Origin of the sequence: Embleya sp. NPDC020630 (assembly GCF_044334985.1) — a bacterium.
Taxonomy (GTDB): domain Bacteria; phylum Actinomycetota; class Actinomycetes; order Streptomycetales; family Streptomycetaceae; genus Embleya.
Window position 1 is genome coordinate 57,672 of record NZ_JBIRUB010000011.1, and the last position, 57,228, is coordinate 114,899.

Annotated in this window: 51 protein-coding genes (2 of these 51 running past the window's edge); 21 read left to right on the forward strand and 30 right to left on the reverse strand. The window is 72.8% G+C overall.

From position 1 onward, the window contains the following. Positions 1-1,439, forward strand: partial view of an MMPL family transporter gene (locus ACH4XV_RS31400; RefSeq protein ID WP_395795722.1) — the 3' portion only. Its footprint begins 802 nt before the window's first position; the window shows 1,439 of its 2,241 coding nt (coding positions 803-2,241); the start codon falls outside the window, past its left edge; the stop codon is at positions 1,437-1,439. 347 nt (positions 1,440-1,786) lie between these two features. Here the strand turns inward: ACH4XV_RS31400 and ACH4XV_RS31405 are convergent, their stop codons facing one another. After that, on the reverse strand, positions 1,787-2,410 hold the full coding sequence (locus ACH4XV_RS31405; protein WP_395795724.1) for a hypothetical protein: 624 nt from the start codon (positions 2,408-2,410) through the stop codon (positions 1,787-1,789). A gap of 233 nt (positions 2,411-2,643) precedes the next feature. Continuing rightward, positions 2,644-3,390, reverse strand: a complete 747-nt coding sequence (locus ACH4XV_RS31410) for a bifunctional DNA primase/polymerase (protein ID WP_380003230.1) — start codon at positions 3,388-3,390, stop codon at positions 2,644-2,646. Between the two features lie 415 nt (positions 3,391-3,805). Between ACH4XV_RS31410 and ACH4XV_RS31415 the strand changes: the two genes are divergently transcribed. Both ACH4XV_RS31415 and ACH4XV_RS31420 read left to right on the forward strand, forming a co-directional pair. Beyond that, positions 3,806-4,567 carry a glycosyltransferase family 2 protein gene (locus ACH4XV_RS31415; RefSeq protein WP_395795725.1) on the forward strand — a complete coding sequence of 254 codons (762 nt, stop codon included), beginning with the start codon at positions 3,806-3,808 and terminating at the stop codon, positions 4,565-4,567. A 49-nt stretch (positions 4,568-4,616) separates the two neighbouring features. After that, a complete protein-coding gene (locus tag ACH4XV_RS31420; RefSeq protein ID WP_395795726.1) occupies positions 4,617-6,092 on the forward strand; it encodes a hypothetical protein in 1,476 nt (491 codons plus the stop codon). Here the strand turns inward: ACH4XV_RS31420 and ACH4XV_RS31425 are convergent. The 4 genes from ACH4XV_RS31425 to ACH4XV_RS31440 all read right to left on the reverse strand — a co-directional run bounded on the left by ACH4XV_RS31425 (position 6,025) and on the right by ACH4XV_RS31440 (position 10,885). Beyond that, positions 6,025-8,154, reverse strand: a complete 2,130-nt coding sequence (locus ACH4XV_RS31425) for a hypothetical protein (protein WP_395795727.1) — start codon at positions 8,152-8,154, stop codon at positions 6,025-6,027. The genes ACH4XV_RS31420 and ACH4XV_RS31425 overlap by 68 nt on opposite strands. A gap of 81 nt (positions 8,155-8,235) precedes the next feature. Beyond that, entirely contained in the window at positions 8,236-9,429 is a 1,194-nt protein-coding gene (gene larC, locus ACH4XV_RS31430) for a nickel pincer cofactor biosynthesis protein LarC (protein WP_395795728.1), read from the reverse strand. 165 nt (positions 9,430-9,594) lie between these two features. After that, on the reverse strand, positions 9,595-10,380 hold the full coding sequence (larB, locus tag ACH4XV_RS31435; protein WP_395795729.1) for a nickel pincer cofactor biosynthesis protein LarB: 786 nt from the start codon (positions 10,378-10,380) through the stop codon (positions 9,595-9,597). A gap of 70 nt (positions 10,381-10,450) precedes the next feature. After that, complete coding sequence (locus tag ACH4XV_RS31440) at positions 10,451-10,885, reverse strand: ATP-binding protein (RefSeq protein WP_395795730.1); 435 nt, start codon at positions 10,883-10,885, stop codon at positions 10,451-10,453. A 304-nt stretch (positions 10,886-11,189) separates the two neighbouring features. Here ACH4XV_RS31440 and ACH4XV_RS31445 point away from each other — a divergent pair, with 304 nt between their 5' ends. From ACH4XV_RS31445 to ACH4XV_RS31475, 7 genes are all read left to right on the forward strand, one after another. After that, entirely contained in the window at positions 11,190-11,915 is a 726-nt protein-coding gene (locus ACH4XV_RS31445; RefSeq protein WP_395795731.1) for a hypothetical protein, read from the forward strand. A 119-nt stretch (positions 11,916-12,034) separates the two neighbouring features. Next, entirely contained in the window at positions 12,035-12,781 is a 747-nt protein-coding gene (locus ACH4XV_RS31450; protein WP_395795732.1) for a YcnI family protein, read from the forward strand. Positions 12,782-12,952: 171 nt separating this feature from the next. After that, positions 12,953-13,672, forward strand: a complete 720-nt coding sequence (locus ACH4XV_RS31455) for an SCO family protein (protein ID WP_395795733.1) — start codon at positions 12,953-12,955, stop codon at positions 13,670-13,672. Next, the gene (locus tag ACH4XV_RS31460) at positions 13,669-14,310 is read left to right on the forward strand and encodes a copper chaperone PCu(A)C (protein WP_395795734.1); all 642 of its coding nucleotides are present in this window, start codon (positions 13,669-13,671) and stop codon (positions 14,308-14,310) included. Before ACH4XV_RS31455 ends, ACH4XV_RS31460 begins: the two co-directional genes overlap by 4 nt. Beyond that, positions 14,297-16,102 (forward strand): copper resistance protein CopC, encoded by a 1,806-nt coding sequence (locus tag ACH4XV_RS31465; protein WP_395795735.1) that lies wholly within the window; start codon positions 14,297-14,299, stop codon positions 16,100-16,102. Before ACH4XV_RS31460 ends, ACH4XV_RS31465 begins: the two co-directional genes overlap by 14 nt. Before the next feature lie 1,166 nt (positions 16,103-17,268). Then, positions 17,269-18,591 carry an iron uptake transporter deferrochelatase/peroxidase subunit gene (gene efeB, locus ACH4XV_RS31470; RefSeq protein ID WP_395795880.1) on the forward strand — a complete coding sequence of 441 codons (1,323 nt, stop codon included), beginning with the start codon at positions 17,269-17,271 and terminating at the stop codon, positions 18,589-18,591. Further along, complete coding sequence (locus tag ACH4XV_RS31475) at positions 18,591-19,043, forward strand: hypothetical protein (RefSeq protein WP_395795736.1); 453 nt, start codon at positions 18,591-18,593, stop codon at positions 19,041-19,043. The genes efeB and ACH4XV_RS31475 overlap by 1 nt, the downstream gene beginning before the upstream one ends. A 99-nt stretch (positions 19,044-19,142) precedes the next feature. On the opposite strand, the gene ACH4XV_RS31480 is transcribed toward ACH4XV_RS31475, so the two are convergent. After that, positions 19,143-20,105, reverse strand: a complete 963-nt coding sequence (locus ACH4XV_RS31480) for an NADP-dependent oxidoreductase (protein ID WP_395795737.1) — start codon at positions 20,103-20,105, stop codon at positions 19,143-19,145. 65 nt (positions 20,106-20,170) lie between these two features. On the opposite strand from ACH4XV_RS31480, the gene ACH4XV_RS31485 reads away from it, so the two are divergent. Then, on the forward strand, positions 20,171-20,578 hold the full coding sequence (locus ACH4XV_RS31485) for a winged helix-turn-helix transcriptional regulator (RefSeq protein ID WP_380003244.1): 408 nt from the start codon (positions 20,171-20,173) through the stop codon (positions 20,576-20,578). A gap of 70 nt (positions 20,579-20,648) precedes the next feature. Here ACH4XV_RS31485 and ACH4XV_RS31490 read toward each other — a convergent pair whose 3' ends face one another. The 3 genes from ACH4XV_RS31490 to ACH4XV_RS31500 all read right to left on the reverse strand — a co-directional run bounded on the left by ACH4XV_RS31490 (position 20,649) and on the right by ACH4XV_RS31500 (position 23,110). Then, entirely contained in the window at positions 20,649-21,137 is a 489-nt protein-coding gene (locus ACH4XV_RS31490; protein ID WP_395795738.1) for a MarR family winged helix-turn-helix transcriptional regulator, read from the reverse strand. Positions 21,138-21,203: 66 nt separating this feature from the next. After that, positions 21,204-22,028 (reverse strand): ABC transporter permease, encoded by an 825-nt coding sequence (locus tag ACH4XV_RS31495; RefSeq protein WP_395795739.1) that lies wholly within the window; start codon positions 22,026-22,028, stop codon positions 21,204-21,206. Next, complete coding sequence (locus ACH4XV_RS31500) at positions 22,025-23,110, reverse strand: ATP-binding cassette domain-containing protein (RefSeq protein WP_395795740.1); 1,086 nt, start codon at positions 23,108-23,110, stop codon at positions 22,025-22,027. The genes ACH4XV_RS31495 and ACH4XV_RS31500 overlap by 4 nt, the downstream gene beginning before the upstream one ends. Positions 23,111-23,241: 131 nt before the next feature. Between ACH4XV_RS31500 and ACH4XV_RS31505 the strand changes: the two genes are divergently transcribed. Together ACH4XV_RS31505 and ACH4XV_RS31510 are read left to right on the forward strand one after the other, a co-directional pair. Continuing rightward, complete coding sequence (locus ACH4XV_RS31505; RefSeq protein ID WP_395795741.1) at positions 23,242-23,994, forward strand: TetR/AcrR family transcriptional regulator; 753 nt, start codon at positions 23,242-23,244, stop codon at positions 23,992-23,994. Between the two features lie 95 nt (positions 23,995-24,089). Beyond that, positions 24,090-26,174, forward strand: a complete 2,085-nt coding sequence (locus ACH4XV_RS31510; protein WP_395795742.1) for an FGLLP motif-containing membrane protein — start codon at positions 24,090-24,092, stop codon at positions 26,172-26,174. Between the two features lie 4 nt (positions 26,175-26,178). Here the strand turns inward: ACH4XV_RS31510 and ACH4XV_RS31515 are convergent, their stop codons facing one another. Further along, positions 26,179-27,792, reverse strand: coding sequence for an alpha/beta hydrolase (locus ACH4XV_RS31515; RefSeq protein WP_395795743.1), 1,614 nt, complete (start codon positions 27,790-27,792; stop codon positions 26,179-26,181). After that, on the reverse strand, positions 27,786-27,950 hold the full coding sequence (locus tag ACH4XV_RS31520; RefSeq protein WP_395795744.1) for a hypothetical protein: 165 nt from the start codon (positions 27,948-27,950) through the stop codon (positions 27,786-27,788). Before ACH4XV_RS31520 ends, ACH4XV_RS31515 begins: the two co-directional genes overlap by 7 nt. A gap of 483 nt (positions 27,951-28,433) precedes the next feature. On the opposite strand from ACH4XV_RS31520, the gene ACH4XV_RS31525 reads away from it, so the two are divergent. Further along, the gene (locus ACH4XV_RS31525; RefSeq protein ID WP_395795745.1) at positions 28,434-29,255 is read left to right on the forward strand and encodes a Bro-N domain-containing protein; all 822 of its coding nucleotides are present in this window, start codon (positions 28,434-28,436) and stop codon (positions 29,253-29,255) included. Here ACH4XV_RS31525 and ACH4XV_RS31530 read toward each other — a convergent pair. Beyond that, on the reverse strand, positions 29,225-30,010 hold the full coding sequence (locus ACH4XV_RS31530; RefSeq protein ID WP_395795746.1) for an ABC transporter permease: 786 nt from the start codon (positions 30,008-30,010) through the stop codon (positions 29,225-29,227). The genes ACH4XV_RS31525 and ACH4XV_RS31530 overlap by 31 nt on opposite strands. 116 nt (positions 30,011-30,126) lie before the next feature. Between ACH4XV_RS31530 and pheA the strand changes: the two genes are divergently transcribed. Further along, positions 30,127-31,077: a prephenate dehydratase gene (gene pheA, locus ACH4XV_RS31535; protein WP_380003254.1), complete on the forward strand. Its 951-nt coding sequence runs from the start codon at positions 30,127-30,129 to the stop codon at positions 31,075-31,077. A gap of 23 nt (positions 31,078-31,100) precedes the next feature. On the opposite strand, the gene ACH4XV_RS31540 is transcribed toward pheA, so the two are convergent. Next, positions 31,101-32,762 (reverse strand): diacylglycerol kinase family protein, encoded by a 1,662-nt coding sequence (locus tag ACH4XV_RS31540; protein ID WP_395795747.1) that lies wholly within the window; start codon positions 32,760-32,762, stop codon positions 31,101-31,103. A 30-nt stretch (positions 32,763-32,792) separates the two neighbouring features. Then, positions 32,793-33,608 carry a phosphatase PAP2 family protein gene (locus ACH4XV_RS31545; protein WP_395795748.1) on the reverse strand — a complete coding sequence of 272 codons (816 nt, stop codon included), beginning with the start codon at positions 33,606-33,608 and terminating at the stop codon, positions 32,793-32,795. Positions 33,609-33,739: 131 nt separating this feature from the next. On the opposite strand from ACH4XV_RS31545, the gene serS reads away from it, so the two are divergent. Further along, positions 33,740-35,017 (forward strand): serine--tRNA ligase, encoded by a 1,278-nt coding sequence (serS, locus tag ACH4XV_RS31550; RefSeq protein ID WP_126640201.1) that lies wholly within the window; start codon positions 33,740-33,742, stop codon positions 35,015-35,017. Next, positions 35,014-35,811, forward strand: a complete 798-nt coding sequence (locus ACH4XV_RS31555; protein WP_395795749.1) for an HAD family hydrolase — start codon at positions 35,014-35,016, stop codon at positions 35,809-35,811. Before serS ends, ACH4XV_RS31555 begins: the two co-directional genes overlap by 4 nt. A 366-nt stretch (positions 35,812-36,177) precedes the next feature. Here the strand turns inward: ACH4XV_RS31555 and ACH4XV_RS31560 are convergent, their stop codons facing one another. The 3 genes from ACH4XV_RS31560 to ACH4XV_RS31570 all read right to left on the reverse strand — a co-directional run bounded on the left by ACH4XV_RS31560 (position 36,178) and on the right by ACH4XV_RS31570 (position 39,680). Beyond that, entirely contained in the window at positions 36,178-37,392 is a 1,215-nt protein-coding gene (locus ACH4XV_RS31560) for a CynX/NimT family MFS transporter (RefSeq protein WP_395795750.1), read from the reverse strand. Then, positions 37,389-38,177: a FadR/GntR family transcriptional regulator gene (locus ACH4XV_RS31565; protein ID WP_395795751.1), complete on the reverse strand. Its 789-nt coding sequence runs from the start codon at positions 38,175-38,177 to the stop codon at positions 37,389-37,391. The genes ACH4XV_RS31560 and ACH4XV_RS31565 overlap by 4 nt, the downstream gene beginning before the upstream one ends. 111 nt (positions 38,178-38,288) lie before the next feature. Continuing rightward, the gene (locus ACH4XV_RS31570; protein WP_395795881.1) at positions 38,289-39,680 is read right to left on the reverse strand and encodes an MFS transporter; all 1,392 of its coding nucleotides are present in this window, start codon (positions 39,678-39,680) and stop codon (positions 38,289-38,291) included. A gap of 196 nt (positions 39,681-39,876) precedes the next feature. Here ACH4XV_RS31570 and ACH4XV_RS31575 point away from each other — a divergent pair, with 196 nt between their 5' ends. The 4 genes from ACH4XV_RS31575 to ACH4XV_RS31590 all read left to right on the forward strand — a co-directional run bounded on the left by ACH4XV_RS31575 (position 39,877) and on the right by ACH4XV_RS31590 (position 43,493). Beyond that, positions 39,877-40,476: a TetR/AcrR family transcriptional regulator gene (locus ACH4XV_RS31575; RefSeq protein ID WP_395795752.1), complete on the forward strand. Its 600-nt coding sequence runs from the start codon at positions 39,877-39,879 to the stop codon at positions 40,474-40,476. 50 nt (positions 40,477-40,526) lie between these two features. Continuing rightward, entirely contained in the window at positions 40,527-41,414 is an 888-nt protein-coding gene (locus ACH4XV_RS31580) for an LLM class flavin-dependent oxidoreductase (protein ID WP_395795753.1), read from the forward strand. A 131-nt stretch (positions 41,415-41,545) separates the two neighbouring features. Beyond that, positions 41,546-42,349: an HAD family hydrolase gene (locus tag ACH4XV_RS31585; protein WP_395795754.1), complete on the forward strand. Its 804-nt coding sequence runs from the start codon at positions 41,546-41,548 to the stop codon at positions 42,347-42,349. Positions 42,350-42,518: 169 nt separating this feature from the next. After that, a complete protein-coding gene (locus ACH4XV_RS31590) occupies positions 42,519-43,493 on the forward strand; it encodes a phosphotransferase (protein WP_395795755.1) in 975 nt (324 codons plus the stop codon). Positions 43,494-43,577: 84 nt separating this feature from the next. Here ACH4XV_RS31590 and ACH4XV_RS31595 read toward each other — a convergent pair whose 3' ends face one another. The 12 genes from ACH4XV_RS31595 to ACH4XV_RS31650 all read right to left on the reverse strand — a co-directional run. Continuing rightward, entirely contained in the window at positions 43,578-45,152 is a 1,575-nt protein-coding gene (locus ACH4XV_RS31595; RefSeq protein WP_395795756.1) for a protein kinase, read from the reverse strand. Between the two features lie 411 nt (positions 45,153-45,563). Next, positions 45,564-46,709 carry a protein kinase gene (locus tag ACH4XV_RS31600; protein ID WP_395795757.1) on the reverse strand — a complete coding sequence of 382 codons (1,146 nt, stop codon included), beginning with the start codon at positions 46,707-46,709 and terminating at the stop codon, positions 45,564-45,566. Between the two features lie 217 nt (positions 46,710-46,926). After that, complete coding sequence (locus ACH4XV_RS31605; RefSeq protein ID WP_078976350.1) at positions 46,927-47,460, reverse strand: bacterial proteasome activator family protein; 534 nt, start codon at positions 47,458-47,460, stop codon at positions 46,927-46,929. Positions 47,461-47,487: 27 nt separating this feature from the next. Continuing rightward, complete coding sequence (locus ACH4XV_RS31610; protein WP_395795758.1) at positions 47,488-50,358, reverse strand: FtsX-like permease family protein; 2,871 nt, start codon at positions 50,356-50,358, stop codon at positions 47,488-47,490. Continuing rightward, positions 50,355-51,116, reverse strand: coding sequence for an ABC transporter ATP-binding protein (locus tag ACH4XV_RS31615; protein WP_395795759.1), 762 nt, complete (start codon positions 51,114-51,116; stop codon positions 50,355-50,357). The genes ACH4XV_RS31610 and ACH4XV_RS31615 overlap by 4 nt, the downstream gene beginning before the upstream one ends. Further along, positions 51,113-51,691, reverse strand: a complete 579-nt coding sequence (locus tag ACH4XV_RS31620) for a PadR family transcriptional regulator (RefSeq protein WP_395795760.1) — start codon at positions 51,689-51,691, stop codon at positions 51,113-51,115. Before ACH4XV_RS31620 ends, ACH4XV_RS31615 begins: the two co-directional genes overlap by 4 nt. A gap of 143 nt (positions 51,692-51,834) precedes the next feature. After that, positions 51,835-52,644 (reverse strand): hypothetical protein, encoded by an 810-nt coding sequence (locus ACH4XV_RS31625; RefSeq protein ID WP_395795761.1) that lies wholly within the window; start codon positions 52,642-52,644, stop codon positions 51,835-51,837. Between the two features lie 144 nt (positions 52,645-52,788). Then, positions 52,789-53,502 (reverse strand): hypothetical protein, encoded by a 714-nt coding sequence (locus ACH4XV_RS31630; RefSeq protein WP_395795762.1) that lies wholly within the window; start codon positions 53,500-53,502, stop codon positions 52,789-52,791. 117 nt (positions 53,503-53,619) lie between these two features. Further along, a complete protein-coding gene (locus ACH4XV_RS31635) occupies positions 53,620-54,600 on the reverse strand; it encodes an NAD(P)H-quinone oxidoreductase (protein ID WP_395795763.1) in 981 nt (326 codons plus the stop codon). 9 nt (positions 54,601-54,609) lie between these two features. Then, a complete protein-coding gene (locus tag ACH4XV_RS31640; RefSeq protein WP_395795764.1) occupies positions 54,610-55,758 on the reverse strand; it encodes a potassium channel family protein in 1,149 nt (382 codons plus the stop codon). Beyond that, entirely contained in the window at positions 55,755-56,951 is a 1,197-nt protein-coding gene (locus ACH4XV_RS31645; RefSeq protein WP_395795765.1) for a molybdopterin molybdotransferase MoeA, read from the reverse strand. Before ACH4XV_RS31645 ends, ACH4XV_RS31640 begins: the two co-directional genes overlap by 4 nt. A gap of 23 nt (positions 56,952-56,974) precedes the next feature. After that, on the reverse strand, positions 56,975-57,228 hold the 3' end of the coding sequence (locus ACH4XV_RS31650) for an NTP transferase domain-containing protein (RefSeq protein ID WP_395795766.1). Its footprint extends 613 nt past the window's final position; the window shows 254 of its 867 coding nt (coding positions 614-867); its start codon lies beyond the right edge, outside the window; the stop codon is at positions 56,975-56,977.

A 57,228-nucleotide genomic window follows, 5' to 3' on the forward strand; every position in this document is an offset into this window, starting at 1 on the left:
CGCTGGACACCTCCGGCCGGGCCGTGGTGTTCGCCGGCGGCACGGTGTGCGTCGCGCTGCTCGCGCTGTTCACCGTCGACATCACCCTGTTCGACGGCATCGCGATCAGCACCACGCTCGTCGTGGTGCTCACCGTGCTCGCCTCCTCCACCCTGCTGCCCGCGCTGCTCGGCCTGCTCGGCCCGCGTGTGCTCAGCCGCCGCGAACGCCGGCAATCGGCCGAGCGGTCCGCGGCCGGCACGGCCCTGCCGAGCGAGGAGGTCGGGCGCACCGCCGCGCGCTGGGCCCGCCTGGTGCAGCGTCGCCCCCGCACCCTGGGTCTGGTCGCGCTGGTGGTCATGGGGCTACTGGCGATCCCGGCCCTGTCGCTCCGGCTCGGCGCCAACGACCAGGGCAATCAGCCCACTTCCCAGACCGTGCGACAGGCCTACGACATGCTCGCCGAGGGCTTCGGTCCGGGCTTCAACGGCCCGCTGCTGATGGTCGCCGAGCTGCACGGTCCGCAGGACCGGCAGGCGCTGGACACGCTGATCGCCGACGTCCGCCGCACCCCCGGCGTGGTGCGTGTGGTCGAGGCGCCGGTGCCCGCCGACGCCGGCGGGCTCGCCGCCCAGACCCGGGCCATCCAGGTCGTGCCGTCGACCTCGCCGCAGGCCGAGGCCACCGACAAGCTGATCGACACCCTGCGCGAGCGCACCGTGCCCGCCGCCGCCGAGGGCAGCACACTGAAGGTGCACATCGGCGGCGAGACCGCGTTGCAGAAGGACTTCGCCGCCGTGGTCGGCGACCGTATGCCGGGGTTCATCGCCCTGATCGTGGGGCTGGGCGCGCTGCTGATGCTGATCGCCTTCCGCAGCGTGCTGGTACCGCTGACCGGCGCGCTGATGAACCTGATCGCCGCGTGCGCGTCGTTCGGGCTGCTGGTCGCGATCTTCCAGTGGGGCTGGGGGATGGACCTGCTCGGGCTGGGCAAGGAGGGGCCGATCATCTCCTTCCTGCCGGTCATCATGCTGCCGCTGCTGTTCGGGTTGTCGATGGACTACCAGGTCTTCCTGGTCAGCCGGATGCACGAGGAGTGGCTGCACACCGGCGACAACGCCCGGGCGGTACGCGTGGGTCAGGCCGGCACCGGGCGGGTGATCAACTCGGCCGCGCTCATCATGATCTTCGTGTTCTCCTCGTTCGTGCTCAGCGGCGACCGCGGCGCGATGATGGCCGGGCTCGGCCTGGCGGGCGCGGTCGCGCTGGACGCGTTCATCCTGCGCATGGTGCTCGTCCCCGCCCTGATGCACCTCCTCGGCCGGGCCAACTGGTGGTTGCCCGGATGGCTCGACCGGGTGTTGCCGCACGTGGCGGTGGACCCGCCCGAGCGGCCCGTCGGCGACTCGCCGGGCACCAAGGAGGACCCGCGCGAGGAGATGGTTCCGGCCGGTCGATAGCGGACCGGATCCGGCCGGCGCGCCCGCGTCGGCGCCGGTCCGAAAATCGCCCGCACGCCCGGCAATCGGGCGTGCGGGCTCGGTCACGACCGGCCGACGAGGGCCCCGGATTGGAGATCCGCCGGCTTGTTGTTACCTTTGAAGCAGCTCGGTCGCTGATGCATCCCCCGTCTTCAGCGGCCGGGCCCTTCGATTTTCCGGGCCTTTTCCGCTTTCGCGCCGCGCGTTTTCCGCATCGACCGACCGGAATTTTTTCACCGTTCGACGGTGAATTCTCCGCATTCGTCGGTCGCTGCCCCGGTCGTATTCGGCGTGCCGCCGGACCGGGGTGTCGCGGTACCGCGGGTTCAGCGCTGAGCGGTCGCCGACCCCGCACGGAGCAGCTTGTTCAGGCCGTCCTTGGAGGCCAACTCGGCCACCGCGGACCAGCCGTCGAGGCTCTTGGCGGTGCGCACGCGCGGGCTGTCGCAGCGGCCCTCGGTGTCCTTGGGCTCGACCGTGCAGGTCACCCGCAGCGTGGTGCCGCCGGGCTGGAGCACGCTCATCACCAGCAACAGCGGGTCGGGCGTGGGGTTTCGGTAGTAGACCCGACCCCAGGCCTCCGAGCCGTCGCGCTCGACACAGGTCTGCGCCCGGACACCCTTGGGACCGTCGATCGCCTTGCCGCACACGCTCTCCGTGCCGGCGGCCGGCGAAGTGGCCGCGGGAGTCCCGGACTTGGTGGCGGACTTGCCGCCGAGCAGCTCCAGCAGTCCGGCCGAGCCGGAACGGTCGCCCTCGGCGACACCGTTGCCGAAGTCGGCGGCCTTGTTCGCGCTCGGGCGGGTGCTCGGTCCCGAGTCGGCGGTGTGGCGGCCCTTGTCCGAGCCCACCGAGTCCGCGGAGGCGGCGGCGAGCGGGACGACGAGGCACAGGCCCACGACCGCGCCCAGGGCCACGGTGCGGACGTGACCGGTGCGTGGGCGCTGCATGGTGTCTCCTAGCGCGCGAAGCCCCCTTCCACATCCGGCCCGACGAGCGGGACTTCGGTGCGGAACGGGGCCGGAATGATCGGCGCGCCGAGCCTATCGCGCCGCCACGACGTGCAGCGATCACCACATGTTGCGGTTACGCCACAACGATCACTCCACCGCGTGACGGCGCGCCCTTTTCGCACCCGGGTTCGGGCTGCGCGGATCGGGCTGTACGGATCGGCCGGTACGGATCAGGCTCTGGGCTCGGCATGTTGGCAGGTGTCCACCAGCGTGCGGACCAGGTCCGCCACGGCGGGCAACCACGGCCCGCCCGCCGTCGGATCACCCGACGGCGCCGGTGGTCGGGCCCAGCGCAACTGGCCACCCTGCACCCGCGACGGCGGCAGCGCGAGATAGCCGCCGTCGCCGTGGAAGCGCAGGGTCGAGGGCACCATGCCGTACCGATCGAGCCCGTATCGGTCCAGCAGGTCGCCCAGTTCGCCCAACTCGTAGGGCTCGACCAGGAACGCGTAGCGGCCCGGCGCGGCGACGACCGGTCCGGTACGCACACCGAGCCGGGCGAGTTGGTCGAGCGAGCGGGCACCGGCTTCCGACGGCACGCTCAACGCCGCCACCCGCCCACCCGTCGCCAGGATCACCGACGCGTCCGGTGACTGCTGCCACCACCAACGCGCCATTCGTTCGTCACAGGTGGCCGCGAGCAGGGGAGGTTCACCCGGATGGGCGCCCGGCACGCGGCAATCGGTCGCACCACATCGACACACGCCCGACCAGCGGTCGTAACCGACGCCGGGAACCACGGGCCAGCGCCATCTCGCACACGTCAGCACGGCCGACATCAGTGCGGTGCGTTCCCTCCGTCGTCTTCCGAGGATCTCGCGCAGCATGCGCTCGTTCCTTTCCGTGAACGTGGAAGCACTATGCGTGATACTCAGGTACTCCGCAGCCGACCATGACGAGGCCGCTTGGCGGCACATGGCGCGAGGTGGCGCAGGGGTGGCGAATTACGGTGCCCGGTACGGGTGTTGCCCTCGCGAACCGGCCCCGAGGCGGGAGATGGGGGCTCCCGAGCGGACCGTTGTGCCATCCGTTGCTGCGGTTTGCGCTGCGGTTGGGTCGGTTGGTCTCTGCCTGCGCCGGCACCGCGTCCGAATCGACACCGCGCCTGTTCCAGCACTCCTCACCGAGGACGACGAACGGCCGGCCCTCGGAGGTTCCGCAGATGTCACGAGACCGCGATCACAGGATCTCCTGGAGCATACCCGCGATGTGGCTCCCTTCCGTTGTACCCCCATCCCCTCGGACCTTCACGCCGCCGCGCCGCGGCGTTGGGCAGTACGGGTGGAACCCGCGCCATCCGGATCAATGGCGAGCGACTCGTAGGATCACGCCATGGCGGAGCACACGACCGGCACACCGACCGGCGACACGGCCGTGGTGATCCCGGCATACGACGAGGCACGGCGGATCACGGCCACGGTCGAGGCGGCGCGCTCGATCACGGGCGCGGATCTCGTGGTGGTGGTGGACGACGGGTCCGCGGACGACACGGCCGGGCTCGCCCGGGCGGCCGGCGCGGTGATCGCCCGGCACGGCCGCAATCGCGGCAAGGCCGGGGCGATGGAGACCGGCGCCGCCGTGGTCGCCGCGATCGACCTGCGCGAGGGCCGGGAGCACCCGCGTCACCTGCTGTTCCTGGACGCGGACCTGGAGGGTACGGCCGCCGCCGCGGCGGCGCTGGTCGAGCCGGTGCGGGCCGGCAGGGCGGCGATGACCATCGCGGTGTTGCCGCCGCAGGCGCGGGCCGGCGGCGGGCACGGGTTCGTGGTGCGCGCCGCCCGGGACGGGATCGCCCGGGCCAGCGGGTTCGCCGCGACCCAGCCGCTGTCCGGGCAGCGCTGTCTGACCCGCGAGGCGTTCGAGGCGGCGCTGCCACTCGCGGACGGGTTCGGCGTGGAGACGGGGCTGACGATCGACCTGGTCCGCGGGGGGTTCGCGGTCGAGGAGGTCGAGGTGGAGTTGCACCACCGGGTCACCGGCACCGACTTCGCCGCGCAGCGCCATCGGGCCCGGCAGTACGCGCACGTGGCCCGCGCGTTGGCCGCGCGGGGCGCGGCCGGGGCGCTGCCCGGGGCGATCCGCGGGCGTGGCTGAACCGGTGACCGCACGGCGCACCCAGGCACGTCGGCCGTCGATGTTTCACGTGGAACACCCGTTTGGGTGTATCGCGCTCGGCCTGTGCGCGCTCGCGGTCGGCCTTCTCGTACTGACCGGGCTGCTCGGGCCCTCCGCCGCCCAGCCGCCGCTGCCGGGCGGCCCGTCGTGGTTGCCGCCGTATCGGTTCACCGCCCGTCCCGCCGCCGGTACGGTCACCGCGCTGCTGCTCGCGTCGGCCCTGCTCGGCGCGCTCGGCCTGGGTCTGGCGCTGCGCGAGCTCGGGCGCGGCTGGGCGCCGGATCCGGGTCGGCTCACCGTCGGCGGGGCGGTGGCCGCGCTCGCGGTGGTGTGCGTGCCGCCGATGGGGTCGGCCGACCACCTGGTCTACGCCGCGTACGGCCGACTCGCGGCCACGGGCGGCGACCCGTATCGGGACACCGCCGCGACGCTGGTGCGCGACGGGGATCCGGTCGGCCGCGCGGTCGAGGCGCCGTGGACGGACGTGCCGTCGGTGTACGGGCCGGTGGCCACGGCCGAGCAGTGGCTCGCCGCCCGGCTCGGCGGCTCCTCGGTGCACACGATCGTGCTGGTGCTGACCCTGCTCGGCGCGGCGGCGTTCGTACTGACCGGGCTGCTGCTCCAGCGGGCGGCCGGCCCCGATCGGGCGGCCCGGGCGCGGGTGGCGATCCTGTGGTCGGTCAATCCGCTGCTGTTGTTCGTCGCGGTGGGCGCCGGTCATCTGGACGCGTTCGCGCTGGTGTTCGCGGTGGGCGCGCTGCTCGCGGTGCGCCGCTCGCCCGTACTCGCGGGTGTCCTGGTCGGCCTGGCCTGCGCGGCGAAGGCGTCACTGGGGTTGTACGTCCTCGCCCTCGTGTGGGGCCTGCGCGGGCGTCCGCGCGCGCTCGCCGCGCTGCTGGGCTCGGCCCTCGCGGTGGGGGTGGCGAGCTATCTGCCGGTCGGGCTCGGCGCGTTCGACCAGCTGCGGGAGAACACGAAGCTGGTCTCGCTCGCGGTCCCGCTGCGGCTGGTGCTGAAGCCGATGGAGTCCGCCTTCGGACACGACCCGGCGCGCTCGCTGATCGGACTGCTCGGCTGGGTGCTGGGCGCGCTGGTGGTGTGGCTGCTGGCCCGCACCGCCGCCCGGGCCCGGCCCGCGGCGATGGACGACGTCCTGCGCGACAGCGCCGCCGCGGCCGCGTTGTTGTCCCTGGCCTGGCTGCTGACCACCCCGTACAGCCTGCCCTGGTACGACGTGGCCGCGTGGGCGCCGCTGGTGCTGCTGGCCCCGTCCGCGCTGGACTGGCTGCTCCTGGCCCGCACCACGCTCCTGGTGTGCGCCTACGTCCCGGGCCGGGTGGTCCCGCTGCCGAACGTGGTGGACACCCTCCAGCGCACCGTGCGCGGCACCGTCGGCCCCTGGGCGGGCGCGGCGATCCTGGTCGCGGTGGTGCTGGTCAGTCGACGCGCGGGCGGGCCTCCACTGCCGCGATCACCGCGATCGCCAGCGGTGCCGCGATCGTGAGCGCGACCGCCGGGATCTGGATGCCGGAGTCGTTCACCGCGTAGCCGACCACCGCGGTCACCCAGCACGCGATCAGCGTCGAGCGCAGCCACGGCACCGCCGCGAAGGCCCGGGCCAGGGCCGGCGCGCGCCATTTGAGCGGATCACGCACGGCGAGCACGAGCAGGACGAACACCACCGGGATCAGCAGGGTGAACGGCGTGGTGAACGAGTGCAGGTTGCCCATCACCTTGCGGTGGAGCGTGTCCCCGGCGGCGCCGTCGACGACCTCTTGGACGAAGCGGCCCAGGTGCGAGCGGCTCGCCGCCGGGCGCAGCCAGTCCAGCACCGCGATGACACCGATCACCACGACCGCGCCGAGCGCGACCAGGCCGACCCTGCCCCAGGAGATCCGGGTGCCGGTGAGCAGCAGGCCGAGCACCGCCAGGCCGGGGATCAGCGCGAGCACGCCGCCGAAGTCGCTGCCGAACGCGGGCCATCCGTCGGCCAGGACCGCCACCGCCCCGACCGCGGAGAGCACCACGACCGCCGCCCGCCGCCGGCCGGCCGCGAGCAGGTGTGCCGTGGGCCACGCGACGGCGAGCACGACGGCCATCGCGAAGATCGTCCAGGCGACGTTGCCGAAGCCGTAGAAGCGGCCCGCGACCAGCGGGGACAGCCCGAACAGGGTGTTCATCTGGAGCGGTGAGCCGAGCATCACGTCGGCCGCCAGGATCACCGCGGTGGCCGCGGCGACCGCGCCGGCCGGCCCGTACGGATGCCGGCGCCACGGCCCGAGCAGCGCGCCGGCGGTCAGCGCGGCGGCGAACGCCACGGTGAGCCCGAGCAGCGCCCACGCCGGGTCGCCGCTCTTCTCCCACGGCACCAGCCCGACCAGGAAGGACCCGCCGGGGATGGCGCCGAAGAACACCCCGATCCCGGTCGCGGCGCGTATCACCGCGGCGCGCGCCCGGGTGCGCCCCCGGCGGCCGAACCGCACGGCGAGCCACAGCGCCACGGCCGCGCAGACGAGCGGCAGCAGGGTGATCCAGGTGAAGAAGTACCAGACCTCGCGCACCGTGCGTGACGCCTGCGCGCCCACGTCGAACAGCCCCAGCTCGTCGATCGCGCTCTGCCCGGAGGGTCCGGGGACGCGCGTGTACACCGCGCCGACCAGCTCGCTCGGCGCGTCGAGGCCCAGCGGCGCGAGCAGGCTCGGGGCCAGGTCGGTGAGCTGGACCATGCCGTCGTCGCGGGTCGAGGTCGCGGTCAGGTAGCCGGAGTCGAAGGCATGACCCGCCGAGGTGCCGGGGCCCGACACGAGCAGCGCGCGCAGGTGCGGGGTGCCGGTGTCGTCGGCGAGGCCGGCCACCGCGAGCTGGGTGCGCGGCGGCAGCAGGGCGGCGATCCGGCCCACCTGCGCGTCCACCGCCCGCAGCCGGTCGGCGCGCGCGATCCCGGGGCCGGTCAGGCCGCCGAGGTCTACCAGGGTCAGCGCGGAGCGCTCGATCAGCGCGGTGTCCACCGCGGCCGGGGCGGGCCGGTAGTCGGCGCGCACCCGACCGGTCGAGTCCGCGCTCGCGTAGGCCGCGCCGGGGCCGACCGCGGTGACCGCCCCGCCGTGCTCGGCGACCGAGGCGGCGAGTTGCCCGAAGCGGGGGTTGTAGCCGAACGAGTCGTTGCGCTTGACGATCGCGCGCATGTTCGGCACGGTCGCCGACCCGTCCGGGGCGAGCGTCGGCGGCAGCGGCTCGGCACACGGCTCGGCGCTCTTCGCGCTGGTGCGGTTGTCCGTCGAGCGTGCCCCCGCGCCGGTGGTGAGCCACCCGTCGACGGGACACGCGCGCGGGTGCACGGTCCGTACCGACATCGCGGCCGAGGTCGAACGCCCGGCCAGCGCGGCCAGCGCCGGGGTGTCCCGGCCGTCGATGTCGGCCCAGCTCAGCCCCGGGATCCCGAGCAGCACGACATGGTCGGCGCCGGCCGCCCGGGTCGGCGCGGCACCGGCCTGCGCGGGCAGCGCCGCGAACGCGATCAGCGCCGTGAGCATGGCGACAAGCAACCGGAGGGGACGAGCGATCACGGGTGCCTGCTCCTCGACGTACGCGGCCTACACGGGGATGAATGGTCGCCCCAGGCTATGCGTCGCCGTCCGCCGCCACGCTCAGGGCAGCAGACCGGCCGCGTATGCCGCCGCGGTCGCCGCGCCCATCACCACCTTGACCGGGCGGCCGAGCGTGGCCGCCGCGGCGGCCACGTCCTCGTACTCCGGCTGGGCGTTGACCACCCGCCCCTCGAACATCGCGGTCTTGACCCGCACCGGCAATCCCTCCACCCGGACCGTGCCGAACTCGCGGTCCAGGGCCCGCTTCGCCACCGGCACGATCCGCGCGCCTATCGTCGAGGTCTCCACGAACACCGTGTGTAGCGCCGCGTCCACCCGATCCGCCGGGACCAGGACACACAGGGTGTGTGCGGGCCGGCCCTTCTTCATCAGGATCGGCACCAGCCACGCGTCGCCGGCGCCGATCGCGAGCAGTTTGCTCAGCACCGCCGGCCACAGGCGCGGGTCGAGGTCGTCCACGTTCGTCTCGATCAGCACGTCCTCGCCGGCCGGCCGCTCCCGCTGGACCGCGTAGCGCTCGCCGAGCACGACCCGCAGGATGTTCGGCACCTCCTCGACCCGCCGGCTGCCCGCGCCGGTCCCGTCGGCGGTGATCCGCAGCGCCGGCAGCGGCCCCCAGGACCGGCAGACCGAGGTGAGCAGGGCCGCCCCGGTGGGCGTGCACATCTCGAACGGCGCCGGGCCCGCGTACACCGGGGCCGCGGCCATCCGCATCAACTCCAGCACGGCCGGCACCGGGACCGGGAGCACCCCGTGCGCCGCCCGCACGCTGCCGCTGCCGAGCGCGACCGGCGAGCCGACCGCCTCCTCGATCCCGAGCGCGTGCAGCGCAGTGCACGTACCGACCACGTCGGCGATCGCGTCGAGCGCGCCGACCTCGTGGAAGTGCACCTCCTCCGGCAGGCACCGGTGCGCCCGGGCCTCGGCACGCGCGAGCCGGTCGAACACGTCGTGCGCGCGCTCGTGCACGGGCTCCGGCAGATCGGCACGATCGAGCAGCACCCGTACGTCGTTCCAGGTGCGGTGCACGTGGGTGTGCACGGCCTTGACCCGGGCGCGGGTGGCCGCGATCCCGTGTCGATCGGTGCGTTCGGCGGTGATCAGGATCGGTTCGACGCCCACCGCGTCGACGGCTTGCTGGACGGCCTCCAGCGGGGCGCCGGCGTCGATCAGGGCCCCGAGCAGCATGTCGCCGCTCGCACCGGCCTGGCACTGAAACCATGCGATGGCCAAGCGGATACCTCCCGTCGCGGCCACTTTCGCAGCCGTCGGGGGGTCCTGCCGGAAAAACGGTGAAGCGACCGAAAGCGACCGGTTTCTTGCCTTTGCCGGTGCATTTTGCCGCGCGGTTGGCGGCGCGCCCGAAATTCGTATTCCCGCCGAATATTGGGATACCGACTACGGCGTCGCGCCGCCTGGCTTCGGACCGGCGGCGCGCGCGACCCGGGCGGCGAACACGCCCGCGCCGAATCCGTTGTCGATATTGCACACCGCGACCCCGGGCGCGCACGAGTTGAGCATCGCGAGCAGCGCGGCCAGTCCGCCGAAGGAGGCGCCGTAGCCCACGCTGGTGGGCACCGCGAGCACCGGTACCGAGACCAGGCCCGCCACCACGCTCGGCAGCGCGCCCTCCATGCCCGCGACCACCACCAGGCAGTCCGCGGCGTCGAGTTCGGCGTGCACCGCGAGCAGTCGGTGGAGGCCGGCCACGCCCACGTCCTCGATCCGCTCCACCTCGGCGCCGAACAGCCGCGCGGTGAACGCCGCCTCGCCGGCGACGGCCACGTCGGAGGTGCCCGCCGAGACCACCCGGACCAGGCCGCGCGTGGCGGGCGGCTCGCCCACCGCGACACACGTGCCGCTGTCGTCGGTGTACGCCTCGCCGGGAAACGCCGCGTACACCGCGTCGACCACGGCGGCCGACGCGCGCGTCGCGAGCGCCGGACGCCGACTTGCCGCACGCAGCCGGTGGAACAGCGCGACGGTCTGCTCCGGGGTCTTCCCGGCCGCGAAGACCACTTCGGGGTCCCCGGTGCGCAGTTCCCGGTGGGTGTCCACCCGGGCGAAGCCGAGATCGGCGAAACCCGCCGTCGGCGCCCGTACGAGGTCGTCAAGCGCCTCGTCCACGCCCGCCTCCCCGGCGGCCACGCGGTCGAGCAGTTCCCTCACCTCGGCCCGGTTCACTGCCCCGATCGTAGCCTTGGCCCCGAACAGCCCTGCCACGCGCACCCGTTGCGGCCGCGCCGGCAGCCGGTCAGGAGACCGGGACCAGCGCGTCCTTGCGCCAACGCAGCGTCTTCTCGAAGCGCAACACCGCACCGCGCCGGGGATGGTTGCTCAGTTGCACGTGATCGGTCATCGCCCGGATCAGCATCAGGCCGCGACCGTTCTCCGCGCCCGGACCGGCCATCGCCGACAGGCCGCGCAGGCGCTCCACGGGGAACCCCGGGCCGCCGTCGATGATCTCGACCCGACAGCAGTCACCGGTGATACCGGCCCGAATCTGGTAATCCGCATACGGTCCGCCCCTGGCGTGCTCCACGACATTCGCGCATGCCTCGGACAGGGCGAGGCCGATCTCCATCGCGATCTCGCGATCCACCCCCGCCGTCTCCATCGCGCCGACAAGAAGTCTGCGCGCCATCGGCACGCTCGCCGTATCCCGTGGCAGGTGGACAGTCCACCTCATGTCCATGAGCGGCCTTTCGACATCTCCGGAACTGCGGCCGAATCCGGCCCATCGCATCGACGGGCAGGGCACACCTGTGTTTTATTGCCGCCGGTCGGTCCCGGTATGCGCAGCTCGCGCGATCGGTCGTCAATACGCTGTAAAGACGATTCGTTCGGCCGCATCGCGCGGACCTCGCGGGCGTCGGGTCCGGGCTCGGCCGCCCGTCGGGGCGCACGGGAAGTTTTCGGCCCCGGGGTCGAAGGCGCGTCGCGCGATGAGACGATGGGGCGTCATGCAGGCCGTGTCCGTACCTTTCCGCGCTGTGCGCGCCGCCGTGTTCTCGGCGGTCTGCGCCGCGCTCGCGGCATGCGGTCACGCGTGGATGTCGACCGAGCCGCTGCCGCTGTGGGCCCCGGTCGCCGGTTTCGGCGTGGTGTTCGTGTCGGCCTTCGCCGGCGCGGGCCGACAACGCTCGTTCGGCTCGATCACCGCGCTCCTCGCGGTCGGCCAACTCGCGCTGCACACCCTCTTCGCCTACGCCGCCGCCGCCCGGGCAGTCGGGACGGCCGGCGCCGACGGCTCGACGTCGAGCGGTCTGCTCGACCGGCTCCTGTGCGGGCCCCGGGACTCGGCCGGGCACGTCCTGCTGCCGACCGGCTGGACGCCCGAGGCGATCGTGCGCAGCAGCCGGGTGGATCCGACGCTGCTCACGAGCGAATCGGCCGGCGGTCACCACCACATGTCCGGCTCCGGGCCGATGTTGCTCGACGGCGGCACCGGCATGTTGTGCGCGCACCTGGTCGCGGCCCTGCTCACCGGCTGGTGGTTGCGGCGCGGCGAGGCCGCGCTGTTCGCCCTGATCACGCTGGCGTCGGCGCCGCTGCGGGTGGTACTCGCGGTGTTGTTCGGCCCGGTCGTCCCGGTTGCCGCGACCCCGGGCCGGGCCCGGCGCACCGGTGCGGCGGCGGACCCGGCCACGGATCAGATTCTGCTCCGGCACGCGGTGACCCGGCGCGGGCCGCCGGTGGAGTACGCGCTCGCCTGCTGATCCCGCCCCACCGGGTGCCGGATCGGCGGTGGCGCGCGTCCGCCTTCCCGTCGTCCCCACCCGTACCGCGGGGTGCCCTCGTGCGCCCGCGGCCGGATCATCCATGGAGCAGACATCCCATGACCATGTCCACCACGCGTCGCCGCCTGTCCGTGATCGCCGCCTCGGCCGGCGCCGGCGTACTGCTGTTCGCAGGCTCCGCCGCCGCGCACGTGAGCGTGCAGCCGGGCACCGCCGACCAGGGCTCGTACGCCAAGGTCGCCTTCCGGGTCCCCAACGAGCGCGACGACGCGGGGACCACCAAGCTCGAGGTCACCCTGCCCGCCGACAAGCCGCTCACCTCGGTGCAGACCCGGGCGATGCCGGGTTGGAAGGCCGAGGTCGAGAAGACCAAGCTGACCACCCCGATCGACAACCACGGCAAGCCGCTCACCGAGGTGGTCTCCAAGATCACCTGGACCGCGGACGCCGGCACCCGGGTCAACCCCGGCACGTTCGAGGACTTCGAGGTGTCCATGGGCAAGCTGCCCACCGACACCGACAAGCTGGTGTTCAAGGCGGTGCAGACGTACGACAGCGGCGAGGTGGTGCGCTGGATCGACCTGGCGGGCGCCGACGGCAAGGAGCCGCAGTACCCCGCGCCGGTGCTCAAGCTCGCCGCCAAGACCGGCGCCACGGCACCTGCCGCGGCCCCGGCGACCAAGCCCGCCGACGGCAAGGCGAGCGTCGCCGCGGTGGCCGAGGACAAGAGTGACGACTCCACCGCGCGCACCCTGGGCGTGGTCGGCATCGTGGTCGGCGCGCTCGGCCTGGGCGCCGGTGTGTTCGCCGTCCTGCGCGCATCGCGGCGCCCCGGCTCGGCCTGATCCTCGCGGTCCCGCCGCGGACCGCGGTCGCCACCGCGGTCCGCGGCGGAGATGTCCCGGCCCGGGTCGCCCCGCACGGATGTGCTCCGTGCCCGCGACCCGGGCCACCGGGCCCGCGCCGACGCCGGACGCGTCGGGCACGAGCCCCCGGCAGCAACGACCTGGAGAACGATGAGCAACGCAAGCAAGTCCCTCGGCCGGGGCCGCCGCACCGGTCTTCGCCTCGCCGCCCTGGCCGCGGCCGGGCTGCTGCTCGCCACGGGCTGCGGCGATTCCGGCAAGAGCGACAGCGGCGCCCCGGTGAAGGTGCGCGAGAGCAAGTCCAAGTACAAGGGCATCGCGGTCGACCCGCCGTGGACCAAGCCCGAACTCACGCTGACCGACACCTCCGGACAGCCGTACGACTTCCGGGCCAAGACGGCCGGGCGCACCACCCTGCTCTACTTCGGCTACACGCACTGCCCGGACGCGTGCCCCACCGTGATGGGCGACATCGTGCGCGCGCTCGGCAAGTTGCCCCCGCAGGACCGGGCCACGGTCGACGTGGTGTTCGTGACCACCGACCCGGAGCGGGACACCCAGGCGGCCCTGCGCGAATGGCTCGACTCGCTGGACAAGTCGTTCGTCGGACTGACCGGCCCGTTCGACAAGATCCAGGCCGCGGCCCGCCAGGTCGGCGTCTCCATCGAACCGGCGACCACCGGCCCCGACGGCAAGGTCGTCAGCACCCACGGCACCCAGGTGATCGCGTTCGGCCCGGACAACCAGGGCCCGGTCATGTACAGCGCGAGCAGCGGGCTGACCCCGGACGGCACGCCGAACGGCAACTCGTCCGACGACTTCGCGCACGACCTGCCCCTGCTGATCCACCCCGAGGACACCAAGAAGTGAAGCTCTTCCCCCTCCCCCGCAAGGCCGTCCCGCTCGCGGTCGGCGGTGTGCTGGCGCTCGGGATCGGCGGCGTGCTGGTGGCCTGCGCCGACTCCGGCTCCTCCTCGTCGACGAAGGCGGACGAACGCAAGACCGCCGCGGGCGCCGCCCGGGGCGCGCCCCGGCTGCGCATCGTCGACCCGTACATCCCGCAACCCTCCTCGGCGGACGTCGCGGCGGGCTACCTGACCGTGCAGAACGACGGCGACACGGCCGACCGGCTGCTCTCGGTGGCCAGCCCGCTCTCCGGCGAGGTGATGATGCACCAGACGAGCGGGAACTCGATGCAGCACGTGCCGGGCTTGGACGTGCCCGCCCACGGCAAGGGCGTCCTGGCTCGAGGCGGCAACCACATCATGTTCATGAATCCGAACAAGTCCGTGAAGAAGGGCGACACCGTGCCGCTCACGCTCACGTTCCAACACACCGGACCGGTCACCGTTCAGGTGCCGGTGCTCGGGGTGACCGAACGGCCCGGCGACGCGCCGGCCCCGGGTGCGTCCGCGCCGGGCGCATCGGAGGCCGGCACGCCCGCCGCGCCGCCCGCTCCGGCGACGGGCACGCCCGCGGAAGACCACACAGGTCATGCGGGCCACTGACCCGGCCGGGCGACCGGTCCCGGCGTCGCCCCCGCTCCCGGTGCGTGGCGGGGGCGGCCGGCGGGTGCTCGCGTGGGTGCTCGCGCTGCCCGTGCTGCTCGCCGCGCTCGTGCTCGGCGGCGCCGGGGCCGCGTCGGCGCACGCCGTCCTGGAGTCGTCCAACCCGGCGTCCGGGTCGACCCTGACCACCGCGCCGGCCTCGGTCACGCTGAGGTTCAGCGAGGGCGTGGAGATCGGGCTCGGCGGGGTCAAGGTGTTCGACCCGAGCGGCACCCGGGTGGACAACAACCAGACCAAGCACGGCCCCGACGGCGACACCACCGTGGTCGCCCCGCTCCGGGGCGGCCTGCCGACCGGCACCTTCACCGTCGCCTGGCGCGCGGTCTCGGCCGACTCGCACCCGATCTCCGGCGCGTTCACGTTCAATATCGGCCAGGCCTCGGGCGGGGTGAACGTCGGCGATCTGACCGACGACGGCTCCACCGCGACCGACGTGCTGGAGCGGGCCGCGACCGGGGTCGCGTACCTGTCCTTCGCGGTGCTCGGCGGCGCGGTGTTGTTCCTGCTGATCGCCCGGCCCGCCGCGATGGGTCGCTTCCGGGTCTGGCTGCTCGTGTCCGGCGCGTGGGGCGGGCTGCTGCTGTCCTCGCTCGCGGTGCTGATGCTGCACGGCCCGAACGCGTCCGGCCTCGGACTGTCGTCGGCGTTCGACGCGGACGTGTTGCGCGCCACCCTGGACACCAAGTTGGGCAAGGCGATCGCGGCGCGGGTGTTGCTCCTGGGCGCCGCCGGCGCGCTGCTCGGCTGGTTGATCGCCGCGCTCGCGGACGCCTCCGTGCGCACCCGGCGGATCGTCGTCGGCGGCTGGGCGCTGTTGTGCACCGCGATCGCGATCACCTGGCCGATCGCCGACCACGCGTCGGTGGGCCGTCAGGTGGAACTGGCCATGGCCGCGGCCGTCGTGCACCTGCTGGCGATGTCCACCTGGCTGGGCGGGTTGGCGATGGTGGTCACGCTGGTGGTGCGGCCGGGCGATCCTGCGCCGGGCACCGGGCTCGACGTGCCCTCGGTACGGGTCTTCTCCCGGACCGCGTTCGTGTCGGTGTGCGTGCTCGTGGCGACCGGGCTGTACGCCGCCTGGCGGCAGGTGGGCTCGTTCGCCGCGCTGTTCGACACCACGTTCGGTCTGCTGCTGGTGTTCAAGGTCGACCTGGTGCTGCTGATGCTGGCCGGTGCCTGGGTGTCCCGGCGCTGGCTGATGCGGCACATCGAGGCGACGGCCGGCCGGTCCCCGATCGGCAAGGGCGCGGCGGGCGGCCCGAAGTGGGCGGTGTTGCGCAAGGCGGTGGTGATCGAGGCCGCGCTGGCCATCGCGGTGCTCGGGGTCACCACGGTGCTCACCGACACCGAACCGGGCCGCACCGCACACGAGCGCAAGCAGGTGGAGGCGGCGGGACCGGTCAGCCGCAGCGTCCCGTTCGACGCCGGCGGCGCGGCGGGCAAGGGCAGGCTCGACATCACCGTCGACCCGGCCCGGGTCGGTCCCAACGAGTTGCACATCTACCTCGCCGACCCGATCGGACAGATCCGCGAGGTCGAGGAGTTGACCGTGTCGATGGCGCTGCCGGGCAAGGGCATCGACGGTGCCGACGTCCAGGTGCGCCGGGGCGGTCCCGGGCACTGGCTGGGCGATCTGTCCATGCCGATGGCGGGTCGCTGGGAGTTGTCGTTCGCGATCCGTACCTCCGATGTCGACCGGATCACCGTGACGGTGCCCGTGGAGGTCAGGTGAGGCACGTACGCCGGATCCTGCTGCTGTGTGTCGGGGTGTTGCTCTGCCTGGCGCCGGCCGGCAGCGCGGTGGCGCAGGAGTTGTCCGGCCAGGGGCCGAGCAACTTCCACACCGTGATGACCTCGCCGGGCGAGCTCGCGCCGGGCCTGACGGTGCGGGTGATCGAGAACGGGGCGCGCATGCAGGTGCGCAACACCGGTCCGCAGGACGTGATCGTGCTCGGCTACATGAGCGAGCCGTTCCTGCGGATCGGCCCCGACGGGGTGTTCGAGAACCGCCAGTCCCCGGCCGTGCCGCTCAGCAGCGAGCGGTGGGGCTCGGTCGACGAGAAGTCGAACCTGCAACCGACCGGCGCGCCGCAATGGCACCGGATCTCCGCCGAGCCGGTCGCGCGCTGGTACGACCAGCGGGTGCACTGGATCGTGCAACAGCGGTTGCCACCACGGGTGATGGCCGATCCGGACCGGGCGCAGAAGGTCCAGTCCTGGACCGTGCCGATGCGGATCGGCGACCGCGAGGTGGCCGCGACCGGCGAGTTGCGCTGGGTGCCGGGGCCGAGTCCGTGGCCGGGCATCGTCGGCTCGATCGGGCTCGCGGCGCTGGTGTTCGCGGCGGCGTGGCTGCCGCCGGTCCGGCGCCGGGCCCTGCTCGGCTACGGCCTGCTCGCGGGGGTGGTGGCGGCGGCGAGCGTGCTGCACCTGGCCCTGGTCGCGGGCGCTCGGGCGGGCGGGGCGGGGGCGTGGGCGACCGCCTTCCTCGACGGCAACCTGCTGCAACTGTTGTCGAGCGCGGTGGCGTTCGTGGGCGCGGTGCTGCTGGTGCGGCGCCGGATGGGCGGGGCGTGGTTGGCCGCGCCGGCGCTCGGCGTGCTGGCGTTGCGGGTGGCCGGGTACGACCTGCCGGTGTTGTGGCGCTCGTCGTCGCCGTTCGTGGGCGGCATCGGGCTCGATCGCACGCTGACCGTGCTGGTCCTGGGCGCCGGGCTCGGCACGGCGCTGGCCCTGGTCGTGGAGGTGCGGCGCGGATCGCACCGGGCGGCGCCGGCGGACGCGGGGGCGCCGATCGACTCCGCCGAACCGGCCGTGGCGACGACGAACGTGTCCGATGCGCCGGTCGGCGCGCGCGGCGCGGTGGAAGACGTGGTGGAACCTGTGAGGGACGACGTGATGAGCAGCCCCCGGAATCGAACGAGCGCCTCCTCCGATCGAGCGAGCGGATCGCCCGACGGGGCGGACCCGTCCGCTGGGCGAGCGAGTACCGGCGCGGACGTCTCGCGGCGTCGTTTCGTCGGTGTCGCAACCGCGGCCGGCGCGGGCGGCCTGGTGGTCGGCGCGACCGGCGGCGCGGTGGCGTTCGCGGGCGAGTCCGGCGGCGGCGACGGCCCGGCGATGACCCGGCTCGGTGCCACCGTGGTGCCGTTTCACGGGAAACATCAGGCCGGCATCACCACCCCGGCCCAGGCCAAGGCGGTCTTCTTGGCCTGGGACCTGGAGCCGGGCGCGGACCGGGCCGCGGTCGCCGCGCTGATGCGGCGCTGGTCGGACACCGCCGCGCGGCTCACCGCCGGGCAGTCGGTGCCCGGCGACGACCAGGTCGCGGCGGACGCCGGAGCCTGCTCGTTGACCGTCACCTTCGGGTTCGGCGCGGGCCTGTTCGACAAGCTGGGGCTCGCCGCTCGTCGACCCGCCGCGCTCAAGCCGCTGCCGCCGTTCCCCGACGACGCGCTGGACCCGGCCCGCAGCGACGGCGACCTGTTCGTCCAGGTGTGCGCCGACGACGCCCTGGTCGCCTTCGGCGCGGTCCGCGCGTTGCAGAAGTCGGCCAAGGGTGTGGCCCGGATCCGCTGGCAGATGAACGGCTTCGCCCGCTCGCCCGGCGCCACGGCCAAGCCGATGACGCACCGGAACCTGATGGGGCAGATCGACGGCAGCAACAACCCCAAGCAGTCCGACCCGAAGTTCGACGAGAAGGTCTTCGTGGGCGCCGCCGGGACAGAGCAGGGCTGGCTGGTCGACGGCTCCTACGTGGTCTTTCGCCGGATCCGGATGTTGCTGGACGCCTGGGACGGCATCGACAAGGCCCATCAGGAGCGGGTGATTGGCCGGAGCAAGGACACCGGCGCGCCGCTGACCGGCGGCGGCGAGCACAGCGCGGCGGACTTCGGCAAGCGTGGTCCCGACGGCGAGTTGGTGATCACCGCCAACGCCCACATGCGCGTGGCGGCGCCGGAGTTCAACCGGGGCGCGACGATGCTCCGCCGCGGCTACTCCTACCACGACGGCTTCGGCACCGACGGCGCGCCGGACGCGGGGCTGCTGTTCGTCGCGTGGCAGCACGACCCGGACGACGGCTTCGTACCGGTCCAGCGCAAACTGGCCCGGGGCGACGCGCTGTCCCCGTTCCTGCGGCACGAGGCGAGTGCGCTCTTCGTCGTCCCGCCGGGGTGCGCCCCGGGCGGATACGTCGGTCAATCCCTGTTGGAGGGCTGATGCCGAGGCGTGCGGAGCCGATGTCGAGGCGGCGTCGCCGGTGGGTCGGGGCGCTCGCCCTGCCGTTCCTGCTCACCGGCTGCGGGAGTTGGGGCGCGGAGGGCGGGCCGGGCTCCTACATGAGCGAGGCCGAGGCGACGGCCGCCGCGTCCGAGGGAGTCGCGGCGCTGGGCGCCGACGGTGTGCAGCGGATCGTCTTGCGGGTGGACGACAAGCTGCGCTTCTCGCCGTCGGTGATCCGGGCCCGGACCGGGCCGCTGGTGATCACCCTCGCGGACACCGGGATCACCCCGCATCAGATGATCCTGCCCGGCGGTGCGCCGGTCGCGCCGTCGGAGGGCGGCACGTCGCAGGACATCAAGCTGAGCTTCGGCAAGGCGGGTTCGTACACCTTCAACTGCATGTATCACGTGGGCAGCGGCATGGCGGGCACGATCGAGATCACCGAGTAGCCGCCGCGAGCCCGTTCGGTGCGCTTCGGTGCGCGGCGCCGCGGCCGGGTATTCCGACCGCGGCACCGCCGGGGTGCGCCGCGCGGGCGCGGGTCGACCTCAGGGGATCAGCACGATCTTGCCGGTGGTGCGGCCCGCCTCGGCCGTCTCGTGCGCCTTGACCACCTCGTCCAGCGGGAAGGTCTCGGCGACGATCGGGCGCAGCTCGCCCGCCTCCGCGAGCTCCGCCAGCAGGGCCAGCCGGGTGGGGTTCGGGTCCAGGTCGACCGTGATGCCCCGGACGCCCGCCGCCTCGGCCTTGGCCGCGGTGGCGTCGGCCGCGGGCGGGTTGGTGATGTTGAGCAGGATGCCGCCGGGCCGCAGCGTGGCCAGCGAGCGGTCCTCGTACTCGCCGCCGATCAGGTCCAGGACCACGTCGACGTCGCGTACGGCGGTGCCGAAGTCGACGGTGGTGTAGTCCACGACCTCGTCCGCGCCCAGCTCGCTCAGCAGGGCGTGCTTGGCCGCGCTCGCGGTGCCGATCACGTACGCGCCGCGCGACTTGGCGATCTGTACCGCCAGGTGCCCGACGCCGCCCGCCGCCGCGTGGATCAGCACTCGCTGACCGGGACCCACCTGCGCGACCTCGACCAGGGCCTGCCAGGCGATCGAGCCGGACAGCGGCAGAGCCGCGGCGTGCTCGTGGTCGAGGGTGCTCGGCTTCCGCGCGAACGAGCGCTCCGAGGCCGCCACGAACTCCGCGTAGCCGCCGGCGAGATGCGGGAAGTCGGGGATGCCGTACACCTCGTCGCCGACGGCCAGGCGCGAGACGCCCGCGCCGACCGCGGCGACCACGCCCGATACGTCCCAGCCGAGCGTGAACGGCGGCACCAGCCACATGCCGCCGGCCCGGATCTTGGTATCGATGGGGTTGACCCCCGCGGCGCGCACTTCGACCAGTACCTCGCCGGGTCCGGGCACGGGTATCCCGGTCTCGATCACGCGCAGGACCTCGGGTCCGCCGAGCGTGTCCTGGTGTGCCTTGCGCATCTTCGTCGTCGTGTCGATCGTGTTCGTCGTCATGCGGCAAGCATCGACGTGGCGGTCACCATTGTGAAGAAGGCACCTTCCTGGTACCTGGGTACCTCATGCATACCCCTCCCGACCTGCGCCCCTTCGGTGGCGCCGACGTCTACCTCAGCGACTGCGCCTCCCGCGCCGTACTCGACCTCATCGCGAACAAGTGGGTCGCGCTGGTGGTCGGGGCCCTCCACCCGCAGACCCTGCGCTACGCGGAACTGCGCCGGCGGCTCGGCGGGATCACCAAGAAGATGCTCACCCAGACCCTGCGGGACCTGGAACGGCACGGCCTGGTCCGCCGCACGGTCTATGCCACGGTGCCGCCGCAGGTCGAATACTCGCTCACCGAACTCGGGACCAGCGTGAGCGGCCTGATGGCGGAGATCCGCAACTGGTCCGAGAGCCACATCGACGAGATCGCGGCGGCGAAGCTGGCCTACGCGGAGGCGGAGGCGCACCGGGTCGAGGCGCTCTGAGTCGACATGCGCCGAGGATCCCCCCGCCGCGACCGACGGCGGGGGGATCCTCGGCGCGCGGCCGGTCGGGCTAGCGCTTGGGCGTCCGGGCCCGGCGTACGTTCACCTCGGACTCGACCGGCTTCGCCAGCACGCCGCCGACCAGGCGCGACAGCGCGGACAGGAACATCGCGCGTTCGTCCTCGGGCAGCGCGCCCAGCACCTCGTCGTGCACGCCGTCGACGATCCCGCGCCCTGCCCGGATCAGGTCGCGGCCGGCGTCGGTCACCACGATGATCCGCGCCCGGCGGTCGCTCGGCGCGGGCCGTCGCTCGGCCAGCCCGGCCCGCTCCAACTCGTCCATCGTGACCACCATCGTGGTCTTGTCCAGGTCGGACAGCTCGGCCACCTGGGCCTGGGTCAGGTCGCGGTCGACCGCGTGCACGAGCACGCAGTAGTTGCGCGGCGAGACGTCGATGGCCGCGAGGGCCGCCGCCAGCCGGGTGTTCAACACGTGCCCGGCGTGCACGACCATGCCGGTCACATCCAGGACGGTGGGGGCAAGGGGCTCGGTGGTCATGCGATCAGCGTAACAAGATAGGTAGGCCGACAGATTGTTTCGTAATAGATCTCTCGTCTCTGCGCCTCAGCGCCCGAGCGCCTGGAACCGCCGTACCGCGAGGGGGAGGAAGATCGCGGTGATCACCAGCGGCCAGACCATCGCCATCGGCAGCGCGTGCGTCTCGATCCAACCGCCGCCGTGCGGGGCCGGATCGCCGAACAGGTCCCGGATCGCGTTCGCCGTGGACGAGACCGGATTCCACATCGCCACCGTGCCCAGCCACTGCGGCATCATCGACGGCGGGGTGAAGACGCTGGAGACGATGCCGAACGGCAGGGCGATCGCGAACAGGTTGCCCGCCGCCTCAGCGTTCGGCACCAGCAGTCCCAGGTACACCCCGACCCAGGTCAGCGCGAAGCGCAGGAGCAGGAGCAGCGCGAACGCGGCCAGGATCTGCGGCACGCCGCCGTGCGGTCGCCACCCGACCACGAGCGCGATCGACGCCAGGACCGCGAGGTCGAGGCTCGCCCCGAGCACGTCGGCCACCCCGCGCCCGCTGACCACCGCCGAGGGGGCCATCGGCATGGAGCGATAGCGGTCCATCACCCCGAGTTGCCGGGTGAAGGCGACGATCGTCGCGGTGTTCATGAACCCCTGCGCCATGGTCATCGCGAACATCCCCGGCAGCGCGTAGTCCTTGTAGTCGACGTTCCCGCCCACGTTCATGGCGCTGCCGAAGACGTACACGAACAGCAGCACGGACACGATCGGAAAGCCCAGCTGCCAGGCGAGCATGCTCGGTTGGCGGGCGATGTGGACGAGTTCGTTGCGGACCACGGTCAGGCAGTCCGCGATCGCCCAGTAGAGCCGGCGCTCGGGGGCCTCGGCGGGTACGGTCGCGGCGCTCACCGGCGCGCCACCTCCTTCCCGGACGGCGCGGATGGATCGGATGGATCGCCCGGACCGCCCGGATCGTCCGAACCGCCGGGCCCCGAGGGATCGGACCGCGCGGGCGCGGTCGAATCCGGGTCGCCCTCGTCTGCCCGGTGCCCGGTCAGGCGCAGGAAGACCTCGTCCAGGGTCGGTCGGCGTACGCCGATGTCCTCGATCGTGATGCCCTCCTCCTGGCATGCCCGCGCGACGTGCGTCAGCGCCGCGACCCGGTCCCCCACCGGAGCGCTCACCCGCCGATCCTCGGCGTCGACCAGCGGCTCGCCGCCGGCCTCGGTGACCAGGGCCAGCACCCGCAGCGCGGGTTGCAGGTGTGCGGCCTCGCGGACCACGATCTCGATCCGGTCGCCACCCAGTTCGCGCTTGAGCCGCTCCGGGGTGTCGTCGGCGATCTTGCGTCCCCGGTCCAAGACCGCGATGCGGTCCGCGAGTTTGTCCGCCTCGTCCAGGTACTGCGTGGTCAGCAGCACGGCGGTACCGCCCGCGAGCAGCGAACGCACCGCCTCCCAGACCTCGTTGCGGGCGCGCGGGTCAAGGCCGGTGGTCGGTTCGTCGAGGAAGAGCACGGTCGGCGCGAGGATCATGCTCGCGGCCAGGTCGAGCCGTCGGCGCATGCCGCCGCTGTACTGCTTGACGCCCCGATCGGCGGCCTCGACCAGGTCGAACCGTTCGAGCAGTTCGTCCGCGCGGCGGGCGGCGCGGCGCTTGTCCAGGTGGAACAGGCGGCCGAACAGGATCAGGTTGCGCCGCCCGGTCACCGCCTCGTCCAACGCCGCGTTCTGGCCGACCAGGCCGATGTGCCGGCGCACCCGTCTGGGGTCCGCGGTCACGTCGTGCCCGGCGACCAGCGCGCGACCGCCGTCCGGGCGCAGCAGGGTGGACAGGATCCGGACCGCCGTGGTCTTGCCGGCGCCGTTGGGGCCGAGCAGCCCCTGGACGGTGCCCGGGGCCACGGTGAGATCGAAATCGTCGAGGGCGCGCTTGGCGCCGTATCGCTTCGTCAGGCCCTCGGCGAGGACCGCGTGACTCGTCGTTTCCATCAGCCTCCTTCAACCGAGTACACCGTACCCGACTCGCGTACGCAGTACCCAGTTTTAAATCGGCCGATGTCATGCGAGCCCGTACGCCGATCCGGGCCGGTGCGGGCGGGGCTCCTACGATGGGGGGCACCATGACGAGCACCGACCACGCCGGCAGCGGCGACCTGGCCCGCAGTCTCGAACTGATGTGGGGCCTGGACCGGAAGCCGACCCGAGGCCCCAAGCCGGCGCTGACCCTGGAGCGGATCGTCGCGGCGGGCATCGCCGTCGCCGACGCCGAAGGGCTGGACGCGCTGTCCATGCGGCGGGTCGCCGCCGAGGTCGGGGCGGGCACGATGTCGCTCTACCGCTATGTGCCCGGCAAGGCCGAACTGCTCAACCTGATGGTCGACAAGGTCAACAGCCCCGGTGAAGCCGAGTTCCCGCCCGGACTCGGCTGGCGCGGCGCGCTGGAGCAGGTCGCGCGCGGGATCTGGCAGATGTACAACCGGCATCCGTGGCTGCTCAACGTCGACCAGGCGCGGCCGGTGCTCGGCCCCAACTCGCTCCGGGCCCTGGAGCTCACCCTCGCCGCGATCGGCGACGCGGCGCTGAGCGACCGGGAGAAGATGACCGTCCTGAAGATCATCGACGGCGGCTTCGTCAGCGGCATGGCCCGCACCCACTTCAACGCCAAACACGCGGCGCAGCGCACCGGGGTGAGCGACGAACAGTTCTGGGCGGCCCAGGCCCCGATCCTGAACGCGGCCATGTCGAGCGGCGACTACCCGGAGTTGGCCGCGCTGTCCCAGGACAGCTTCGTCGCGGACGGCGAGGGGGAGTTCGAGTTCGGCCTGCGCCTGCTTCTGGACGGCCTGGAGGCGTTCGTCGAGCGCCGGACCTGACCCGGGAGGGTGGCCCCGGCCGGGAACGGTTGTGGCCCGGGCCCGCCGGCGTCATCATCGGTGCTCGGCCACGGGGGTCGGGGACGGCGGGGATCATGGACGAGAGACCGGCGCGGCGGCGAACCGCGCTCCGGGTGGCGGTCGGGTGCGGAATCGGGGCGATCGCGCTGACGCTCGCGCCGATCGGGGTGGGGGGATCGGCGGCGTCGGCGGCCGATGGGCCCTCGGTGAGCGGGCCGACCTGGGAGGTGCGGCCGGGGGACACGGTGACGATCCGGGGTTCGGGGCTGAGCGGCTGCCCCACGAACACCGTGGATGTGTACCTCGCGTCGGTGAACGGCGGCAGTTCCGGCGAGTACGACGACCTGCTCGCCGCGGGACTGCCGGTGGACGCGGCGCACGGGCACTCGATCGCCTTCCGGCACGCCGTACCCGCCCCGATCTACAGCTCGAACGGAGCGACGGGGCAAAACGTCCAGGCGGTGAACCGGATCGTGGTGCGCTGCCCGGGCCGGGAAGACAACCTCGCGCAGACGCCGATCGAGATCAACGCGTTCCGCAAGGATGAGACCGCGAGCCCGCCGGCCGATCTGCGCACCCGGCGCATCCTCGTGGAGCCCGCCACGGGGCTGCCGGGCACCGAGGTCACGCTGTGGACCAACCTGCGCTGTGGACAGGCGAACGCGGACGACGACGCCGAGGTGACGTGGGACGGGCACTTCCTCGCCAAGCTCAGCATCTTCGACCCGGCCGGCACCTCGTATCGCTTCATCGTGCCCGAGGGCCCGACTCGCGGACCGCGGCCGATCACGGTGAGCTGCTTCGCCCAGGGCGCCGGGATGCCGGACAACGGGGTCACGCTGCGGACCGAATTCCAGGTTCCCGAACCGAAGTTGACCGTGACGCCCACGCAAGCGACGGCGGGTCGGCCGCTGCGGGTCGAGGGCAGCGGGTTCGTCGGATGTGCCCGGCCGGTCGACGGCGGGGCCGGGGCGTTGACCGTGCGGCACGGCCCGAACGAGTTCGGGCGGGTGCCGGTGGCGGCCGACGGGCGGTTCGCGGGCGAGGTCACCGTGCCGAGCGGACTGGCGGACGGCGAGGGCGCGTTGACGGTCGCCTGTGTGGGTGGGGCCGGGTACGACGGCGACGTGTCGGTGCAACTCGCGGTGGTGGCCGCGACGAAGGACGCGGAGCCGGCGGGGGATCGTTCGGAGGCGGCGGTGAACCTGCCGAGCCCGGCCGATCTGTTCGACGAGCCCAGGCCGGTGCTCGTGGCGGGCGCGACCGCGCTGGCGGCGCTGCCGGTGCTGGGCTTCTCAGCGGAGTTGTTCAACCGCACGTGGGCGGAGAACCGGCTGCGGATCCGACGCCGACTGCGTCCGGGCGCGGCCCGACCACGATCGCAGCCCCGGGTGCCCGAGTTGCAGGTGCCGGCCTTCGTCGTGCTCTCGGCCGCCACGTGCGTGGCTGTGGAACCCGGCACGGGCTGGAACGCCGGGACCGGTGCGCTGGCCCTGGCGCTGGTGGCGGCGGTGCCGCTTGGGGTGCTGGTGTACGAGGGCCCGGCCGAGGCGTATCGGCGCCGGGTCTCGCGCATCCGGGCCCTGCCGCATCTGGTGCCGGGGGCGCTGGTCGTCGCCGTGCTCCTCGCGGCGGCGTCGCGACTGCTCGGCCTGGCCCCGGGCTATGTGTACGGCCTGTTCCTGGCCTTCACCTCGGCGGGACTGCGTCGACTGTCGCCGGCCGACGAGGGCCGCGCGATCGCCCTCGGCTCGTGGTCGCTGGCCGGGCTCGCGGTGGTCTCGTGGGTGTGGCGCATCCCGGTCACCCACGTCCTGAACGACTCCGACGGCGCGCCCTTCGGGTGGGTCGTCGCGGAGAACCTGCTCACCCAGTGCTTCGTGGCCTCGGTGGTCGGCCTGGTCTTCGGGCTGCTCCCGATGCGCTTCATGGACGGCCACGCGCTGTGGCGGTGGAACCGCTGGGCCTGGGCGGCGATCTACGTGGCCGCCCTGTTCCTGTTCACGCTGACCCTGCTCGACCCCACGGGCGTCGCCGGCGGCACCACCCGGACCATGTGGCTGCGCTCGATGTACCTCTTCGCCGGGGCGGCCGTACTGTCCGTGCTCTTCTGGGCGACCTTCCGCCTTCGGCCCGCCCGGCCGCCGGTGACACCCTGACCCGTCACGGACGCACTCCCCACAGCAGTCGGACGGCCGCGTAGTTCCCGACGACGATCGCGGCCTGGTTGTCCAGGGCGGTCGGCCGGCGCGTGGACCAGTAATCGCTGTGCCCCTCGGCGCCGTCGGTCGTGAAGCGGTTGGCGCCGAACCCCGCGTCGTCCGGGGTGATCCGCCGGGGTCTGCCGCCCCCGCCGGCCACGGCGGGGGCATGCGCTCCGGAGCCAAGGGCGACGACCATGTCGTCGTGTGCGGCCCCCACCCAGACGTGCCGCGGATCGAGGTCGAGATCCGCGGCACGGGTCACGTGCATCCCGGGACTGCCGACGACGATCACGTCCTTGGCGAACAGCCCTTCGCGCCGGGCGGCCTGCCCGAGCACGACCGAGCCGTAGCTGTGGCCGATCACCGTCAGATGCCGGTTCGTCTCGATCCCCTGGGCCACCCCGACGCCCCGCAGGAACCTCGCGAGCGCCGGCGCGGCGGTGTCCGCGTACGACGTGGTCGTCGCGTGGACCAGGGTGTCCGGCGCGTCGTAGCCGACCCACGTGATCGCCGAGACCTCGCCGGGGTCGGTCAGCCGACCGGCCGCCTGCCACAGGCTGCGCATCCGGGCGACGTCCGAGCCGATGTGCGCCAAGCGCGCGCCGGTGCCGGGGACGTACACGGCGGTGTGGGCGGCCCGGTCCGGGTTGCCGATGGCCACGATCGCCCGGCCGTCGTCCCGGGCGTCGAAGCCCATCAGGAACAGGTCGGCGGCGGAGCCGAGGATGGCCTCCAGGGACTCGATCGCGGCCAGGCGCCCCTTGAGCTCGGTGACCCGAAACCGCCGGCGGGCGTCGTCGACCCGGCCCGCCGCGTCCCGCTCGGCCCGGGCCGTCGCGAGTTCGGCGGCCACGGCGGCCTTCGCCTCGGCCAGCGCGACCCGGTTGGCCCGATCCCGCACCTCCGTCGGCAGGCCGTCCGTCGCGCCGAGCAGCGCCGGGTACGCCGCCTGGTACCGCGCCCGGTCCGTCGCGCTCAGCCCCGCCCACCAGCGGGCCGCCGCGGCCGGATCCCCCTTCGGGATCGCACCGGGACGCAACCCCGCCAACGCCGTCACGGCCACCCGGTCGGCGGCCGTGTCCGCCCAGTCGGCCGCCGGGGTCGGATACAACCGGGCCAGCGCCCGCGCGCAGCGGTCGTCGATCTCGGCCGCCCGCCGAACGTGCTCGGCCAGGCGCCGTTCGACCGTCGCCGCATCGGCCCCCCGGCCCGGGTCGGCTCGCAGGACCCGCCCGTCCTCGGACAGGGTGAACCCGGCGCTCGCGGCCTCCGCCAAGCCGACCCGCACCTCACGCTGGGCGGCCCGCAGCTGCTCGGCGGCCGTGTCCAGGACGGTCAGCACACACCGGGCCTCCTGCGCCGCCACCGCGACCTGCTCGCCCCGCACGGCCGCCGCCCGCGCCGCCGCGTCGGCATCCGCGCCCGTCCAGTGCGAGGCACGCAACGGTCCACCCACACCGGTCGTCGCCCGTCCGGCCAACGCGTCCAACGCGGCGGCCAGTTCGGCCCACTCGGCCACCACACGATCCAGCCCGCCCAGGGCCGCGTCCCGCAGGCCGGACACCGTCACCACCGGCGCCCACCCTCGGCGAACACCCCGGCCGCCGCCCGATCGACCCGATCATGCGCGTCGGCGTTGGCCACGAGAAGGTCGCCCATCCCGGCATACCCGTCGGCCAGCGCCCGCACATGCGCCACCCACGCGGCCGTCACCGCCTCAACCGCCGCCACGATCGCCAACCCCGGACACCCGGCGACCACCCCATCAGGCCCACCGGCCGCCCTCCGCAACCCGTCCGCAACATCCCGAGCCACCCCGGCCCCCTGCCGCAACGCCCCGGCCTCCACCCGGATCCGCCCCGAAGCACCCCCGCCACCAGCCAAGACCCCTCCCCGTGGTCGCCTGGTCACACAACGGGATCAACGATAACCATCGTCGGCCACCCAACCTCGTGAATCCCCGGAGAGCGAACAAACCCGCCAACCAACGCGTAACCGGGTCGTCGCCCGCTCGTTCATACGTATGGGCGAACGCAATGAGCCGTTCGAGGGACACGGGTGGATCGACGGACGAGGACGACGCCGGCCGTTGCGAGCACATCGCGGCGGACACGTAAAAACCGCCGAAACCGCAGGTCAGACGAATACCGTGTCAAATCCGTACGGAATTAATCTGGACAAAATGCACGGCGGAACTCGTGCAGAGGAGCTGACATGAGCCACGGCAACACCATCGAGATCTTCACATTTGACGGGAGGGACCAAGTGCGCGTCACGATGATCGACGGCGATCCCTGGTTCTGCGCGGCCGACGTCTGCACGGTGCTGGCATTCCGGTCCAACTCTCGCCGAGCGGTCGGCGCACTCGACCCGGACGAGAAGACCACGGTAACCGTCAGCAAAACCGCAGGTCAGGGGAATAGCGTAAGAAATCCTTACGGAATTAATCGGGGCAATCCGAACATGACCTTCGTCAGCGAGTCCGGTCTCTACACACTGATCCTGCGCAGCAACAAGCCCGAGGCCAAGCCCTTCCGCCGCTGGGTCACCCACGACGTCCTCCCCACCATCCGCCGCACCGGCCGCTACACGCCCGCCACCAGCGAAAACATGGATGCCCTCCTCTCCCGCGCCATCGGCTCGATCGCCGATCTCGCCGAGCGCACCGGAGACCTCACCAAGGCCGTCGAGATCAACACCATGGCCGTGGCCCGCCTCACCGCCGGCTTCGAGTCGTGCGCCCCGTTGTCCACAGACACTCGTGACACGACCCCTCCCACCTCGGAAACCCACAGCGATCCCCAGGTTCTCCACAGCGATATCCACAGGGTTATCCACAGGCCCGTGGATTTCCCCACACCCGGCGATCGACGTCGCCTCACCCCCGACGCCGTGGCCGCCTGCCGGCGTCGGGCCCGGGACGGGGTGTCGGTCTATCGGCTCGCCCGCGAGTACGGCGTGAGCGACTCGACCATGCGCTCGGCGGTGCGCGGGCAGACCTACCGCTACGTGCCCGAGCCGCCTCTGTCCCTCTGACCCGAGGCCGCCCGCACCAGCCGCCCCCGCGCCGCCAACTCGATCGTCAAGGCCACCGCGACCGCCTGGACCTGAAGCAGCGCGATCAACACGAACAGCTGCACCGCCCCCGCCTGCAACGGCGTCGCACCCCCGAGCAGCATCCCCACGAAGGCCCCCGGCAGGGTCACCAACCCCACCGTCCTGGTCTGGTCCAGGGCCGGGATCAGCGCCCCCGAAGCGGCCGGCCGACAGATCTCCATCGCCGCGTCCCGATCGGTGAAACCCAAGGTCAGAGCGGCTTCCACCTCGCCATGACGCTGTGTCAACTCCTCCAGCGCTCGGCGCCCCGCCAGCACCGTCGCGGTCATCGCGCCGCCGATCAGGATCCCCGCGATCGGGATCAGCACGATGCCCTTCGCCGGCACCAGTCCGCTCGCCCACAGCAGCACCAGGGTCGGCCCCGTCGCCGCCACGATCGGCACCGCCGGCCAGAACAACCGGCGCGTCGCGGTCACCCGCCCGGCCGCGGTCAGCGCCGCGACGGTGTACATCATCACCACGAACAGCGCCGCGAACCCGAGCCGGTCCACCACGTGTGTGATGACGAACGACACCGCCAGCAACTGCGCCGTCGCGCGCACCCCGGACAGCACCACCGCCCGCCCGTGGCCGAGCCGCGCCAGTGCGGCCACCGCCGTCGCGGCGGTCAGGAGCACCACGGCGACGACCCCCAGGGCCGGTGTCACCGGCAACAACGTCGAGGCGTTTTCCACAGGCCCAGCCTCACCCTCTCGGCGGTACCGCGCAGTGCGAGCGACCCCGTCGCGTCCCCGCGTCCACACCACGGAACGCCCGACGAGCACACCGGCCGGCTCAGTACAGTGACGACATGTCCGACGCCCCCACCCCCGCAGCCGCGCCCCGCTGGACCTACCTCGGCCCCTCGGGCACCTTTACCGAGGCCGCCCTGCGCATGCTGCCCGGTGCGGAGCACGCCGAGGCCACGCCGATGGAGTCGGTGCCGGTCGCCTTGGACGCGGTCCGCAGGGGCGACGCCGACGGCGCCGTGGTCGCGCTGGAGAACTCGGTCGAGGGCGCGGTGTCCATCACGCTGGACGAGTTGGCCACCGGCGCGCCGCTGGTGATCACCGCCGAGATCCTGCTGCCGATCGCCTTCGCGCTGCTGGTCCGTCCCGGCACGGCCCTGGACGACATCAAGACCATCTCCAGCCACTCGCACGCCCAGCCACAGGTGCGCAACTGGCTCGCGGCCAACCTGCCCGACGCGCACTGGTTCTCGTCCGCATCCAACGCCGACGCCGCGCGCCTGGTCCAGGACGGCCGCTACGACGCGGCCCTGGCCGGCGAGTTCGCGGCCGGCCCGTACGGTCTGGTGCCGCTGGTCACCGACATCCACGACGTCGAGGGCGCGGTCACCCGGTTCGTCCTGGTCGAGCGCCCGGACCGGCCCACCGTACCGACCGGCGCGGACCGCACCACGGTGGTCGCGTACATCGTCGACGACCACCCCGGCGCGCTCCTGGAGATCCTCCAGGAGTTCGCGGTCCGCGGCGTCAACCTGACCCGGATCGAGTCGCGCCCCACCGGGGACGGCCTCGGCCACTACTTCTTCTCGATGGACGCCGAGGGGCACGTCGCCGACGCCCGGGTGGGCGAGGCCCTGATGGGGCTGCGCCGGGTGTGCGCGGCAGTGCGCTTCCTCGGCTCCTACCCGCGCGCCGACCGGGTCCGTCCGCAACTGCGCCGCGGCACCTCCGACGCCGAGTTCGCGAACGCCGCCGAATGGCTCGCGCGCGCTCGCGGCGGCGGCGAGATCTGACCCGACCGCCCGCCGGAGCCGGCTCAGGGGACGCGCACCGTCAGCGCCCCGGGCCGGACCCGGACCGCCAGTCGGGTGCCGGGCCCGATCGGGTCGCCGTCCACCTCGCGCGGCTCGGGGCGATCGGTCTCGATCAGCACCGTACGACCGGTGAAGTGCTCGATCGGGCGCAGCCGTTGCTGCTTGACCGGCACCACGGCCGGTTCCTGGTCGCGTCGCCGGCCTATCACCCGGACCGTGGCGTGCGCCCAGCCGGTCATCCCGTACGGCGCGAACACCACGACGTCGAGCAGCCCGTCGTCCGGCGCGGCCCCGGGCAGCAGTTGCATGCCGGCCTGGAGCGCGCCGACGTTGCCCACCAGCACCATCCGGGCCCGCCGGCGGATCGGCTCGCCGTCGTCCACGGTCAGCGTCACCCGCATCCGCCGGTCGCGCAGGTGCCGGGCGCCGGAGACCACGTAGGCGGGCCAGCCGACCTTCTTCTTGAGCGCGTCCGGCGCGTCCGCGACCATCGCCGCGTCCAGGCCGATGCCGGCCATCGCGGTGAAGCAGCGGGATTCGGCCTCGCCCGCCCCGGAGTCCCCGTCCGCGTCCGCGTTCGCCTCCACCATGCCCAGGTCGATCCGTCGATCGCGCCCGTGCATGGCCACGTGCAGCGCGTCGGCGATGTCGATCGGCAGGCCGAGGTTGCGGGCGAGCAGGTTCCCGGTGCCGGCCGGGATCACCGCGAGCGGGGTGTCGGTACCGGCCAGCGCGCCCGCGCACTCGCGGATGGTGCCGTCGCCGCCGGCCGCGATCACCAGATCCACGCCCTCGGCCAGCGCCTTCGCGGTCACCCCGGCCCCCGGATCGAGCACCGTGGTCTCCAGCCACAGCGGCTCGGCCCAGCCCGTGTCGTGCATGATCCGGTCGATCCGGGTGCGTGATTCGGCCACGTCCAGCTTGATCGGATTGACCACCACGGCCGCCCGCGGCCGCCCGCCGTCGGCCCCCGTCGGCGCCTCGCGCCGGGCGCGACGTCCCCGGTACCCCCAGATCGACTTCGGCGACAGCAGCGCGCGGTTCATCACGACCAGCACGACGCCCGCGTAGAGCAGCGAGGACAGCACGTCACTCGGGTGGTGCATGCCCCGGTACATCCGGCTCCCGGCCACCGCCAGCGGAATCGCGCCGAGCAGCACCCAGACCGACACCACCGCCGCGCGCGGGCGCAGCCGGCCCGCCAGCAGCACGGCCAGCCCGCCGTAGAGCGCGAACGCGGCGCCGGTGTGCCCGGACGGGAAGCTCGACGTCGCGGCGGCTTGCTCCAGGCGCGGAACGCCCGGGCGATCGCGCGAGACGAAGAGTTGTACGAGCCAGAACACCAGCGCCTGCCCGGCCACCGCCCCGGCCAGGAAGAGCGGGCCGCGCCAGGAGCGGCCGACGATCCGGATCAGCACCATCGCGACCAGCGTGGTGGCGATGATCACACCGGTGTCGGCCAGCGTGGAGAACGCGTGGGTGACGTCGTTCCAGGTCCCCGAGCGGTGCTCGGCGAGGGTGCGCTCCAGGTCGTCCTCGGCGGTGAACGGCCACACGCCGTCGAGCGTCCTGGTGACGAGCAGACCGAGACCCACCATGACGAACGTCAATATGGCGAGGGGCAGGACGATACGGCGCAGGAACCGTCCTGCTTCGGTCAGCATGACCGACATTCTTACCCGGCGATGGATCGTTCAGTTCCGCCCGTGCGGGGAGTCACGGTCGGTTCCGGGGCGAATGTGCGCAATCTCCGGATCCGGATCGTCGCCGTCGAGCTCCGGCTCCAGGCCCTCGTCGGTGGCGTCCACCGGGCGCAGCCCGGCGTCGCGGCGCCACCACTCGAACACCGCGGAGGTCACCGCGAGCACGATCAGGCCGAGCACCGCGCCGCCCACCACGTCCGTCACGTAGTGCACGCCGAGCGCGACCCGGGTGAACGCGACGCCCACCGCCGAGCCGATCGCGAGCACCCACGCGAACGGCCGGCACACCCGGGGGATCAGCGGCAGCAGTGCCAGGAGCAGCACGCCGGGGCCGACCACGCCGGTCAGCGCGTGTCCGGACGGGAAGGACCAGCCGGCGGAGTGGTGCACCGGATGCGGCAGGTCCGGCCGGGCCCGGGTGAAGACGAACTTGAGCAGCGCGCCGAGCAGCCCGGCGACGAGCATGCTCGTCGCGGCCCACACCACGAGCCGCCGCGCGCCGCGCCACCACAACCACCCGCACATGATCGCGACCAGCACCCGGTACACGTTGGGATCCCAGACCCAGTCGGTCAGGAACAGCAGCGTGTGCTGCCAGGCGGGGTGTGCGCGGACCCAGTCGTTGAGGTCGGTCGCGACGTCCCGGTCGAGGTCGAGCAGCGGCGACCACTTGGTCTCCACCAGGGCCGCGAGCACCCCGAACGGCAACGCGCCGACGAGCAGGGCGAGCGCGGCCAGGGTCATCCTGAGTCCGAATCGCCGGTCGGGGTCGAGGCGCCTGCCGACCCAGCCTGGGGAGGAGGTCATTGTTCATTCATAACCCGAATCCGGTCCCGCACGTTCACTTTCGCGGCCGAAGCCGCACACGGCACGCCCGGAATCGTCCGGGGACCCCGCGGTCGCGAAATCCGTTGGCAGGGCCCCGGTAGGCTTTGCCCGTGATCGACCTGCGACTGCTCCGTGAGGATCCCGACCGTGTCCGCGCTTCGCAGCGTGCCCGCGGCGAGGACGAGACCATCGTCGACGCGCTGCTCGCCGCGGACGAGCTCCGCCGCTCGTCCGGCTCCCGGTTCGACGCGCTGCGCAACGAGCAGAAGTCGATGGGCAAGCAGGTCTCCAAGGCCAAGGGCGACGAGCGGCAGGAGTTGCTGACCCGGGCCCAGACGCTGGCCGCGGAGGTCAAGGCGGCCGACGCCGAGCAGGCCGAGGCCAAGGCGGAGACCGACCGGCTGCTCAAGTCGCTGGCCAACCTCATCGACCCCGACGCACCGGTCGGCGGCGAGGAGGACTTCGTCACGATCGAGGAGATCGGCGCCCGGCGCGACTTCGCGGTCGAGGGCTTCGAGCCGCGCGACCACGTCGAACTCGGGCGCATGCTCAAGGCGATCGACGTCGAGCGGGCCGCGAAGGTGTCCGGCTCGCGCTTCTACTACCTCACCGGCGTCGGCGCGCTGCTCGAACTGGCGCTGGTCAACATGGCCGTCGCGCAGGCGACCGAGGCCGGTTTCACGCCGATGCTGACGCCCGCGCTGGTGCGTCCGGCGGCGATGGAGGGCACCGGGTTCCTCGGCCAGGCCGCGGAGAACGTGTTCCACCTGGAGGCCGACGACTACTACCTCGTGGGCACCGCCGAGGTACCGCTCGCGGCGTACCACATGGACGAGATCATCCCGGCCGCCGAACTGCCGCTGCGCTACGCCGGTTTCTCGCCGTGCTTCCGCCGCGAGGCCGGGACGTACGGCAAGGACACGCGCGGCATCATCCGCGTGCACCAGTTCGACAAGGTGGAGATGTTCTCCTTCGTCGCGCCGGAGGAGGCCGAGGCGGAGCACCGCCGCCTGCTCGCGTGGGAGAAGGAGTTCCTGAACCGGCTCGAACTCCCCTACCGGGTGATCGACGTCGCGTCGGGCGACCTCGGCGCCTCCGCCGCGCGCAAGTTCGACATCGAGGCGTGGATCCCGACCCAGGGCAAGTACCGCGAGGTCACGTCCACCTCGAACTGCACCGAGTTCCAGGCCCGCCGGCTCCAGGTGCGGATGCGCGACGAGCAGGGCACCCGCCCGCTCGCCACGCTCAACGGCACGCTGTGCGCGGTGCCCCGCACGATCGTGGCGATCCTGGAGAACCACCAGCGCGAGGACGGCTCGGTGGTCGTCCCCGAGGCGCTGCGGCCCTTCCTCGGCGGTCGTGAGGTCCTCGAACCGGTGCAGGCGTGACCTTCACCCTGATCGCGACCGACCTGGACGGCACGCTCCTGCGCGAGGACCACACGGTCTCCGCGCGCAATCGCGCGGCGCTCGTCCGGGTCGCCGAGGCCGGTGCGCGGCACGTGATAGTGACAGGCCGCGCGGTGGGGTGGACCCGTCCGGTGTTCGACGCGCTCGGCTACCGGGGGCTCGCCGTCTGCGGGCAGGGCGCGCAGGTCTACCACGCGGGCGAGGACCGGCTGTTGACCTCGGTCACCCTGGACCGGCAACTGGCCCGGCTGGCCGTGGAACGACTCACCGCCGAACTGGGCGGGGTACGGTTCGCGGTCAGCCGCGACGGTCTCGCCGGTCGGGTGGTGATCGAGGACGGCTACCGCTACGAATCCCTGCTGCCGGTGTACACCGTGGCGGACCGGGAGGAGTTGTGGTCCGAGCCGATCCTCAAGCTCTACCTGTACCACCCGGACTACGACGACGACCGGTTGACCGCGTGCGCCCGGAAGATCTGCGCCGGTCTGGTCGACGTCACGCACGCCGGCACCGGCATCGTCGAGGCGTTGCCGATGGGCCTGAGCAAGGCGGTCGGCCTGTCCCTGGCGGCACGCCGGCTGGGAGCCAAGGCCGCGGACACCATCGCCTTCGGCGACATGCCCAACGACGTCACCATGTTCCGCTGGGCAGCCCACGGGGTGGCCATGGCCAACGCCCACGCCGACCTACTGGCCGTCGCGGACGAGGTAACCCTGTCCAACATGGAAGACGGCGTAGCGGTAGTCCTGGAACGCCTGTTCCCCACCCCCTGACCCAAACCCCAAGCCCAACGCCACCGCCCGCAGCCGAGGCCGAGGCCTCAACTCAAGCCCGGAGCCAAGCCCAACACCCGAGCCCGAAGCCTGCACTCAAGCACAACACTCGGGCCCGAAGCCTGAGCCCAACGCCCGAGCCCGAAGCCTGCACTCGAGCCCGACACCTGGGCCCGAGCCGGAGCCCAATGCCCGAGCCCGGCCCCTGAGTGCGACAGCCCAAGCCCAACACCCGAGCCCGGAGCCCAGGCCGGAGGCCCCAGGCACCTCATCCGGCCGCGAGGCCCCTGTGGGCGCCCCCGATGCCCGAATCCCGCAGCCTTCCCGGCTTTCGCGACGGGCCGGGCGGGTGGGCACCAAAACCCCTCACCCCACCCGCACATGCCCGGGCCGCGAAGCCCCCACCCCACACCCCACCGCACAAGCGCACAGCACCAGCATCACCACGATCGGCACCGTCCACCCCCCGGTGACCTGCCGCAGCGCCCCGGCCGCCAACGGCCCGAACGCGGCCACCACGTAGCCGACCGCCTGCGCCATCCCGGACAGCTGCGCCGCCGTATGCGGATCGGGCGACCGCAACACGATCAGGGTCAGCGCCAGCGACACCGCACCCCCCTGACCCAGCCCCAGCAACACCGCCCAAAGCCACGCCCCGCCCGTAGGCGCGAGCATCAGCCCCACGTATCCGGCCGCGATCAGACCGACCGAGCCGACCACCAGCGCGCTCTGGTTGCGCATACGGCCGGCGATGATCGACCCCGCGAGCGAGGACGGGATCTGCACGAAGGTGTTGAACGCGAAGATCGCCGCCGCGGTGCCCTTGCTCATCCCGTGATCCGTGAGGATCGTCGGCATCCAGGCCAGCAGCACGTAGAACAGCAACGACTGCAGACCCATGAAGCCCGTCACCAGCCAGGCCAGCGGCGACTTCCACAATCCCGCCACACGCGGCATCGCGACCGCCGCGGCCCCGCGCTGGCGCCGCACGTGCGGCAGCCAGACCGCCACCGCCGCGACGGCGAGCAGCGCCCAGCAGCCCATGGCCGGTTGCCAGCCGTGTCCGATCGCGTTCTCCAGCGGCACCGTCGCCCCCGCCGAGACCGCCGCACCGAGCACCATGGCCGCGCTGTAGACCCCGATCATCACCGCCGCCCGGTCCGGGAACTCGCGCTTGACCACGCCCGGCATCAACACGTTCAGCACCGCGATCCCGCCGCCCACGAGCGCACCGCCCGCGAACAGCGCGCCCAACGCGGGCACCATCCGCAGCAGGATCCCGGCGCCCACCACGACGAGCGCGCCGAGCAGCACGAGTTCGGTGCCGAACCGCCGCGCCGCGACCGGCGCGAGCGGCGAGATCAGGCCCAGGAACAGCACAGGTATCGCGGTGATCAGGCTGCCCGTGGTCGCGGACAGGTGGAACACATCGCGCAGTTCGCCCACCAGCGGCGACACACTGGACAGACCGGCCCGCATGTTCAGCGCGATCAACACGATGCCCGCGAGCAACAGCGCGCCGCCACCGGCCTTCGCGGTGGTCTTGGCGTTCGGGGACATCCGCAGGTCGGTCGTGCTCATGCGTCGTGCTCCATCGGATGGTGCTCGGTCGGGTGGTCGTGCGGGGCACGGTCGTGCAGCAGGGTGTCCAGGGCCACGACGGCGGGCTCGAGGATGTCCCGTACGGCCCGCTCGGCCGCGTCCGGATCGCCCGCCTCGATCGCGTCGGCCAGGGCCACGTGCAGCGCGTGCGACGCGTCCGGCAGGGTGCCGTCGCCGACCACCGTGCGGATGGCGCGCCACAGCGAGTCGCTGAACCAGCGGTACGTGGCCACCATCGCCGAGTTGTGCGACGCGAGCGCGATCGCGGTGTGGAAGGCCACGTCCTGCTCGACCAGGTCGTCCAACTCGCCCTCGGCGACGTCGCCGCGGTCGAAGTCGTGCGGCTCCGGGGTGTCCGCGCTGCCGTCCGCCGCGCCGCGCCTGGCCAGGGCGCGGTGAATCCGGCCCAGGTCGGCGAGGTCGCGCCGCTGGGCGGCGAGCCGGGCGGCCTCCACGTCCAACGCCCGGCGCATCTCGAAGATGTCCCGCAGGTCCGCGTGCTCGATCCGGCGAACCAGGTCACCGGGGTCGGTGAGGGAGCGTACATAGGTCCCGTCGCCTTGGCGGGACTCCAGCATCCCCGCGTGCACCAGCACCCGGATCGCCTCGCGCACCGTGTTCCGGCCGACCCGGAGCCGCTCGGCGATCACGCTCTCGCTGGGGATGCGCGACCCGACCGGCCAGGTCCCGGCGGTGAGCTGGGCGCGGAGCTGGTCGATCGCGTCGTCGACGAGCGAACGTCTGCCGGCGGCCTGGAGCGACATGGACCCTCCTGGATTCGTGGGATTGCCCAGTCATCCTACAAGTAGCTGCACAGCACATGCGAAATCGAGGTGGGGGCCGGGATCGGCCCCCACCTCGGTCCGCCCCCACCCTCAGACCCGGTCGCGGTCCCGGCGCGGCGCCAGGAACACCGCCGCGAGCAGGGCACCGAGCAGGACCAGGGCCGAGTCGACCAGGATCGCGACAGCGACCCCGGACAACACCGCGTCGGGCCCGGTGTCGCCGAGCGAGCTCATCCGCGCGGTGGCGATCGCGCTCATGATCGGGATGCCCATCGTGATGCCGACCTGCTGGGTCATCGTGGCCAGGCCGGTGGCCAGGCCCTGTTCGGCGTCCGGCAGACCGGAAGTCGCGGTGATCATGAAGCCGACGATCATCAGCATGTTGCCCACTCCGCCGACGAAGGTGGCCGCGAGCAGCAGCCAGATCCAGCCGCCGGAACTGCCGAGCGCGACCAGCGACAGGGTGGCCAGGGCCTGGACCACGCCGCCCGCGACGATCGTGGTGCGCGTGCCGAAGCGGCCCACCACCCGGCCGCCGAGGGTGCCGCCGAGCACGGTGCCGATGCCCAGGACGCCGAAGGCGAGCCCGGTGGCCAGCGGCGAGTAGCCCAGGACCTCTTGCAGGTAGAGCGTGAGCAGGAAGACCAGCGAGGTCTCGGTGACGAAGGCGATCAGGCCGGTGATGTTCCCCCACAGCACGGTGCGCCGCTTCATGATGCCGACCGGGACCAGCGGCGAGGCGGAGCGCTGCTCGATGAACCAGAAGGCGACCAGGAGCACCGCGCCGGCGGCCAGCGCGCCGAGCGTGGTGGGCTCTCCCCAGCCCTCGGCGCCCGCCTGGGTGAGGCCGAACACCAGGGCCAGCAGACCGCCGGTGACCGCGATCGCGCCGGGCACGTCGAGCCGGGGCCGCCCGCTCGGCCGCGAGTCGGTGATCGCGGACGGCGCGAGGATCAGCACCAGCGCGGCGACGGGCACGTTGACGAAGAAGGCCCAGCGCCAGGACAGCAGATCGGTGAGCAGCCCGCCCAGCACCGCGCCGGCGGTGAAGCCGGCCGACATCAGCGCACCGTTGAGACCCAGCGCCCGATCCCGCTGGGGTCCCTCCTTGAACGCGGTGGTCAGCAGCGACAGACCGGCGGGGGTCACCGCCGCGGTGGCCAGCCCCTGGAGCACCCGGGCGATCAGCAACATCTCGGGGGACGTGGCGAAGCCACCCAGGGCGGAGGAGGCGCCGAGCAGGGCCATGCCGCCCAGGAACAGGCGCTTGCGGCCGAACAGGTCGGCCACCCGACCGAACAGCAGGGTGAAGCCGGCGGCGGTCAGCGCGAACGCGGTGGCCACCCACTGGAGGTTGTTCAGCGAGAAGCCCAGGCCCTGGCCGACCACCGGCAGCGCGACGTTCAGGATCGAGAAGTCCACCGCGATCATGAACTGGGCACCGAGCAGCAGGGTCAGCACCAGCTTCTGCTGCCCGGTCATCCGGGCAGCGGTCGAGCCGGCCGCGTCGGTCGGCTCGACCGGGGTGACGGGTGGGCCCTCGACGGGCCTGGTGCGGTGATCGAGCGTGGACATGTGCGCCTCCCGAGCAGTTCCAGGGTATTAACGGGTCTGCTTTCCCGTTAAGATGCCCAGAAGGTAGCACGATGGATCGACTTAATGGAACAGGAGTCCCGTTATGACATCGGAAGGCACCGTCCGCCCCGGTGGACGCACTGCCCGGGTACGCGAGGCGGTCCTGCGCGCGGCCGGGGACCTGCTCGCCGAGCGGGGCTTCGCCGGGCTGGACCTGGCCGAGGTGGCACAGCGCGCCGAGGTCGGCAAGACCACCGTGTACCGGCGCTGGGGCAGCGCCACCGGCCTGGTCGCGGACCTGCTGGTCGAGATGGCGGAGAGTTCGGTGTCGCGCACCGAGACCGGCTCACTGCTCGGCGACCTGCGGACCAACGCACACCTGGTGCGCCGCACGCTGGTGGACGAGCGCCAGGGCGCGCTGTTCAAGGCGGTGATCGCGGCGGCGACCTGCGACGCGCGGACCGCGACGGCGCTGCACGCCTTCTACGCCACGCGGGTGGACGAATGGGCGCCCTGCGTGACGGCCGCGATCGAGCGCGGCGAGGCGCCGGTGGGCACCGATCCGCACGAGGTGATCCGGGCGGTGTCGGCGCCGCTGTACTACCGACTCCTGGCCAGTGGCGACCCGCTCGACGAGGCGAGCGCGGACCGCGCGGCGGCGGCGGCCGAGGCGGCCACCCGGGCGGGGGAGTTCGTGCGGTAGCGGCGGGCCGGCCCGCGGGGTCGTGCCGACCGGGCACGTATGGTCGATGGATGCGTTTGAGCACTGTGATCCTCCCGATCCACCGTTGGACCGAAGGCCGGAAGATCTGGCGACAGGCCGAAGACCTGGGCTTCCACGCCGCGTACACCTACGACCACCTGTCGTGGCGCAGCTTCCGGGACCACACCTGGTTCGGCGCGCTCCCCACCCTCACCGCCGCCGCGGCGGTCACCGAGCGGCTGCGCCTGGGCACGATGGTCACCTCGCCCAACTTCCGCCACCCGGTGCCCCTCGCCAAGGACTTGGCGGCCATCGACGACATCTCCGGCGGCCGGTTGATCGCGGGAGTCGGCGCGGGCGGCAACGGCTTCGACGCCACCGCCCTGGGCGGGCAGCCGTGGACCCCGAAGGAGCGCGCGGATCGGCTCGCCGAGTTCGTCCCCCTGCTCGACCGGCTGCTGTCCGAGCCGGCCGTGACCTCCCGGGGCGCCTACTACACCGCCGAGGACGTGCGGATGATCCCCGGCGGCCGGCAGCGGCCCCGGGTGCCCATCTACCTTGCGGCCACCGGTCCGCGCGGGATGCGCCTGACCGCCCGGCACGGCCAGGGGTGGATCACCTACGGGGACACCCGCGACCCCAAGGGGGTGCCGGCCGAGGTCTGCCCGAAGGTGATCGCCGAGCAACTGGCCCGGCTGTCCGACATCTGCGCGAGCGAGGGCCGCAATCCCGAAGAGCTGGAGCGGGTCCTCCTCCAGGGTTCGACCCTGGAGCGCCCCCTCGACTCGATGGACGCGTTCGTCGACTATGCGGGGCGCTACCGGGAGCTGGGCATCACGGAGCTGGTGATCCACTGGCCGGTCCCCGACTCGGTCTTCGCCGCCGACCAGACCCTGTTCGAGCGCATCGCGCACGAGGGCCTGCGGCAACTGGGCTGAGCCGTTTGTTGGGCGCTTCGCGCCGGGGGCAGCCCGAGTCGTGGGCACCGACGCGCCACGGGGGCGGGCCCGCCTCGGTCGGGGTGGGGACCGGCGCGAGGGGGGAATCGTTTTCGAGCGAGGATGTACCCGTGACCATCACGAATCGCCCACGCCTAGTGGCCACCGACCTCGACGGCACCATCGTGCGTGACGACGGGTCCATCTCCGCGCGCACGCTCGCCGCCCTGGAGCTGGTCGAGTCCTCGGGCGCGGAGGTGGTCTTCGTCACCGGTCGCCCGCCGCGCTGGATGAAGCGCGTGGCGGACGTCACCGGCCACCGCGGGCTGGCCATCTGCGGCAACGGCGCGGTGGTCTACGACCTGCGCAGCGAGCGAGTGGTGGGCACCCACACGATGGACGTCACCGCCGCGCGCAAGGTCAGCCGGCTGTTGCGCGAGGCGGTGCCCGACGTCAGCTTCGCCGTGGAGACCGAGACCGGCTTCATGCACGAGCCGACCTATCCCGCGCTCGAGCGCGACGTGTCGATCGTGCACGCGGTGGGCCCGGTCGAGGAGTTGCTGACCGGCCCGGTGCTCAAGCTGCTCGCCCGACACCACAGCCTCGACCCCGACGTGTTCCTCGCGCTGGCCCGCGACCGGGCCGGAGCGTACGCGGAGTTCACCCACTCTTCCTCGATCGCTCTCGTGGAGATCAGTGCCCTCGGCATCAGCAAGGCCAGTACCCTGGCCTGGTTCTGCGCGCAGCGCGGTATCCGGACCGAGGACGTGGTGGCGTTCGGCGACATGCCCAACGACCTGCCGCTGCTCGCCTGGGCCGGACAGGCGTACGCCGTCGCCAACGCACATCCCGACGTACTGGCGGCGGTGACCCGGCATACCGGGAGCAATCAGGACGACGGCGTGGCCGAGGTATTGGAAAAGTTGTTCGGCTGAGAGGGCGGCATGGCGGCCGGTTTCGGTGTACGGACCAACCGGCTCCACGAACGCGTGACGCCGGAGCCACGCTTACGCGTGAAGGTTGCACAGAGTAGTTACCTGATTGCTTTCCGTGACATAGATTGACGCCGTGTATTCCCCCTCCCGGCCAGGGTCCCCACTGGCTGTGACGATCGACCGCTATCGGGTCGGCCAGGCTCTCTCGTTCCGGCCCATCGCCGAGGGCCTGCTCAACCGAGGCTACGAGGTCGTCACCACCAGGGGACGCTGGTTTCTCAAGCACTATCTGGACCAACGACCCGAAACGATCCGGTTCCAGCACCGGACCACGCAGCGGCTCGCCGCCTGCGGCATACCCGCGATCGCGCCGGTGACCGACCGGCGCGGGCGCACCGTACTGTCCTCGCGCGGCCGCTGGTTCGCCCTGTATCCCTGGGTGGACGGCATCCATCGGCGCGGCGCCGACCTCGACGCCCGGGGGTGTGCGCGGGTGGGCGCGCTGCTCGGCGGCGTACACGTCACGCTGCCGCGTCTGCTGCCGCCCATCCAGCAGCCGCTCCTTGTCCCCACCGCCGACCCGCACGAATCCCTGGCCACCATCGAGCGCCTGCTCACCAGGATCCGGGCCCGACCCGAGAGCGACTCCTTCGACCGGCTCGCCGAACTGCGCCTGATCGAGCGGCGCGCGCTGCTGCTGCGGCATGCGCACCGGCGACCCCGCGACCACGACGCACCGCATACGGGCTACGTGCACGGCGACTTCCACCCGCTCAACGTGCTCTATCAGGGCAACGACCCGGTGGCGATCATCGACTGGGACCGGCTCGCCGCGCTGCCCCACACCGAGGAACTGGTCCGGGCCGCGCTGATCTTCTTCACCGACCGCATCTCGGGCACGCTCGACCTCGACCGGGTGCGCGGCTTCGTCGCCGGATACCGGGCGAACCTGGACCCGGGTCCGACCCAACTCGCCGCCGCCGTGCACCGGTTGTGGTGGGAGCGGCTGAACGACTTCTGGATGCTCACCCGGCACTACCTCGAACACGACCCGCGCTGTGCCCCGTTGTTTCCCGCCTCCGCCGCGCTGATCGTATGGTGGACGATGGCCTACGACGAGGTACTGGAAGCCTTCCTGGGCTGAGCGGCCGAGCGGCGCCCCTCCCGAAAGCCGAGAACCCGCGCGGATCACCGATCATGATCCGCGCGGGTTCCGGGCTTTCGGACCTCAGTTGGTGGTACCACCGGTCGCCGGCGGCGGCGAATTCCCGCTGGAGGAACCGCCCTTGGGATCGCCACCGGACGGTGCGGAGGCCGACGAGGTCGGCTCGCCAGTCTTCGACGGCTTGGTCGGCGGCGGCGAACTCGGCGCGTGGGTCTGCCCCGACGAGGCCCCGCCCGGATCGCGCCACGTGCTCGTCGGCGTCGAGGTGCTTCGCGAGGTCTGCTGCGGGCTGCTCGGCGGCGTGCTCGCGGTCGACTTGCTGTTGGTGTCCGGAGTGGTGCCGACCGACGCGGCCGGTTGCCCGCCTTCGCCGCCGGTGGTCTGGCCACTCTGCTTCTCGTCCGTCTTCGACGGACTGTCGCCGCTACCCGGCAGACCCTTGACCAGGAACACCGCGCCGATCGCGATCAGGACCACCGCGAGCGCGGCCACCAGGTAGAGCGGCAGCTTGCGCTTGTGCCGCTCCGACGCGGGCGTCACGATCGGCAGTTGCCCGGTGCCGCCGTCGTTGGCGCCCGGTTGTTGCCCGCCGCCCGGCGGCCGGCCCGCCAACGGCGGCATCGCCGCGGTGGCCTCGGTCGATCCGGTCTGCGGCGACACCGCCGTCGCCCCGGGGGCCACCTGGCTCCACGAGCCGAACTCGGGCCGCTGACCCTGCTGGGTCGGCACCCGCGGCGGAACCGCCACCGACACCTGCTGACCGGCCAGCGCGCGGCGGATGTCCATCCGCATCTCGTCGGCCGTCTGGTAACGATCGTCGGGGTTCTTGGCCAGCGCCTTCAACGCGATCGCGTCCAGGTGCGGCGGCACGCGCGGATCCATCATCGAGGGCGGACGCGGATCGTCCTGCACGTGCTGGTACACCACGGACAGCGGGGTGTCCCCGTTGAACGGCGGACGCAGCGCCAGCAGTTCGTAGAGCAGGCAACCGCTGGAATACAGGTCGCTGCGCGCGTCGACGGTCCGGCCCAGGGCCTGCTCCGGCGACAGGTACTGCGGTGTGCCCATCACCATGCCGGTCTGGGTCATCGTGGTCGCCGCGCTGTGCATCGCGCGAGCGATCCCGAAGTCCATCACCTTGACCGCGCCCGAGTTGGTGATGATCACGTTCGCGGGCTTGATGTCGCGGTGGATGATGCCGTGGCGGTGGCTGTACTCCAGCGCCTCCAGGATCCCCTCGGTGACCCGCAGCGCCTGTTCCAGCGGTATGGGGTTGCCTTCGCCGAGCAGTTCCCGGACGGTGCGACCCTCGACGCACTCCATCACGATGAACGGCACCAGCTCGTCGCCGACCCGGTCCTCGCCGGTGTCGTAGACGGACACGATCGCGGGGTGGTTCAGCGACGCGGCGTTTTGCGCCTCGCGGCCGAACCGCGAGCGGGCGACCGGGTCCTGGGCCAGGTCCGGGCGCAGCGTCTTGACCGCGACCGTACGGCCGAGCCGCACGTCGTGGGCCATCAGCACCTCGGCCATGCCGCCTCGACCGAGCTGGCGACCGAGTTCGTAGCGGCCGGATCCGACCGTCTTCACCTGTGTGCCGGACGCCTCGCGGTCGTCCGGGCCCTGCGGCGCGGTCATCGCTCCTCGCCCTGCGCGTCGGGGCGACCCGCTCGGGGCCGCCGAACTGTGGCGATGCGGTCCGCCGCGAGCAGGGGGGAGCGGAAAACACCACGGGAGCGGGGGAGCACGACGGTTCCAACGATCGGCCGGCCACAAAGGCACGCCGTCTCGGGCGTCGGGGTTGTGACCGGGGACTCGGCGATCATCCTCGACAGTCCCCTCACGTGGCGCCGGGGCTGGGGCCCGCGCCCATGTGCTGATGAAATGTGGTGCATCCTCGCGTCAAGTCCCGAAACGATACCGGGATCGGCGGTACTCCGGTGCGGAGAGGCCATGGTAACGGGATTCCGGATTCCCGGCCGAGGGCTTCCGTGTGCCGGACCGACCCCGGCGTTCGGCCCGGACGACCCGCTCGGCGCGGCGCCGGGTTCAGCGCAACATCAGGATGGACGCGAGCACGGCCAGTACGCCGAGCACCGTCGCCGCGAACGCGGCACCGGCGCCGGCCCGGCGACCGTGCCCGCCCGGTGCGCTGTGCGCGCCCGCTGAACGGGCCCGCGGCCCGAATCCGGACAACACCCGCGCCCACGGCGGACCACCGATGGGCGGGCGGCCGGGGCGGTGCCCCATCGGCGCGGGCGTCGGTGCCGGCCCCGGCCCGGCCGGCGGCGGGCCGCCCGCGCCGTACAGGACCGAGTCCCAGACGTTCTCCGGCAGGATCCGCCGCACCGACTCGCGCATCCGCCCGGCGGTGTCGAAGCGCAGGTGCGGGTCCTTGCGCAGCGCGTGCAGCACCAGATCGTCGACCGCTCCCGGCAGGTCCGGGCGGTACGCCGACGGCGGGGTCGGGTCCTCGCGCATGTGCCGGTAGGCGATGTGCACCGCGGTACCGCCGTCGAACGGCGGCACGCCGACCAGCAGCTCGTGCAGCAGACAGCCCACCGAGTACAGGTCGCTGCGGGTGGAGGCGGGATGCCCGAACGCCTGCTCGGGCGAGAAGTATTGCGGGGTGCCCATGATCCGACCGGGGTCGGTCAGCGCGCCGTCGGTGACGAACAGGGCGCGGGCGATGCCGAAGTCCATCACCTTGACCGCGCCGTCCGGGGTGATCATCACGTTGACCGGCTTGATGTCGCGATGCACCAGGCCGCGATCGTGGCTGTACTCCAGCGCGTCGAGCACCTTGGCGGTGATCGCGAGCGCGCGCGGCCAGGGCACCGGGCCGTGCGCCTCCAGCAGGTCGCGCAGGGTGATCCCGCGCACCAGCTCCATCACGATCCACGGCACCAGGACCCCGTCCTCGCCGGGATCGGCGCCGGTGTCGAACACGCGGACGATGGTGGGATGGTCCAACCCGGCCGCGTGCTCGGCCTCGCGGGCGAAGCGCGAACGCGCGACGGTGTCCTCGGCCAGGTCGCTGCGCAGCCGTTTGACCGCGACGAGCCGGTCGAGCATCAGGTCGTGCGCCTCGTGCACCACGGCCATCCCGCCGCCGCCGATCCGCCGTCCGGTGCGATACCGCCCGCCACCGAAGACGCGCCCGCTCGCCCGAGCCGGGTCCCCCGAAACGGTCACCGTCAGGCCGCCCTCCACGCTTCACGACTCGGGCACGACGGCCCCGCGAGTCGACCTACCGAACAGCGCTCCCGTCGTACCGCCGACAGCCTGTCAGAGACCCGACGCGAGCGCACCGGGGCGGCGCCGGGCAGGCGCCGCCCCGGTCCGCCCCGCGACGACGGGCGTCCGGACTCGTCGTCCGAACGATCCCGAGGGCTCCGGACGATGCCGAAGGCTAGAGATACGGACCCGACTGGGTGTGCGGCGGCTCGCCCTGCCCCCCGGGTCCCACGCCGGGCGGCAGCGCCCGACGCATCGTCTCCAGCTGTGCGCGCGCCGCCATCTGCTGGGCGAACAGCGCGGTCTGGATGCCGTGGAAGAGCCCTTCGAGCCATCCCACCAATTGTGCCTGCGCGATCCGCAGCTCGGATTCGCTGGGCACCGAGTCGTGGGTGAACGGAAGCGACAGGCGCTCCAGCTCCTCGACCAGTTCCGGGGCGAGCCCCTTCTCCAGTTCCTTGATCGAGCTGGCGTGGATCTCCTTCAGGCGCACCCGGCTCGCCTCGTCGAGGGGAGCCGCGCGCACCTCCTCGAGGAGCTGCTTGATCATGCTTCCGATGCGCATGACCTTCGCGGGCTGTTCCACCATGTCGGTCACCGCGAGTTCACCGCCCTCTTCACCGAGGCCGCCGCCGAGCGCCATGCCATCCGGCCCGACGATCACCACCTGCGGGTTCTCACCATTCGCTTCGCTGTTCGGCGTATCCATGCATCTCATCCTAGGAGCGCCGGAGGGTTATGCCGTCCTCCCGCGCAGCACCACGCGCGATCGTGTCAAAAGCGCCGCGAGCAGGCCCGCGAGCAGCGGCAGCACGACGAGCGCGAGCGCGAGCCGCGACCACGGGACCACCACCGTGGGGGCGTGCAGCCTGCCCTGGATGGCGGGGGGCAGCGTGTCCCACAGGGCCGCGCGCTGCCCCCGACGCACGACCACTCCCGCGAGCACCCCGACGACCAGGCCGAGCGCGGTACCCAGGAAGGCGATCACCCCGCTCTGGAACGCGGACAACCGGCGCCGCACACCCGGTGGCGCGCCCACCGCACCGAGCGTGGCCAGGTCCTGCCGGCCGTCGGCGAGGGCGAGCCCGGTGGCCACTCCCGACGCACCGACGGTGATGACCAGCGCGAACACCGCGAGCAGCAGCAGGCGCACGTCGTCCTTGTCCTGGAATCCGCGCTCCATGAACAGGAAGGCGCGGTCGGAGATCCGGGCCAGGCCCTCCTCCAGGCGCTGCTTCTGCGCGTCCGAGGGCGAACGCCCGGCGTCGTAGACCGCGCCGGCCGGTTCGGGGGCCGCGCCGAGCGTGGCCGCCGCCGCCGGGGAGGCGAAGATGCCACTGGCCAACCCGAACGGCGCCCGTACCATCACCGCGGGCAGCCGCACCACGGGCCGCGCCGGGTCCGGCTTCTCCATGGCCGACATCCCGCCCGGACCGGCACCGTTGCGGTACGTGACCACCTCGGCCGTGCCGTCCGGACCGATGTAGCCGTCCTCGAACAGCACGATTCCGCCCCGGGCCAACACCTCGGCCGCGCGCGGGTCGTCCGCGCCGGTGAGTTCGCGCAGCGTGTCGGCGTCGCCGACCACCGATCGGAAGAAGCCGTTGCCCGGCGAGGAGAACACGCATCTGGGGTCGGCGTGCCACCGCGCCGGGTCGCCGCCGCCCTCGATCGGACACCGGAACTCGGGCAGCTTCCGTACCCGGTAGCCGGCGCACTCGGACCGGTCCGGGGTACACGGCCCGGTCAGCGAGCCGAGCACACCGCCCTTCGCGCCGGGCAGGGTCCGCTCCACCACGCGGCGCACCTCCTCGATCTGCCCGGCGGTCACCGGCGCACCGACCGGCCGGCCCGGAAACGGGTCGCTGTCGTGAATGCCGACCAGGACGTGGTTCGTCAGGGCGTTGGGGCGGTACGCGTTGCGCTCGTCGGCGGTCTGGCTCGACCACACCACCGCGACCGCCACCGAACCCGCCACCGCCGCCATCACCGCGGCCATCGCGGGGGCGCTGCGCGGTCGGCTGCGAGCCGCGTCGCGCAGCGCCAGCCGGGGGCTCAGCGGCAGGAACCGGCCGAGCCGCGCGGTCAGCCCGATCAGCGCCGGACAACACGCGACCAGGCCCAGTTCGGCCACCACCACGCCGACGACGATGATCGTCTCGTCCGCCCGGTCCGCGCCGTACACCGCGATCGCGGTGCCGAGTGCGAGAGCGACGATCCCGGCGATCGGCACCAGGCGCGAGCCGCGCCGGACCCCGCGGCGGCCGGTCAACGACACGGCGACGTCCTCGCGGGCCGCGAGCCAGGCCGGAACCAGCGCGGCGAGCACACCGATCGTGACCCCGACCGCGGCAATGCCGAGCAGTTCGAGCACGCGCACGTCGTAGTGACCGAGGAGTTGCCCGGTGCGCTCGGCGAACCACGGCCGCATCAGGGCCGCGACCACCAGGCCCAGCGTGGTGCCGAGCAGCGCCCCGACCGCGCCGAGCACCACCCCACCGCCGAGGACCACCCCGCCGATGTGCCGACGGCCGCCGCCCGCCACACCGATCAGTCCGAGTTCGCGCCGCCTGCGGCGTGCGCCCACTGCGAAGGCCGGACCCGCCAGCAGGATCATCTCCAACAGCCCGAGCCCCAGGCCGATGCCGCCGAGCCGGAGCGCACGCGACTCGGCCCACTGTCGCGGGGTCCGATACGGCTGCTCCGACTCGGCCGGGGGATGCCGCAGTACGGCAGCGGACCTGACGAGGAGTCCCTGCCTGTTCGCCTCCAGGACCCGGCTCCAGGGCATGCCCCCAGGTATTCGGATCAACGTTGCGGTCACCGCCTCGTCGGACCCGTTCGCCGGGGTGCGCGAGGTCGGCCCGTCGAGCAGACCGCCGGGCACGGTGAAGACCGTGCTCGCCCGCAGGTCCTGCGGCAGGTCGACGGTGCCGACGATCCGAAAGGTGCGTCCGGTGGCCAACTCGGTCAGTTGTCCACCGACGCGGTAGCCGGCCGAGCGGCGCAGTCGTTCGGTGACGACCACCTCGTCCCGGGCGTTCGGAGCCCGCCCCTCGCGCTGGACGACCATCCCCTTCGCGAGCGGCTTGGTGTACTCGAACTCGCGAGCCGCCACACTGCTTCGACCGTATGCGGTAGACAGCGTCACGTAGGCGGTCCGGTCGGTCAGGGTCTCGGTGATCCCCCGTATCACCGAGCCCGGGTCCCGTTGCGCGGGCGCACTCGTCGACGCCGCGCTCCCCGAGCCCGCGTTCCCCGACTCCGCTCCCGGGAGCGGGGCGCCGGACGGGGGTGACGTCGTCGGCCAGGCGTCGGTCTGCCAGTCGTGGCCCTCGACGTCCTGTCGGATCGGAACCGCGAACTGCCCGGAAATGCTGGAGCCGTTCTCATGCGCGGGATCGCGCACCCGCGCGTCCGCCTGTCCGAGCGTGCGCGAGATCAGCTCGTCGGTGTCGAGTTGCGCGCTGCGCCAGGTCACGTCGGCCGCGCTCATCCCCAGCACGGGGATGGCGATCATCGCGACGATCAGGGCGCTGCGCCCCTTGGCCCGCAGCGCGTCCCGCCGGGCGATCCGAAGGCAGGCCCGCCAGGAGCCGGCACTCATCGCGAACCGCCTCGGGAGAGCAACGACTCGGCTGAGGCCGCGGCGCCGGTGTCGTCCACCAGGCGGCCGTCGCGCAGGAACACGATCCGGTCCGCCCAGGCCGCGTGCCGGGCCTCGTGGGTCACCAGGACCACCGCCGCACCCGCGTCGCTTCGCGCGCGCAACACCCGCAGTACCGCCTCACCGGTGGTCGAGTCGAGCGCGCCCGTCGGCTCGTCGGCCAGCAGCAGCCGACGCTCGCCCACCAACGCCCTGGCGATCGCCACGCGTTGTTGCTGACCGCCGGACATGTCGTCGGGGAAGCGATCGCCGAAGTGTTCGAGGCCGACCTCGGTCAGTGCCGCCTGCGCGGCCTGTCGGGCCCGGCGGATCGACGTGCCGTCGAGTTCGAGCGGCAGCGCGACGTTTTCCACCGCGGTCAGCGCCGGGACCAGGTTGAGGTCCTGGAAGACGTAGCCGATGTGGCGCCGGCGCAGCGCGGCCATCCGGCGCCGATTGAGCGTGCCGAGCGGTTGCCCCTCGACCAGGACCTCGCCGCCGGTGGGGGTGTCCAGTCCGCCGGCGAGCATCAGCAGGGTGGACTTGCCCGACCCGCTGGGCCCCATCACGGCCAGCATCTCGCCCGGTACGACGCTCAGGTTCACCTCGGCCAGGGCTTCCACCCGAACCTCGCCCCGGCCGTGAATCCGGCCCACCGACCGGAGTTCGAGGACCGGTATGGCGCCGGCCCCCGAGTCCGTGCGCTCGGCGGCGCTCATCGGCGCGCTCCGCGCTTGCGCGGCGGTGCGGGCTGCTCGACGGCCGGGGCCGGCGCGTGCTCGGCGGCCCGGCGGGCCAGGCGCGTCTCGCAGTGGTCGAGCCAGCGCACCTCGGCCTCCGCGTGGAAGATCAGCGATTCCAGGACGAGTTGCCAGGCCAGGTCGTCCTCGGCCGCGCGCGTCTTGAGCCGGGTGTAGTCCTGGAGCGCGCGCAGCGTGTGGGAGCGCTGGCCCTGGATCACCGTGGCGATGTCGACCCCGGGCACGGTGACGGCCATCGCGAGCTTGATCGCGAGTTCGTCCCGGGGCGGGTTGGTGCGCGAGACCGGTGCGTCGAACCAGGCGCGCAACTCGGCGCGGCCCGGTTCGGTGATCCGGTAGAAGACGTGCCCTTCGGCGTCCTCGCCGTCGGGCGCGACCAGGCCGTCGCGATCCAGCCGGCCGAGCGTGGTGTAGACCTGACCGACGTTCAGCGGCCAGGTGGATCCGGTCCGGGCCTCGAATTCGCTCCGGAGTTGATAGCCGTATCGGGGGCCCTGATCGAGCAGTGCGAGCAGGCCGTGTTTGATGGACATACCGAGTATGTGTATACCCGGTATGCTCGTCATGCAAGGCGACACCCGCCGGAGCGGGAACGGGAACGAGAGCGGGCGGGAACGGCCGCCGGGCAAGGGAGGGTCCTACGACGAACACCCGATCACCGGGCGCCGGCGCGGGGTCAGTTGCCGGAGAACGGGCCCCGGCAGCGGAAGTCGAACGTGTAGCGCTGGGTCTGGGCGTTGGCCACCGGCTGCAGGATCAGCAATTGCACCACGCCGCTGACCTCACCGAGCAGTTGCGGCGGGATCGGCCAGGGCACGGACAGGCTCTGCTGGCGCGGCCCCGAGCCGGTGAAGCGCATGATGTCCGGCGGGAACACCCGCACCTTGTCGTAGACCCACTGGTAGACCACGTCGCCCGGGCCGACCCCGTCCACGAGCACGGTCCCGATCAGCTGTATCTGTTCGAGGCCGTTGCACCACACGTAGGAGCCGTTCGCCCGGTCCGCGACGATCCGCAGGTCGGTCACCCGAAAACGCTGGCCCAGCGGGGGCGGGCTGCCCGGATCGCCGCCGCCGGTGGTGGGGGTCGCGACCGATCCGCCGGTGGTGGGCTCGCCGACCGGGGGCGAGGTGGCGCCGCCGGTCCCGGGCCGGTTGCCGGAGCCGCTGTCCTGCACGGCCCGCGGGGCCACCGTCTCGGTCACCGTCACCGTGGGCACCGGAACCGGCTGACCGCCGGCGCTCGGCTGCCCGGCGGGAGCCGGTGAGGTGCCGCCGTTCGGCGCCGGGGTGGCCTCGATACTCTGGTCCTGGGCGGGCAGTTGCGGCGGGATGTCGGCCGGACTGGGCGCGGCCCCGTCGTGCCGGGCCCGGATCCCGGGGCCGGCACCCCAGACGTTGGTGAGCACGAGCAGCGTGATGAGGGCCAACGCGATGATCGTCGGTCCCAGCGGAATCCGCCGGTGAAACCCGCGGATCGACCACATCACGCCTCCTCCCCCCACCATCGGACGGACGTTGCCGGAAGGTAACCCCGTATCCCGATCCGCATCCTCGACGAGCCTGCACCCTTCATCCGCGATGCGCCAGACACCCAGTCTGCCCGGCGGGACCGACGCCCGTCCCGCCGCTCAGCGTCGTCGCGGCGCAGGGGAACACCGGACGAGCAGTCCACCGGCGCAGACGATACCGGCTCCTCCGAGGGCGATCAGAGTCAAATTCGCAACGGATGGGCCGGTTCTGGGCAGGGTGGGCGGCGCATCGAAGGCCGGAGGGGTGACAGGAGCGGAGGCGTCGGTCGAGGTCTTCGGCTCGGTCTCCACCAGATACCGCGCGACGACTCGCCCGCCGGAGCGCACGGCGTACACCCCGGGTCGATCGTCCCCGGTGATCTCCGCCCCCCAGGATCGGAGCGCGTCCAGACCCTCGGTCCCCCCGGTGAGCAGGAGTTCCCGCTCGACGTCCAGGACCGCCTGCCCCGACTCGTCGGTCACCGGCCGGGCGCCGTGTCGGGCCAGCCGGTCGAGCAGCCGGTCCCACTCCTGTTGGGTGGGCGCGTCGGTGATCGGCGCGGGTCTGGCCGGCGTGGTGGGCACCACCGGCTCCTGCGGCGGCACCGGCGGATCGGGCCGCAACCCGGGTGCGGCGGGCGCCCGACCGCGTGGGCCCGCGGTCGATCCCGCGTCGTCGACAGCCCGTTCCGCCGGCGGCGCCGATGCGTCGACCGGGGCGGGCGGGGGTACGGGCGCCGCGCTCGCGAGCACGCCGAAGCCGGGAAGGACGTGGACCGCCGCGAGCACACACCCGGCAGCCAGTCGACGCGCGAAGCCGCCGGGGGTAGGCATGTCGTCAGATTAAGGAAAATCGACAAAAGACCCATCCAGCGACATACGCCGCACCGGTCCGGTCATCCGATTTTCATTCGTCCGGCGGCAGGTCGGCCCACCCCCGGCAAGCTCCCGTCAGCGCACCCGCAACACGACCTTGCCGATGTGTCCGCTCTCCTCCAGCACACGGTGCGCGTCGGCCGCCTCGGCCACCGGCATCACCCGGTCCACGATCGGCACGACCCGGCCCGCCGCCACCAGCGGCCACACGTGCTCGCGCACCGCCGCCACGATCGCCGACTTCTCCGCGATCGGCCGGGCCCGCAGCGAGGTCGCGGCCACCGCGGCGCGCTTCATCAGCAGCTTGTTGAGGTCCAACTCGCCCCGGGTGCCGCCCTGGAGCCCGATCACCACGAGTCGCCCGTTCACCGCGAGCGCGTCCACGTTGCGGTCCAGGTACTTCGCGCCCATGTTGTCCAGGATCACGTCGACCCCGGCGCCGCCGGTGGCCTCCGCGACCCGGGCCACGAAGTCCTCGCCGCGGTAGTCGATGGTCACGTCGGCGCCCAACTCGCGGCAGCGCTCCAGCTTGGCGGCCGATCCGGCGGTGGTCAGGATGCGCGCGCCGGCCACCTTCGCCAGTTGGATCGCCATCGTGCCGATGCCGCTGGATCCGCCGTGCACCAGGAAGTTCTCGCCCTTGCGCAGGTGGGCCACCATGAACACGTTCGACCAGACCGTACAGACCACCTCGGGCAGCGCCGCCGCCGAGATCAGGTCCACCCCCTCGGGTACCGGCAGCAGCTGGCCGGTGGGCACCCGCACCCGCTCGGCGTAGCCGCCGCCCGCGAGCAGCGCGCACACCTCATCGCCGACGGCCCAGCCGGACACGCCCGCGCCGACCTCGACGATCCGGCCCGACGCCTCCAGGCCGGGGTATGCGGAGGCTCCCGGCGGCGGCCGGTAGAACCCCTGTCGCTGCATCAGGTCGGCCCGATTGACCGCCGTGGCGGCCACCTCCACCAGAACCTCGCCGGGTTCGGGTTTCTCGTCCGGAACCTCGCCCCAGGTCAGTACCTCGGGTCCGCCCGGCTCGGCAATCGTGATGGCGTACATGGCTCCAGCCTATGAGTCACCCGGCTTGGGACGGGGCTTATGGGTCTTGATCACCACGAGTCGGTCACCCGCGCCGAGCACCGCCGCCTCGGGGTCGTCGTGCCGCAGCGTGCGGTGTCCGCGCACCACGGCCACCACCAGATCGCCGCACTCGCCCGGCGACCTGCCCTTCTCGTGCTTCTCGAGCGGCCGCTCGACCAGGTCCATGCCCTCGCCGTAGTGCATCAGGTCCTCCATCACCTCGCCCACGTTCGGGCTGAGCATGGAGACCCCGAGCAGCCGGCCCGCGGCGCTGGCGGTGGTGACCACCGAATCGGCGCCGCTCTGCCGGATCAGCGGCGCGTTCTCGTCCTCGCGCACGGCGACCACGATCCACGCGCGCCGGTTCAACTGCCGTGCGGTCAGCGTGACCAGGGCCGCGGTGTCGTCCCGGTTGACCGACACGATGATGTTCCGCGCCCGCTCGACCTCGGCCCGGCGCAGCACCTCCGCCCGGGTCGCGTCGCCGGAGACCACCACGAGCCCGTCGTCGTCGCTCGCCTCGGCGACCGCCTCGGGGTCGGAGTCGACCACGACGATGTTCTCGCGCGAGACGCCCTGCGCCATCAGCGTATGTACCGCGCTGTATCCCGTCGTGCCGTAGCCGACCAGGACGGTGTGGTCGCGCAACGTGGACCTCCAACGGTTGAGCCGCAACTGCTCCCGGGTGCGCTCGGTGAGCACCTCGAGGGTGGTGCCGACCAGGATGATCAGGAAGACCACCCGCAGCGGGGTGATCAGCACCACGTTCACCAGGCGGGCGCCGTCGCTCGCGGGGGTGATGTCGCCGTAGCCGGTGGTGGAGAGGGTGACCGTCGCGTAGTACACCGCGTCGAGGAACGAGACGTGCTCGTCCACCGTGTCGCGATAGCCGTCGCTGTCGACGTAGACGATCAGGATCGTCGCCGCCAGCACCAGCAGCGCCATCCCGAATCGGCGCAACACCTGCGCCAGCGGCCCGGGTCGTTCCTTGGGGATGTGTACGCTCGCGCCCGCCTGACCGGCCAGGCCCGCCGGCCCCTCGGGTCGTTTGCGCAGCGTCGGCAGCGGCCGGGTCAGCGCGCCGCGCGGCCCGCGCCGATCGCCCGGGCGGTCGTCGGGGAAACGCACCGTCCTCACCGGGGCGCCGCCAGCACCTCGACCGGATCGCCCGCGCGCACCCCGCCCGGCGGTACCACCGCGATCCGGTCGGCGACCGCGAGCCCGCGCAACATCGCCGGTCCGGCGAAGGCCAACGGCCGATCCCCGCGCATCGGCACCAGGCGGGTGTCGTGCGGGTGGCCCGCGATGTCGGCGCCGGCCCGGATCCGGCGCGGGCGCGGTTCGGGCCGCCCGGACAACCGGCGCAGCAGCGGCACCGTGAGGGTGAGCATGCCGGCGACCGCGGCCAGCGGATTGCCCGGCAGGCCGACCAGATACCGCCCGGCGCCGGGGCGTTCGCCGGGCAGGTGGGCGAGCAACATCGGATGCCCGGGGCGGACCGCGACGCCGTCCACGAGGACGTCCGCGGCCAACTCGGCGAGCAGCCCGTGCACGTGGTCGCGCGGGCCGTCGGCGGTCCCGCCGGTGGTGATCACCACGTCGGCCCGCGACCCGCTCACGTGGGCGCGCAGCGTGTCCGGGTTGTCCCCGACCCGGCGCACCCGCAGCAGATCGGCGCCCAGGGTGCGCAACCACGGCGTGATCAGCGGGCCCAGCGCGTCCCGGATCCGGCCCTCCCGGGGCAGCCCGGAGTCCAGCAACTCGTCGCCGAGCACCAGCAGTTCCACCCGAGGCCGGTCCACCACGACCAGTTCGTCGTAGCCGGACGCGGCGGCCAGGCCGGTCACCCCGGGGGTGACCGTGGTACCCGCCGGCAGCAGTTCGTCGCCGCGTCGGCACTCCTGACCGCAGGCGCGGATGTCGGTACCCTGCTGGAGGTGCGCGTCGGCGAAGAGCGTGCGGCCCTCGACCCGGCTCTGCTCGCTGCGCAGCACGGCGGTGGCCCCGTGCGGCACCCGCGCGCCGGTGGCGATCTCCACCGCGTCCCCGTCGCGCATCACCCCGATCTCCCCGCCCGAGTCGCCCGCGAGCAACCGGCCGCGCACCCGCCACGGCCCGGGCCCGGCGACCGCCCAGCCGTCCATGGCCGAGGTGTCGAAGGGGGGCAGGTCGGTGAGCGCGACGATGGGCCGGGCCAGCACGTGATCGCGCGCGTGGTGCAGGGTGCGCGAGACCGCGGGCAGCGGTCGCCCGGCCGCGCGGGCGGTGGCCCGGGCCTCCGGCCAGCCGAGCGCCGAGGGCACCGGTGCGTGCGGTTCGGGGCGCGGCACGGTCCGGCTCTCCCGAGGGACCATCAGGCGTCCGGTTCGGCGTCGGGGCCCCGACGCTCGGCGAGTTCGCGCGCCTGGCGCAACGCCTCGGCCACCGCGTCGGCGCCGCCGCCGCGCATGGCCGCGGCGTAACCGACCAGGAAGGAGGTGAGCGGCGCGGCGGGTCGCTGCACGTTGTGCGCCGCCACCCGGGTCATGTCGAGCAGCGCCGCGATGTCCACGTCCAACTCGATGCCCAGTTCCTGCTTGACCGCTTCGGTCCACTCGTCCAGGCCAG

Excerpts from the sequence above, each read along its gene's own strand:
- ACH4XV_RS31475 (WP_395795736.1), top strand. The coding sequence starts at position 18,591 with ATGCCGAGGCGTGCGGAGCCGATGTCGAGGCGGCGTCGCCGGTGGGTC.
- ACH4XV_RS31405 (WP_395795724.1), bottom strand. The coding sequence starts at position 2,410 with ATGCAGCGCCCACGCACCGGTCACGTCCGCACCGTGGCCCTGGGCGCG.
- ACH4XV_RS31560 (WP_395795750.1), bottom strand. The coding sequence starts at position 37,392 with ATGAGCACGACCGACCTGCGGATGTCCCCGAACGCCAAGACCACCGCG.
- ACH4XV_RS31570 (WP_395795881.1), bottom strand. The coding sequence starts at position 39,680 with ATGACCGGGCAGCAGAAGCTGGTGCTGACCCTGCTGCTCGGTGCCCAG.
- ACH4XV_RS31625 (WP_395795761.1), bottom strand. The coding sequence starts at position 52,644 with ATGTGGTCGATCCGCGGGTTTCACCGGCGGATTCCGCTGGGACCGACG.
- ACH4XV_RS31455 (WP_395795733.1), top strand. The coding sequence starts at position 12,953 with ATGAGCAACGCAAGCAAGTCCCTCGGCCGGGGCCGCCGCACCGGTCTT.
- efeB (WP_395795880.1), top strand. The coding sequence starts at position 17,269 with ATGAGCAGCCCCCGGAATCGAACGAGCGCCTCCTCCGATCGAGCGAGC.
- ACH4XV_RS31620 (WP_395795760.1), bottom strand. The coding sequence starts at position 51,691 with ATGTCCATCAAACACGGCCTGCTCGCACTGCTCGATCAGGGCCCCCGA.
- ACH4XV_RS31525 (WP_395795745.1), top strand. The coding sequence starts at position 28,434 with ATGAGCCACGGCAACACCATCGAGATCTTCACATTTGACGGGAGGGAC.
- ACH4XV_RS31510 (WP_395795742.1), top strand. The coding sequence starts at position 24,090 with ATGGACGAGAGACCGGCGCGGCGGCGAACCGCGCTCCGGGTGGCGGTC.
- ACH4XV_RS31500 (WP_395795740.1), bottom strand. The coding sequence starts at position 23,110 with ATGGAAACGACGAGTCACGCGGTCCTCGCCGAGGGCCTGACGAAGCGA.
- ACH4XV_RS31480 (WP_395795737.1), bottom strand. The coding sequence starts at position 20,105 with ATGACGACGAACACGATCGACACGACGACGAAGATGCGCAAGGCACAC.
- ACH4XV_RS31415 (WP_395795725.1), top strand. The coding sequence starts at position 3,806 with ATGGCGGAGCACACGACCGGCACACCGACCGGCGACACGGCCGTGGTG.
- ACH4XV_RS31565 (WP_395795751.1), bottom strand. The coding sequence starts at position 38,177 with ATGTCGCTCCAGGCCGCCGGCAGACGTTCGCTCGTCGACGACGCGATC.
- ACH4XV_RS31440 (WP_395795730.1), bottom strand. The coding sequence starts at position 10,885 with ATGAGGTGGACTGTCCACCTGCCACGGGATACGGCGAGCGTGCCGATG.
- ACH4XV_RS31615 (WP_395795759.1), bottom strand. The coding sequence starts at position 51,116 with ATGAGCGCCGCCGAGCGCACGGACTCGGGGGCCGGCGCCATACCGGTC.
- ACH4XV_RS31605 (WP_078976350.1), bottom strand. The coding sequence starts at position 47,460 with ATGGATACGCCGAACAGCGAAGCGAATGGTGAGAACCCGCAGGTGGTG.
- ACH4XV_RS31580 (WP_395795753.1), top strand. The coding sequence starts at position 40,527 with ATGCGTTTGAGCACTGTGATCCTCCCGATCCACCGTTGGACCGAAGGC.
- ACH4XV_RS31490 (WP_395795738.1), bottom strand. The coding sequence starts at position 21,137 with ATGACCACCGAGCCCCTTGCCCCCACCGTCCTGGATGTGACCGGCATG.
- ACH4XV_RS31630 (WP_395795762.1), bottom strand. The coding sequence starts at position 53,502 with ATGCCTACCCCCGGCGGCTTCGCGCGTCGACTGGCTGCCGGGTGTGTG.
- ACH4XV_RS31465 (WP_395795735.1), top strand. The coding sequence starts at position 14,297 with ATGCGGGCCACTGACCCGGCCGGGCGACCGGTCCCGGCGTCGCCCCCG.
- ACH4XV_RS31595 (WP_395795756.1), bottom strand. The coding sequence starts at position 45,152 with ATGACCGCGCCGCAGGGCCCGGACGACCGCGAGGCGTCCGGCACACAG.
- ACH4XV_RS31485 (WP_380003244.1), top strand. The coding sequence starts at position 20,171 with ATGCATACCCCTCCCGACCTGCGCCCCTTCGGTGGCGCCGACGTCTAC.
- ACH4XV_RS31575 (WP_395795752.1), top strand. The coding sequence starts at position 39,877 with ATGACATCGGAAGGCACCGTCCGCCCCGGTGGACGCACTGCCCGGGTA.
- ACH4XV_RS31540 (WP_395795747.1), bottom strand. The coding sequence starts at position 32,762 with ATGCTGACCGAAGCAGGACGGTTCCTGCGCCGTATCGTCCTGCCCCTC.
- ACH4XV_RS31610 (WP_395795758.1), bottom strand. The coding sequence starts at position 50,358 with ATGAGTGCCGGCTCCTGGCGGGCCTGCCTTCGGATCGCCCGGCGGGAC.
- ACH4XV_RS31450 (WP_395795732.1), top strand. The coding sequence starts at position 12,035 with ATGACCATGTCCACCACGCGTCGCCGCCTGTCCGTGATCGCCGCCTCG.
- ACH4XV_RS31545 (WP_395795748.1), bottom strand. The coding sequence starts at position 33,608 with ATGACCTCCTCCCCAGGCTGGGTCGGCAGGCGCCTCGACCCCGACCGG.
- ACH4XV_RS31505 (WP_395795741.1), top strand. The coding sequence starts at position 23,242 with ATGACGAGCACCGACCACGCCGGCAGCGGCGACCTGGCCCGCAGTCTC.
- ACH4XV_RS31635 (WP_395795763.1), bottom strand. The coding sequence starts at position 54,600 with ATGTACGCCATCACGATTGCCGAGCCGGGCGGACCCGAGGTACTGACC.
- ACH4XV_RS31410 (WP_380003230.1), bottom strand. The coding sequence starts at position 3,390 with ATGTGCCGCCAAGCGGCCTCGTCATGGTCGGCTGCGGAGTACCTGAGT.
- pheA (WP_380003254.1), top strand. The coding sequence starts at position 30,127 with ATGTCCGACGCCCCCACCCCCGCAGCCGCGCCCCGCTGGACCTACCTC.